The 55,872-nt window shown below is 71.5% G+C and carries 52 protein-coding genes and 1 pseudogene (1 of these 53 only partly in view); 35 read left to right on the top strand and 18 right to left on the bottom strand.

The features are described from left to right. Nucleotides 1-375, bottom strand: the 5' portion of a protein-coding gene (locus ACFVFH_RS21200; protein ID WP_383770921.1) for an SRPBCC family protein. It extends 69 nt beyond the left edge of the window; only the first 375 of its 444 coding nucleotides appear in the window; its start codon is at nucleotides 373-375; the stop codon falls past the left edge of the window. Between the two features lie 149 nt (nucleotides 376-524). Between ACFVFH_RS21200 and ACFVFH_RS21195 the strand changes: the two genes are divergently transcribed. Both ACFVFH_RS21195 and ACFVFH_RS21190 read left to right on the top strand, forming a co-directional pair. Further along, nucleotides 525-1,559 (top strand): Rv2578c family radical SAM protein, encoded by a 1,035-nt coding sequence (locus tag ACFVFH_RS21195; protein WP_383770918.1) that lies wholly within the window; start codon nucleotides 525-527, stop codon nucleotides 1,557-1,559. 152 nt (nucleotides 1,560-1,711) lie between these two features. Next, the gene (locus tag ACFVFH_RS21190; protein WP_383770915.1) at nucleotides 1,712-3,316 is read left to right on the top strand and encodes an alpha/beta hydrolase; all 1,605 of its coding nucleotides are present in this window, start codon (nucleotides 1,712-1,714) and stop codon (nucleotides 3,314-3,316) included. A 66-nt stretch (nucleotides 3,317-3,382) separates the two neighbouring features. On the opposite strand, the gene ACFVFH_RS21185 is transcribed toward ACFVFH_RS21190, so the two are convergent. Further along, the gene (locus ACFVFH_RS21185; protein WP_383770912.1) at nucleotides 3,383-3,964 is read right to left on the bottom strand and encodes a HEAT repeat domain-containing protein; all 582 of its coding nucleotides are present in this window, start codon (nucleotides 3,962-3,964) and stop codon (nucleotides 3,383-3,385) included. A 363-nt stretch (nucleotides 3,965-4,327) separates the two neighbouring features. Between ACFVFH_RS21185 and ACFVFH_RS21180 the strand changes: the two genes are divergently transcribed. From ACFVFH_RS21180 to ACFVFH_RS21115, 14 genes are all read left to right on the top strand, one after another. Further along, on the top strand, nucleotides 4,328-6,109 hold the full coding sequence (locus tag ACFVFH_RS21180) for a 3-hydroxyacyl-CoA dehydrogenase family protein (RefSeq protein ID WP_383770909.1): 1,782 nt from the start codon (nucleotides 4,328-4,330) through the stop codon (nucleotides 6,107-6,109). A 284-nt stretch (nucleotides 6,110-6,393) separates the two neighbouring features. After that, nucleotides 6,394-7,209, top strand: a complete 816-nt coding sequence (locus ACFVFH_RS21175) for a TetR family transcriptional regulator (RefSeq protein WP_383770906.1) — start codon at nucleotides 6,394-6,396, stop codon at nucleotides 7,207-7,209. A gap of 76 nt (nucleotides 7,210-7,285) precedes the next feature. Continuing rightward, a complete protein-coding gene (locus ACFVFH_RS21170) occupies nucleotides 7,286-8,080 on the top strand; it encodes a GNAT family N-acetyltransferase (RefSeq protein WP_383770904.1) in 795 nt (264 codons plus the stop codon). 367 nt (nucleotides 8,081-8,447) lie between these two features. Beyond that, the gene (gene ccrA, locus ACFVFH_RS21165; RefSeq protein ID WP_383770901.1) at nucleotides 8,448-9,785 is read left to right on the top strand and encodes a crotonyl-CoA carboxylase/reductase; all 1,338 of its coding nucleotides are present in this window, start codon (nucleotides 8,448-8,450) and stop codon (nucleotides 9,783-9,785) included. Between the two features lies 1 nt (nucleotide 9,786). Then, complete coding sequence (locus tag ACFVFH_RS21160) at nucleotides 9,787-11,799, top strand: protein meaA (RefSeq protein ID WP_383770898.1); 2,013 nt, start codon at nucleotides 9,787-9,789, stop codon at nucleotides 11,797-11,799. Beyond that, nucleotides 11,796-12,815, top strand: a complete 1,020-nt coding sequence (locus ACFVFH_RS21155; RefSeq protein WP_383770895.1) for an HpcH/HpaI aldolase/citrate lyase family protein — start codon at nucleotides 11,796-11,798, stop codon at nucleotides 12,813-12,815. Before ACFVFH_RS21160 ends, ACFVFH_RS21155 begins: the two co-directional genes overlap by 4 nt. Nucleotides 12,816-12,817: 2 nt before the next feature. After that, on the top strand, nucleotides 12,818-13,351 hold the full coding sequence (locus ACFVFH_RS21150) for a MaoC family dehydratase (RefSeq protein ID WP_383770893.1): 534 nt from the start codon (nucleotides 12,818-12,820) through the stop codon (nucleotides 13,349-13,351). Then, nucleotides 13,348-14,553 (top strand): acyl-CoA dehydrogenase family protein, encoded by a 1,206-nt coding sequence (locus ACFVFH_RS21145; protein WP_383770891.1) that lies wholly within the window; start codon nucleotides 13,348-13,350, stop codon nucleotides 14,551-14,553. Before ACFVFH_RS21150 ends, ACFVFH_RS21145 begins: the two co-directional genes overlap by 4 nt. Nucleotides 14,554-14,734: 181 nt before the next feature. After that, complete coding sequence (locus ACFVFH_RS21140; RefSeq protein WP_383770889.1) at nucleotides 14,735-15,382, top strand: phosphatidylserine decarboxylase; 648 nt, start codon at nucleotides 14,735-14,737, stop codon at nucleotides 15,380-15,382. Continuing rightward, a complete protein-coding gene (gene pssA / locus ACFVFH_RS21135; RefSeq protein ID WP_383770886.1) occupies nucleotides 15,369-16,226 on the top strand; it encodes a CDP-diacylglycerol--serine O-phosphatidyltransferase in 858 nt (285 codons plus the stop codon). Before ACFVFH_RS21140 ends, pssA begins: the two co-directional genes overlap by 14 nt. 250 nt (nucleotides 16,227-16,476) lie before the next feature. Next, nucleotides 16,477-16,875, top strand: a complete 399-nt coding sequence (locus tag ACFVFH_RS21130) for a DUF6221 family protein (protein WP_383770883.1) — start codon at nucleotides 16,477-16,479, stop codon at nucleotides 16,873-16,875. An 88-nt stretch (nucleotides 16,876-16,963) separates the two neighbouring features. After that, nucleotides 16,964-17,806, top strand: coding sequence for a PP2C family protein-serine/threonine phosphatase (locus ACFVFH_RS21125; protein WP_383770880.1), 843 nt, complete (start codon nucleotides 16,964-16,966; stop codon nucleotides 17,804-17,806). A gap of 208 nt (nucleotides 17,807-18,014) precedes the next feature. After that, on the top strand, nucleotides 18,015-18,956 hold the full coding sequence (locus ACFVFH_RS21120) for an MASE1 domain-containing protein (protein WP_383770877.1): 942 nt from the start codon (nucleotides 18,015-18,017) through the stop codon (nucleotides 18,954-18,956). A gap of 128 nt (nucleotides 18,957-19,084) precedes the next feature. After that, nucleotides 19,085-19,612, top strand: coding sequence for an SRPBCC family protein (locus ACFVFH_RS21115; RefSeq protein ID WP_383770874.1), 528 nt, complete (start codon nucleotides 19,085-19,087; stop codon nucleotides 19,610-19,612). A gap of 164 nt (nucleotides 19,613-19,776) precedes the next feature. Here the strand turns inward: ACFVFH_RS21115 and ACFVFH_RS21110 are convergent, their stop codons facing one another. Then, nucleotides 19,777-20,895: a glycerate kinase gene (locus ACFVFH_RS21110; RefSeq protein ID WP_383770872.1), complete on the bottom strand. Its 1,119-nt coding sequence runs from the start codon at nucleotides 20,893-20,895 to the stop codon at nucleotides 19,777-19,779. Between the two features lie 138 nt (nucleotides 20,896-21,033). On the opposite strand from ACFVFH_RS21110, the gene ACFVFH_RS21105 reads away from it, so the two are divergent. The 3 genes from ACFVFH_RS21105 to ACFVFH_RS21095 all read left to right on the top strand — a co-directional run bounded on the left by ACFVFH_RS21105 (nucleotide 21,034) and on the right by ACFVFH_RS21095 (nucleotide 23,751). Next, a complete protein-coding gene (locus ACFVFH_RS21105; RefSeq protein ID WP_383770869.1) occupies nucleotides 21,034-21,528 on the top strand; it encodes an NUDIX domain-containing protein in 495 nt (164 codons plus the stop codon). A 177-nt stretch (nucleotides 21,529-21,705) separates the two neighbouring features. Beyond that, nucleotides 21,706-22,911 carry a hypothetical protein gene (locus tag ACFVFH_RS21100; protein WP_383770867.1) on the top strand — a complete coding sequence of 402 codons (1,206 nt, stop codon included), beginning with the start codon at nucleotides 21,706-21,708 and terminating at the stop codon, nucleotides 22,909-22,911. 96 nt (nucleotides 22,912-23,007) lie between these two features. After that, complete coding sequence (locus ACFVFH_RS21095) at nucleotides 23,008-23,751, top strand: NAD-dependent deacetylase (protein WP_383770864.1); 744 nt, start codon at nucleotides 23,008-23,010, stop codon at nucleotides 23,749-23,751. 88 nt (nucleotides 23,752-23,839) lie between these two features. On the opposite strand, the gene ACFVFH_RS21090 is transcribed toward ACFVFH_RS21095, so the two are convergent. Then, complete coding sequence (locus ACFVFH_RS21090; protein ID WP_383770861.1) at nucleotides 23,840-24,244, bottom strand: (2Fe-2S) ferredoxin domain-containing protein; 405 nt, start codon at nucleotides 24,242-24,244, stop codon at nucleotides 23,840-23,842. Between the two features lie 335 nt (nucleotides 24,245-24,579). On the opposite strand from ACFVFH_RS21090, the gene ACFVFH_RS21085 reads away from it, so the two are divergent. After that, nucleotides 24,580-25,164, top strand: a complete 585-nt coding sequence (locus ACFVFH_RS21085; RefSeq protein WP_383770858.1) for a TMEM165/GDT1 family protein — start codon at nucleotides 24,580-24,582, stop codon at nucleotides 25,162-25,164. A gap of 77 nt (nucleotides 25,165-25,241) precedes the next feature. On the opposite strand, the gene ACFVFH_RS21080 is transcribed toward ACFVFH_RS21085, so the two are convergent. The 4 genes from ACFVFH_RS21080 to rpmB all read right to left on the bottom strand — a co-directional run bounded on the left by ACFVFH_RS21080 (nucleotide 25,242) and on the right by rpmB (nucleotide 28,040). Next, on the bottom strand, nucleotides 25,242-25,766 hold the full coding sequence (locus ACFVFH_RS21080; protein WP_383770856.1) for a methylated-DNA--[protein]-cysteine S-methyltransferase: 525 nt from the start codon (nucleotides 25,764-25,766) through the stop codon (nucleotides 25,242-25,244). A gap of 20 nt (nucleotides 25,767-25,786) precedes the next feature. Next, on the bottom strand, nucleotides 25,787-27,259 hold the full coding sequence (locus tag ACFVFH_RS21075; protein ID WP_383770853.1) for a DNA-3-methyladenine glycosylase 2 family protein: 1,473 nt from the start codon (nucleotides 27,257-27,259) through the stop codon (nucleotides 25,787-25,789). Nucleotides 27,260-27,498: 239 nt separating this feature from the next. After that, a complete protein-coding gene (gene rpsN / locus ACFVFH_RS21070) occupies nucleotides 27,499-27,804 on the bottom strand; it encodes a 30S ribosomal protein S14 (RefSeq protein ID WP_383770850.1) in 306 nt (101 codons plus the stop codon). After that, entirely contained in the window at nucleotides 27,804-28,040 is a 237-nt protein-coding gene (rpmB, locus tag ACFVFH_RS21065; protein ID WP_383770847.1) for a 50S ribosomal protein L28, read from the bottom strand. The genes rpsN and rpmB overlap by 1 nt, the downstream gene beginning before the upstream one ends. 67 nt (nucleotides 28,041-28,107) lie before the next feature. Between rpmB and rpmG the strand changes: the two genes are divergently transcribed. Genes rpmG through ACFVFH_RS21050 form a run of 3 tightly spaced genes read left to right on the top strand, consistent with a single transcriptional unit; the run spans nucleotide 28,108 to nucleotide 29,712 of the window. After that, the gene (rpmG, locus tag ACFVFH_RS21060) at nucleotides 28,108-28,272 is read left to right on the top strand and encodes a 50S ribosomal protein L33 (RefSeq protein WP_383770845.1); all 165 of its coding nucleotides are present in this window, start codon (nucleotides 28,108-28,110) and stop codon (nucleotides 28,270-28,272) included. A 34-nt stretch (nucleotides 28,273-28,306) separates the two neighbouring features. Continuing rightward, nucleotides 28,307-28,561, top strand: a complete 255-nt coding sequence (locus ACFVFH_RS21055) for a type B 50S ribosomal protein L31 (RefSeq protein ID WP_383770842.1) — start codon at nucleotides 28,307-28,309, stop codon at nucleotides 28,559-28,561. Continuing rightward, the gene (locus ACFVFH_RS21050) at nucleotides 28,561-29,712 is read left to right on the top strand and encodes a CobW family GTP-binding protein (protein ID WP_383770839.1); all 1,152 of its coding nucleotides are present in this window, start codon (nucleotides 28,561-28,563) and stop codon (nucleotides 29,710-29,712) included. Before ACFVFH_RS21055 ends, ACFVFH_RS21050 begins: the two co-directional genes overlap by 1 nt. Nucleotides 29,713-29,997: 285 nt before the next feature. On the opposite strand, the gene ACFVFH_RS21045 is transcribed toward ACFVFH_RS21050, so the two are convergent. Both ACFVFH_RS21045 and ACFVFH_RS21040 read right to left on the bottom strand, forming a co-directional pair. After that, complete coding sequence (locus ACFVFH_RS21045) at nucleotides 29,998-30,534, bottom strand: O-acetyl-ADP-ribose deacetylase (protein ID WP_383770836.1); 537 nt, start codon at nucleotides 30,532-30,534, stop codon at nucleotides 29,998-30,000. Between the two features lie 28 nt (nucleotides 30,535-30,562). Continuing rightward, entirely contained in the window at nucleotides 30,563-31,978 is a 1,416-nt protein-coding gene (locus ACFVFH_RS21040; RefSeq protein ID WP_383770834.1) for a phytoene desaturase family protein, read from the bottom strand. Between the two features lie 260 nt (nucleotides 31,979-32,238). Between ACFVFH_RS21040 and ACFVFH_RS21035 the strand changes: the two genes are divergently transcribed. After that, entirely contained in the window at nucleotides 32,239-33,036 is a 798-nt protein-coding gene (locus ACFVFH_RS21035; protein WP_383771526.1) for a DUF4037 domain-containing protein, read from the top strand. A 37-nt stretch (nucleotides 33,037-33,073) separates the two neighbouring features. Here the strand turns inward: ACFVFH_RS21035 and ACFVFH_RS21030 are convergent, their stop codons facing one another. From ACFVFH_RS21030 to ACFVFH_RS21020, 3 genes are all read right to left on the bottom strand, one after another. Continuing rightward, nucleotides 33,074-33,901 (bottom strand): inositol monophosphatase family protein, encoded by an 828-nt coding sequence (locus ACFVFH_RS21030; protein WP_383770831.1) that lies wholly within the window; start codon nucleotides 33,899-33,901, stop codon nucleotides 33,074-33,076. Nucleotides 33,902-33,964: 63 nt separating this feature from the next. Continuing rightward, a complete protein-coding gene (locus ACFVFH_RS21025; protein ID WP_383770828.1) occupies nucleotides 33,965-35,770 on the bottom strand; it encodes a gamma-glutamyltransferase family protein in 1,806 nt (601 codons plus the stop codon). 124 nt (nucleotides 35,771-35,894) lie between these two features. Next, on the bottom strand, nucleotides 35,895-36,986 hold the full coding sequence (locus ACFVFH_RS21020; RefSeq protein WP_383770825.1) for an integrase core domain-containing protein: 1,092 nt from the start codon (nucleotides 36,984-36,986) through the stop codon (nucleotides 35,895-35,897). A gap of 77 nt (nucleotides 36,987-37,063) precedes the next feature. Here ACFVFH_RS21020 and ACFVFH_RS21015 point away from each other — a divergent pair, with 77 nt between their 5' ends. Further along, on the top strand, nucleotides 37,064-37,243 hold the full coding sequence (locus tag ACFVFH_RS21015) for a hypothetical protein (protein WP_383770823.1): 180 nt from the start codon (nucleotides 37,064-37,066) through the stop codon (nucleotides 37,241-37,243). 734 nt (nucleotides 37,244-37,977) lie between these two features. On the opposite strand, the gene ACFVFH_RS21010 is transcribed toward ACFVFH_RS21015, so the two are convergent. Continuing rightward, complete coding sequence (locus ACFVFH_RS21010; protein ID WP_383770821.1) at nucleotides 37,978-38,610, bottom strand: polymorphic toxin type 44 domain-containing protein; 633 nt, start codon at nucleotides 38,608-38,610, stop codon at nucleotides 37,978-37,980. A gap of 1,135 nt (nucleotides 38,611-39,745) precedes the next feature. Beyond that, nucleotides 39,746-41,302 (bottom strand): AMP-binding protein, encoded by a 1,557-nt coding sequence (locus ACFVFH_RS21005; RefSeq protein ID WP_383770819.1) that lies wholly within the window; start codon nucleotides 41,300-41,302, stop codon nucleotides 39,746-39,748. A gap of 223 nt (nucleotides 41,303-41,525) precedes the next feature. Here ACFVFH_RS21005 and ACFVFH_RS21000 point away from each other — a divergent pair, with 223 nt between their 5' ends. Beyond that, nucleotides 41,526-42,692: a TetR/AcrR family transcriptional regulator gene (locus ACFVFH_RS21000; protein ID WP_383770817.1), complete on the top strand. Its 1,167-nt coding sequence runs from the start codon at nucleotides 41,526-41,528 to the stop codon at nucleotides 42,690-42,692. Between the two features lie 69 nt (nucleotides 42,693-42,761). Here the strand turns inward: ACFVFH_RS21000 and ACFVFH_RS20995 are convergent, their stop codons facing one another. After that, complete coding sequence (locus tag ACFVFH_RS20995; protein ID WP_383770814.1) at nucleotides 42,762-43,970, bottom strand: oxygenase MpaB family protein; 1,209 nt, start codon at nucleotides 43,968-43,970, stop codon at nucleotides 42,762-42,764. Nucleotides 43,971-44,244: 274 nt separating this feature from the next. Here ACFVFH_RS20995 and ACFVFH_RS20990 point away from each other — a divergent pair, with 274 nt between their 5' ends. From ACFVFH_RS20990 to ACFVFH_RS20960, 7 genes are all read left to right on the top strand, one after another. Further along, nucleotides 44,245-45,870 (top strand): succinic semialdehyde dehydrogenase, encoded by a 1,626-nt coding sequence (locus ACFVFH_RS20990; RefSeq protein ID WP_383770812.1) that lies wholly within the window; start codon nucleotides 44,245-44,247, stop codon nucleotides 45,868-45,870. After that, entirely contained in the window at nucleotides 45,867-46,346 is a 480-nt protein-coding gene (locus tag ACFVFH_RS20985) for a DUF4334 domain-containing protein (protein ID WP_383770809.1), read from the top strand. Before ACFVFH_RS20990 ends, ACFVFH_RS20985 begins: the two co-directional genes overlap by 4 nt. Next, entirely contained in the window at nucleotides 46,343-47,395 is a 1,053-nt protein-coding gene (locus ACFVFH_RS20980) for an NAD(P)-dependent alcohol dehydrogenase (RefSeq protein WP_383770806.1), read from the top strand. Before ACFVFH_RS20985 ends, ACFVFH_RS20980 begins: the two co-directional genes overlap by 4 nt. Before the next feature lie 101 nt (nucleotides 47,396-47,496). Then, nucleotides 47,497-48,660 (top strand): acyl-CoA dehydrogenase family protein, encoded by a 1,164-nt coding sequence (locus tag ACFVFH_RS20975; RefSeq protein ID WP_383770804.1) that lies wholly within the window; start codon nucleotides 47,497-47,499, stop codon nucleotides 48,658-48,660. A gap of 116 nt (nucleotides 48,661-48,776) precedes the next feature. After that, nucleotides 48,777-49,985: an acetyl-CoA C-acetyltransferase gene (locus ACFVFH_RS20970; RefSeq protein WP_383770801.1), complete on the top strand. Its 1,209-nt coding sequence runs from the start codon at nucleotides 48,777-48,779 to the stop codon at nucleotides 49,983-49,985. Between the two features lie 37 nt (nucleotides 49,986-50,022). After that, entirely contained in the window at nucleotides 50,023-52,185 is a 2,163-nt protein-coding gene (locus tag ACFVFH_RS20965) for a 3-hydroxyacyl-CoA dehydrogenase NAD-binding domain-containing protein (protein WP_383770797.1), read from the top strand. Then, complete coding sequence (locus ACFVFH_RS20960; RefSeq protein WP_383770794.1) at nucleotides 52,178-53,179, top strand: NAD(P)H-dependent flavin oxidoreductase; 1,002 nt, start codon at nucleotides 52,178-52,180, stop codon at nucleotides 53,177-53,179. The genes ACFVFH_RS20965 and ACFVFH_RS20960 overlap by 8 nt, the downstream gene beginning before the upstream one ends. Nucleotides 53,180-53,302: 123 nt before the next feature. Here the strand turns inward: ACFVFH_RS20960 and ACFVFH_RS20955 are convergent, their stop codons facing one another. Further along, nucleotides 53,303-53,683, bottom strand: a complete 381-nt coding sequence (locus ACFVFH_RS20955) for a Zn-ribbon domain-containing OB-fold protein (RefSeq protein WP_383770792.1) — start codon at nucleotides 53,681-53,683, stop codon at nucleotides 53,303-53,305. A 102-nt stretch (nucleotides 53,684-53,785) separates the two neighbouring features. Further along, complete coding sequence (locus ACFVFH_RS20950) at nucleotides 53,786-54,475, bottom strand: TetR family transcriptional regulator (protein ID WP_383771524.1); 690 nt, start codon at nucleotides 54,473-54,475, stop codon at nucleotides 53,786-53,788. 145 nt (nucleotides 54,476-54,620) lie between these two features. On the opposite strand from ACFVFH_RS20950, the gene ACFVFH_RS20945 reads away from it, so the two are divergent. Continuing rightward, nucleotides 54,621-55,406 (top strand): electron transfer flavoprotein subunit beta/FixA family protein, encoded by a 786-nt coding sequence (locus ACFVFH_RS20945; protein ID WP_383770790.1) that lies wholly within the window; start codon nucleotides 54,621-54,623, stop codon nucleotides 55,404-55,406. A 94-nt stretch (nucleotides 55,407-55,500) separates the two neighbouring features. Further along, a pseudogene (locus ACFVFH_RS20940) lies at nucleotides 55,501-55,872 on the top strand (electron transfer flavoprotein subunit alpha/FixB family protein); the annotation flags it as partial.

Here is a 55,872-nt window from a genome sequence, read left to right as displayed (position 1 = left end):
GAAGGTCTTCTCGAAGAATCCGCCGATGCCGCCGGCACCGTTCCAGACGGTCGAGACGACGGCCCTCGACCGGCCCTCACCGGCCGGGGTGACGGTCCAGGTGGTGACCATCGAGGAGTTGCGGTCCTTCTCGACGAGTTGGCCGTCGGTGGGCTCGGTGACCTCCAGCAGGCAGTCGCGCACCCGCTTGCTGGTGGCCTGGAGCTTCCAGTGGACGAGGGTGCCCTCGCCGTCACCGCCCTCACGCACCTCGTACTCGCTGAAGTGGCCGGGCAGCACCTTGCCCCGGACCTCCTTGTAGTCGGCCAGCGCGTCGAACACCGTCTCCGCGTCCGCCGCGATGACTCGTTCCGTCGTGGCCTCGACCTGCGCCATGGCTGTTCCTCCAGCACTCGGTTGTTCGGGGGTGTGCTGAGCCAACCACCTCCGGGACGCCGCTCAAAATCCGGTCCGGGACGAAGGGAAGAAAACGATCAAGGGAACAAGTGTTCTATTCTCTGTCCAGCACTACCGAGGAGGCGTCCATGCGCTGGGACAATCTGGTCGAGAACCCCGCCGTGACCGGGAACAGCGCGCTCTTCACCGCCGACGCGGTGACCACGCGCACCTTCGACACCCCCGAGTTCCGGGGGATCACCTTCCACGAGGTCCGCGCCCGTTCGATCGTGAACCGGGTACCGGGCGCGTCACGGATGCCGTTCGAATGGACGGTCAATCCGTACCGGGGCTGCTCGCACGCCTGCGTCTACTGTTTCGCGCGCAAGACCCACAGCTATCTGGACCTCGACACCGGACTCGGCTTCGACTCCCAGATCGTCGTCAAGACCAACGCCCCCGAGCTGCTGCGCGCCCAGCTCGCCTCCAGCCGCTGGCACGGCGCACACATCGCGATGGGCACCAATGTCGACTGCTACCAGCGCGCCGAGGGCCGGTACCGGCTGATGCCCGGCATCATCTCGGCCCTGCGCGACCACGCGAACCCTTTCTCGATCCTGACCAAGGGAACGCTGATCCTGCGCGACCTGGAGCTGCTGCGGCAGGCCGCCGAGGTCACCGACGTCGGCATCTCCGTCTCGGTCGGCTTCGTCGACGACGCACTGTGGCGCACCGTCGAGCCCGGCACCCCGTCCCCCGGGCGCCGCCTCGACGCCGTCCGCACCCTGAGCGACCACGGCATCGACTGCGGCGTACTGATGGCCCCCGTCATCCCGTTCCTCGGCGACCACCCGGACCAGCTGCGCGCCACGGTCCGCGCCGTCGCCGCCGCCGGGGCGACCTCGGTCACCCCGCTCGTCCTGCATCTGCGGCCCGGCGCCCGGGAGTGGTACATGCAGTGGCTCGGCAACCACCACCCCCATCTGGTGCGGCGGTACGAGCGGCTGTACGCCGAGGGGGCCTACGCGCCCAAGTGGTACCAGCGCCGCATCACCCGGTACGTCCACGAGCTGGCGGCCGAGTTCGGCATCGGGCCCTCGCACCGCGGCACCGCCCGGCGGCTCCCCGTACGCGGGGAACAGCCCCCGGCGCCGGACGGCCCCACCCAGCTCACCCTGCTCTGAGCAGCCCGGACCACCGCCGGAGGCCCGGACGGACCGATCAGGGCAAACGGGTCAACTCTCGACATATCGGGTCCTTCTTGGGGTGAATGCGGGGAGCATGCGGCGGGGGCTGCGCCACGCGCAGCCGTGTTTCCCCCATCACGGGAGGCCATATGACGAAACGTTCAGGAATTCTGTTCGCCATCGGTGCGACGGTCGCCGGTCTGGTGACCGCCGCACCGCCCGCGGCGACCGCCGACAACGGCGCGCGGCCCGCCGCCACGAAGCTCGAATGGACCGGCTGCGGCACCACGTCGTATCCGCGGCTGCAGTGCGCGACGGTCAGCACCCCGCTCGACCACGACGACCCGACGGGCCGCCGGATCACCCTCGCCCTGTCCCGTGTCCCGCACACCGCGAAGACCTTCCAGGGCCCCCTGCTCGTCAACCCCGGCGGCCCCGGCGGCAGCGGCCTGACCATGGCCGGATTCGTCGCGTCCGCACTGCCGAAGGCCATCGCCTCCCAGTACGACGTGATCGGCTTCGACCCGCGCGGCGTCGGCCGGAGCAGGCCGGCACTGGACTGCGTACCGAAGTACTTCGAGCCGCTGCGCCCCGACTCGGTGCCGGACTCGCCCGGCGCCGAGCGGGCCAACCGGGACCGGGCCCGTTCGTTCGCGGAGGCGTGCGGGCGCGAGTACCCGGACCTGCTGCCCCACATGGACACGGTCAGCACCGCGAAGGACCTCGATGTGATCCGGCGGGCCACCGGCGCCCGGCAGCTCAACTACTTCGGGTACTCGTACGGCACCTACCTCGGCGCGGTGTACGCCAAGCTGTTCCCGGAGCGGGTGCGACGCCTCGTCCTCGACTCGAACGTCGACCCGGACGGCGTCTGGTACGACGACAACATCGGCCAGGACTACGCCTTCGACGCCCGCCACAAGGCGTTCGCCGCCTGGGTCGCCAGGCACGACGCCACCTACGGGCTCGGCACCGACCCGGCGAAGGTCGAGCGCGCCTGGTACGCGATGCGCGCGGCCGTCCGGGCGCACCCCGCGGGCGGAAAGGTCGGCCCGAGCGAACTGGAGGACACCTTCCTGCCGGGCGGCTACTACAACGGGTACTGGCCCTATCTGGCCGAGGCGTTCGCCGCGTACGCCGAACACGGCGACCAGGACGCCCTCGTGAAGGCGTACAAGAAGTTCGGCGCGGTCGACGCCGAGGGCGACAACGGGTACTCGGTCTACACGGCCGTGCAGTGCCGCGACGCCCCGTGGCCCCGGCAGTGGAACACCTGGCTCTCCGACAGCCGGCGGGTGCACGCCAAGGCACCCTTCTTCGCCTGGAACAACAACTGGTACAACGCCCCGTGCGCCGACTGGCCGGTCGAGCCGCTGAATCCGGTACGCGTCTCCAACAGCACCCTCCCGCCGGTGCTGCTCTTCCAGGCGACCGACGACGCGGCGACACCGTACGAGGGCGGCGTCACCCTGCACCGCAGACTGCGCGGCTCCAGCCTGGTCGTCGAGCAGGGCGGCGGCAACCACGGCATCACGCTGGGCGGCAACGACTGCCTGGACACCTACCTCGCGGACTATCTCGCCAAGGGCACCGTCCCGCGCGGCGGGGGCGGCCGGGCCGACGCGGACGCGGTGTGCGCCAAGTCCCCCGACCCGCAGCCGCTGACCGGTGAGGCGGCGGCCAAGGCGGCGCGGCGGACGGTCTCCGGCGACAGGGGCGCCACCCTGCACGGACTGCTGGGCTTCCGGGGCTGACGGCCCGCGGCCCGGCCCGGCGCACCCGCCGGGCCGGGCCCGTACACAACAGGGCCGCCGGACTTCTCAGACCGCGCCCAGGCGGCCGAGCGCGTCGCGCGCCGCGCCGCCCAGCCTCGGGTGCGGCAGTGCCGTCTCCAGGAGCGGGCGGGCCCGCTCGTCCCCCAGCCGTCCGAGCCCCTCCACACAGGCGAGCGCCACCCGCCAGTGCGGATCGTCCGTGGCCAGCAGCCGTTCCAGGGTGCTCATCAGCGCCGGTACGGATTCGGGGGCGCGCAACTCGGTGAGCAGCCGCACCGGGTGCAGGGCGTACGCGGTGCGCAGGGAGTTGGTCGCCAGAGCGGCGGCGGCGCGGGGGGTGCGGGGGTCGCCGAGGAGGGCCAGGGCGTGGGCGGCCGAGACGCAGCGCTCCGGGTCCCGGTGGTTGAGCAGCAGCACCAGCGCCTCGAAGGCCCGCCGGTCCCCGCCGCAGCCCAGCCGGAAGGCGGCCATCTCCCGGGCCCAGAGCGGACGTTCGCGTTCCACCAGGACCCGGGCCAGTGCCTCCGCCTCCTCGGTGGCGAGCAGCGTGCGGAACGCCGCCGACTCCCCCGCCGCGTCGGCCTCGTCGGCCAGCCGGTCCGCCAGCGACCGGAACTCCTCGCCCATGACCGTCAGCATATCGGCGGGGACCCTGCGTAGCGAGGGGGCGGGAGAATGTGTCCTGACGCACAGCGTCCCGGGGCTGGCGCGCTCATTACCGGGCGGTTAATCTCATGTGAGCGGGACACGATTCCCCGCCCGCTCCGGTGGCCTGGTGACGCAGCCATCCGGAGTGCCTGTCGGTTCGGCGGTTCCACGAGACGTGACTCCGGGACAGAGTCCGTCGCCCCTTCCGGGTCCCGGTGTGCTCCGCGCACCCCGGCCCCGAGCACCACGACACGCAACTCCCGCACGGCGCGCGCCGGTTCCCCCTGCCCCATTGCGCCCCGTGCCTCCTCACAGTCGTCACTCATTCTCTGGAGTCCCGTGATGGACATCCCGCTCAGCACCATCGCCGTCGTCGGTCTCGGCACCATGGGCACCGGCATCGCCGAGGTCCTGGCCCGCGCCGGCCACGAGGTCATCGGCATCGACATCAGCGAAGCGGCCGCCCGCCGGGCCGTCGCCGCCCTGGACGCCTCGACCGCCCGCGCCGTGCGGCGCGGGCGGCTCACCGAGGAGGAGCGGAGCGACGTCCTCGCCCGGTTCCGCACCTCCCCCGGCCTCCCGGCCGCCGCGGAGGCGGAGCTGGTGATCGAGGTCGTGCCCGAGTCGTACGAGATCAAGCAGCAGGTCTTCCGGGAACTCGACGCGATCGTCTCCCCCACCGCGATCCTGGCGACCGGTACCAACGCCCTGTCGGTGACCCGGCTGGCCGCCGAGTCGCTGCGCCCCGAGCGCGTGCTCGGCCTGCACTTCTTCAACCCTGCACCGGCGATGAAGCTGGTCGAGGTGGTCTCCTCGGTGCTGACCGCGCCGCCGGCCGTCGAGGCAGTCACCGCGCTCGCCCGCAGCCTGGGCAAGGAGCCGGTCGCGGTCGGCGACCGGCCGGGTTTCGTCGCGGACGGGCTGCTGTTCGGATACCTCAACCAGGCCGCCGCGATGTACGAGGCCGCCTACGCCTCCAGGGAGGACATCGACGCGGCGATGAAGCTCGGCTGCGGGCTGCCGATGGGCCCGCTCGCCCTGCTCGACCTGATCGGGATCGACACCGCCCGTACCGTCCTGGAGGCGATGTACGCGGAGTCGCACGACCGGCTGCACGCCCCGGCGCCGGTGCTCAGGCAGCTGAGCGAGGCGGGGCTGACCGGCCGCAAGGCGGGCCGCGGCTTCTACACCTACGAGGGGGCCGGCAGCCCGGCCGTGGTGCCGGACGCGCTGACCCCGCGCGACGACGCGTCGGCGGTGGCCGGGCGCCCGGTGCGCACGGTGGGCGTGGCGGGCTCCGGGACGATGGCCTCGGGGATCGCCGAGGTCTTCGCGAAGGCCGGGTACGACGTGGTGCTCGCCGCCCGGAGCCAGGAGAAGGCGGACGCGGCGAAGGAGCGGATCGGCGCGTCGCTGGGGCGTTCCGTCACCAAGGGGCGGCTGACGGCCGGGGCGCGGGACGGGGCCCTGGCCCGGATCACGGCGGCCGGTTCGCTGGACGCCTTCGCGGACGTCGATCTCGCGGTGGAGGCCGTCGCCGAGGACCTGGCGGTCAAGCAGCAGCTGTTCGGGACCCTGGACAAGGTCTGCAAGCCCGGTGCCGTCCTCGCCACCACCACCTCGTCGCTGCCGGTGGTGGCGATCGCACGGGCCACCTCGCGCCCGCAGGACGTGGTCGGGATGCACTTCTTCAACCCGGCACCGGCGATGAAGCTGGTCGAGGTGGTCCGTACGGTGCTCACCGCCGACGACGTCCGCGCCACCGTCCGCGAGGTGTGCGGCACGGTCCGCAAGCACCCGGTGGACTGCGGGGACCGGGCCGGTTTCATCGTCAACGCGCTGCTGTTCCCGTACCTCAACAACGCGATCAAGATGGTCGAGGAGCACTACGCGACCCTCGACGACATCGACGCCGCGATGAAGCTGGGCGGCGGCTACCCGATGGGCCCGTTCGAACTGCTCGACGTCGTCGGGCTCGATGTCTCGCTGGCCATCGAGAAGGTGCTGCACGGCGAGTTCCGTGATCCGGGCCTGGCCCCGGCGCCCCTGCTCGAACATCTCGTGGCCGCGGGCTGCCTCGGCCGCAAGACGGGGCGCGGCTTCCGCGAATACGCCCGGCGCTGAGCGGTCCCGGCGGTGGGCGGCGCGGATGCGGGAGCGGGGCCGGGGCGCGTGCCCCGGGGGCCGGAGGGCCGGGCCGGGTCGAAGAGGCCCTTCCCCGGCCGGGCCGGCGAGCGGGTCCGGGGAACACGGTGAGCGACGACCACGCGGTGCGGCGCGCGTCCCGGCCCCCCGGCGCCGCGGAGCCCGCTTCCGGGCCCGGAGCCAGGTGGGGAGGGTTGCTCGGTCCTCCGGGCGGCCCGCCCCCACGGGCGCACTCCCCCGACCCGATGCAGTACGTTCACACCATGTCCCAGCCCGCCAGGTCCTCCCGTGTCTCCGCCGCGCCCGACGCCCAGGAAAGTGCCGCAGGCACGCGCGCCGCCGCCCAACGGCTGAAAATGCGCCGCGAACTGGCCGCCGCGGCGATGGAACTCTTCGCCACGAAGGGGTACGAGGCGACGACCGTCGACGAGATCGCGGGCGCCGCCGGGGTCGCCCGGCGTACCTTCTTCCGGCACTTCCGCTCCAAGGAGGAGGCGATCTTCCCGGACCACGACGACACCCTCGTCCGGGCCGAGGCCGTCCTCAACGCCGCGCCGCCGCACGAGCACCCGCTCGACACGGTCTGCCGCGGCATCAAGGAGGTCATGAAGATGTACGCGGCGAAGCCCGCGGTCTCCGTGGCCCGTTACAAGCTGACCCGTGAGGTCCCCACCCTGCGGGAGGCGGAGATCGCCTCGGTGGCCCGCTACGAACGGCTGTTCACCCGCTATCTGCTGGGCCATTTCGACGAGCGCGACCACCATGTCGGCAATGACGACCCGCTGCTGGCGGAGGTCGCGGCGTCCGCCGTCGTCACCGCGCACAACCATGTGCTGCGCCGCTGGCTGCGGGCGGGCGGCGAGGGCGACGTGGAGGCGCAGCTCGACCACGCCTTCGCGATCGTCCGGGACACCTTCGGGACCGGCATCGGGGCGGGGCGGACCGTCGGCGCCGAGTCCGCGCGGCAGCCGGCCGCCTCGGTGGCGTCCCGGGACGAGGTGCTGGTCGCCGTGGCGCGGACGGACGCGCCGCTCGACGAGGTGATGCGCACGATCCAGCAGGCCCTCCAGGACCGCTGACCGGCGGTGTTCCGGCCGGGCGGCGCCGCGCGGATATCCGGTTGCCCCGCCCGTGGGCCGGTGTTGTGGTGGACCGATGAATGCTGATCAGGAAGCACTGCTGAGCCTGTTCGACCGCGAGATGCGCGAGCACGCCCGCCCCGACGGTCCGGGTGTCCGGGTCGAGCGCACCGGAGAGGTGGTCCGGCAGGTCGGCGCGGCCGACGACTGGAACGGCGTGGTCTGGTCGGCCCCGGATCTGGACCCCGCGCGGGCGGACGCGGTGATCGCGGCCCAGGTGGCGCGCTACGAGGCGCTCGGCCACGGCGAGTTCGAGTGGAAGCTGTACGCGCACGACCGGCCGGCCGGGCTGGCGGACCGGCTGCTGGCGGCCGGTTTCGAGGCGGAGGAGCCGGAGACGCTGCTGGTCGCCCCGGTCGCGGAGCTGTCGACGGCGGTGGAGCTGCCCGAAGGGGTGCGGCTGCGTACGGTGAGCGACGCGGACGACGTGGAGCTGATGGCCCGCGCCCATGAGCGGGCGTTCGGCTCGGAAGGGTCCGGGCTGCGGCAGCAGGTGCTGACTAGGCTGGCCGAGGAGCCGGACGGCTTCGTCGGCGTCCTCGCCATGGCGGGCGACGAGCCGGTGGGTTCGGCCCGGATGGAGCTGTACCGGGGCACGGGCTTCGCGGGGCTCTGGGGCGGCGGAACGGTCGAGGCGTGGCGCGGGAAGGGCGTCTACCGGGCACTGGTGGCCTTCCGTGCCCGGATCGCGGCGGAGCACGGCTACCGCCACCTCCAGGTCGATGCCTCCGACATGAGCCGCCCCATCCTCCAGCGGCTCGGATTCACGGCGCTGGGCACGACGACGCCCTACGTGTACCGCTCGCACTGATCGATCATTCGCGGCTCCTTTGGGGGCAAAGTGCCGCGAAACCCCTCGGTCGGCGCTCATCGGTGCCCCGCCGGTGACAAGTGAGAGAAATTGTTGGCACCCAGTGCCTTGCCAGGTGTCACGGAGTGCCATACGTTGAAGTTGTCCGGGCGGCCGGCGTGCCGAGATCCCACGTACGCCGGCTGTCCCCGCAAGCGAGTTGCCTGCGCGCCCGGACGCCTGCGTCACAGGCACCCTTCCGCTCCACGGAGCAAGCCGAAGCTTCGACCGCCGGACCGACGGCAGCACCGCCACACCACACCGCCCTCTCTTGCTCGCAGGGACTCTCAAGCGTTCCCTCGGCGCCCCCATCCTTCGGAGGCACACCGTGAAGGAAATCCTGGACGCGATCCAGTCGCCGGACAGCACGACCGCGGACTTCGCAGCCCTCGCCATCCCCGAGTCGTACCGCGCGGTGACCGTGCACAAGGACGAGACCGGGATGTTCGACGGCCTCGCCACCCGCGACAAGGACCCCCGCAAGTCGCTCCATCTCGACGAGGTCCCGGTGCCCGAACTCGGGCCGGGCGAGGCCCTGGTCGCCGTGATGGCGAGCTCGGTGAACTACAACTCCGTCTGGACCTCGATCTTCGAGCCGATGTCCACCTTCGGCTTCCTGGAGCGCTACGGAAAGGTCAGCGAGCTCACCCGGCGCCACGACCTGCCGTACCACGTCATCGGCTCGGACCTGGCGGGCGTCGTCCTGCGCACCGGCCCCGGCGTCAACGCCTGGCACCCCGGCGACGAGGTCGTCGCGCACTGCCTCTCGGTCGAACTGGAGTCCTCGGACGGCCACAACGACACGATGCTCGACCCCGAGCAGCGGATCTGGGGCTTCGAGACCAACTTCGGCGGCCTGGCGGAGATCGCGCTCGTCAAGTCCAACCAGCTGATGCCGAAGCCGGACCACCTCAGCTGGGAGGAGGCCGCGGCTCCCGGCCTCGTCAACTCCACCGCGTACCGCCAGCTCGTCTCGCGCAACGGCGCGGGCATGAAGCAGGGCGACAACGTGCTGATCTGGGGCGCCAGCGGCGGACTCGGCTCGTACGCCACGCAGTTCGCGCTGGCCGGCGGCGCCAACCCGATCTGTGTCGTCTCCAGCGAGCAGAAGGCGGAGATCTGCCGGAGGATGGGCGCCGAGGCGATCATCGACCGCAACGCCGAGGGCTACACGTTCTGGAAGGACGAGCGGAACCAGGACCCGCGCGAGTGGAAGCGGTTCGGCAAGCGCATCCGCGAGCTGACCGGCGGCGAGGACGTGGACATCGTCTTCGAGCACCCCGGCCGCGAGACCTTCGGCGCGAGCGTCTACGTGACCCGCAAGGGCGGCACGATCGTCACCTGCGCCTCTACCTCGGGCTACAACCACGAGTACGACAACCGCTACCTGTGGATGTCGCTCAAGCGCATCATCGGTTCCCACTTCGCCAACTACCGCGAGGCCTGGGAGGCCAACCGCCTGGTCGCCAAGGGCAAGATCCACCCGACGCTCTCCAAGGTCTACTCGCTGGAGGAGACCGGCCAGGCCGCCCACGACGTGCACCGCAACGCCCACCAGGGCAAGGTCGGCGTCCTGGCGCTGGCGCCGCGCGAGGGCATGGGCGTGCGCGACCGGGAGATGCGCGAGAAGCACCTCGACGCCATCAACCGCTTCCGGGACATCTGAGATGAGCGGCCGTCAGAAGGACCGCCCCTGGCTCATGCGGACGTACGCGGGCCACTCCACGGCCGAGGCGTCCAACGAGCTCTACCGGCGCAACCTCGCCAAGGGCCAGACGGGTCTGTCGGTCGCCTTCGACCTGCCGACCCAGACGGGGTACGACCCCGACCACATCCTCGCCCGCGGCGAGGTCGGCCGGGTCGGCGTCCCCGTCTCGCACCTCGGCGACATGCGACGGCTGTTCCAGGACATCCCCCTGGAGCAGATGAACACCTCGATGACGATCAACGCCACCGCGATGTGGCTGCTGGCGCTCTACCAGGTGGTCGCCGAGGAACAGGGCGCCGACCCCGCGAAGCTCCAGGGCACCACCCAGAACGACATCGTCAAGGAGTACCTCTCGCGCGGGACGCACGTCTTCCCGCCAGGCCCCTCGCTGCGGCTGACCACCGACATGATCACGTACACCGTCAACCGCATCCCGAAGTGGAACCCGATCAACATCTGCAGCTACCACCTGCAGGAGGCGGGGGCCACGCCGGTCCAGGAGATCGCGTACGCCATGTCGACCGCCGTCGCGGTGCTGGACGCGGTCCGCGACTCCGGCCAGGTGCCCGAGGAGCGGTTCGGCGACGTGGTCGCGCGGATCTCCTTCTTCGTGAACGCGGGCGTCCGCTTCATCGAGGAGATGTGCAAGATGCGCGCCTTCGGCCGCATCTGGGACCGGGTCACCCGCGAGCGGTACGGCATCGAGAACGCCAAGCAGCGCCGCTTCCGCTACGGCGTCCAGGTCAACTCCCTCGGCCTGACCGAGGCCCAGCCGGAGAACAACGTCCAGCGCATCGTCCTGGAGATGCTGGCCGTCACGCTCTCCAAGGACGCCCGCGCGCGGGCCGTCCAGCTGCCGGCCTGGAACGAGGCGCTGGGGCTCCCCCGGCCCTGGGACCAGCAGTGGTCGCTGCGTATCCAGCAGGTGCTCGCCCACGAGAGCGATCTGCTGGAGTACGAGGACATCTTCGCCGGGTCGCACGTCATCGAGGCCAAGGTGGACGAGCTGGTCACCGAGTCGCTCGCCGAGATGGAGCGGATCGAGCGGATGGGCGGTGCCATGGCGGCCGTCGAGTCCGGCTATCTGAAGTCCGAGCTGGTCTCCTCGCACGCCGCCCGCCGGGCCCGGATCGAGGGCGGCGACGAGCGGATCGTCGGCGTCAACATCTACGAGACGACGGAACCGAACCCGCTCACCGCGGACCTCGACGGGGCGATCATGACGGTCGACCCGGCCAACGAGGCCAAGGTCGTCGCCGCGCTGCACGACTGGCGCGACAACCGCGACGAGGCCCGCGCCTCCGAGGCGCTGGCGGCGCTGAAGAAGGCCGCCGCGGGCAGCGACAACATGATGGAGGCGACGGTGGAGTGCGCCCGCGCGGGTGTCACCACCGGCGAGTGGTCCTGGGCGCTGCGCGACGTCTTCGGCGAGTTCCGGGCCCCGACCGGCGTCTCGTCCGCGCCGGTCGCGGTGACCGCGGAGGCGGGCACCCCGCTGGCCCTGGTCCGCGAGAAGGTGGCCCGCACCGCGGCCGATCTGGGTACCGGACGGCTGCGGCTGCTGGTCGGCAAGCCGGGCCTGGACGGGCACTCCAACGGCGCCGAGCAGATCGCCGTACGGGCCCGCGACGCCGGCTTCGAGGTCGTCTACCAGGGGATCAGGCTGACCCCCGAACAGATCGTCTCGGCCGCGCTCGCCGAGGACGTGCACTGCGTCGGCCTGTCCATCCTGTCCGGTTCGCACGCCGAACTCGTACCGGACGTGCTCACCCGGCTGCGCGAGGCGGGCGCCGCCGACATCCCGGTCATCGCGGGCGGCATCATTCCGCCCGCCGACGCCTCGGCCCTGATCGGGGCCGGTGTCGCCGCCGTGTTCACCCCGAAGGACTTCGGCATCACGGAGATCATCGGCCGTATCGTCGACGAGATCCGGAAAGCGAACAAGCTCGACCCTCTGGAGGTCCCCGCATGACTGCCGTCAACCGCCCGTCCGTCTCCCCCCACCACCCGCGAGAGACGTCCCTGCGGGACGGCACCTCCCGTCTGCGTCCGCGCCGCTCGTGCCTGGCCGTGCCCGGCTCGAACCCGCGGTTCCTGGAGAAGGCCCAGGGCCTCCCCGCCGACCAGGTCTTCCTCGACCTGGAGGACGCCTGCGCCCCGCTCGCCAAGGAGGGCGCCCGGCATACCATCGTCGACGCGCTGAACAACGGCGACTGGACGGGCAAGACCCGGGTCGTACGGGTCAACGACTGGACCACGCACTGGACGTACCGCGACGTCATCACGGTGGTCGAGGGCGCGGGCCAGAACCTCGACTGCATCATGCTGCCCAAGGTCCAGGACGCCCAGCAGGTCGTCGCCCTCGATCTGCTGCTGACCCAGATCGAGAAGACGATGGGCTTCGAGGTCGGCGGGATCGGCATCGAGGCGCAGATCGAGAACGCCAAGGGCCTGGTGAACATCGACGACATCGCCGCCGCCTCGCCCCGGCTGGAGACGCTGATCTTCGGCCCGGCCGACTTCATGGCGTCGATCAACATGAAGACGCTGGTGGTCGGCCAGCAGCCGCCCGGGTACGGCGCGGACGCCTACCACTACATCCTGATGCGCATTCTGATGGCGGCCCGTACGCACGACCTCCAGGCGATCGACGGCCCCTTCCTGCAGATCCGTGACGTGGACGCGTACCGGGAGGTCGCGGGCCGGGCGGCGGCGCTGGGCTTCGACGGCAAGTGGGTGCTGCACCCCGGCCAGGTGGACGCGGCCAATGAGGTGTTCTCGCCCTCTCAGGAGGACTACGACCACGCGGAGCTGATCCTCGACGCGTACGAGTGGTGCACCTCCGAGGAGGGCGGCAAGAAGGGTTCGGCGATGCTCGGCGACGAGATGATCGACGAGGCGAGCCGCAAGATGGCCCTGGTGATCGCGGGCAAGGGCCGGGCGGCCGGAATGCAGCGCACCTCCAAGTTCGAAGCACCGGAGGTCTGATCATGCAGTTCGGGCGCACCTATGAGGAGTTCGAGGTCGGTGCGGTCTACAAGCACTGGCCCGGGAAGACCGTCACCGAATACGACGACCACCTCTTCTGCCTGCTGACCATGAATCATCACCCGTTGCACATGGACAGCAACTACGCGGAGCGGACGACGGATTTCGGAAAGAATGTCGTCGTCGGCAACTACATCTACTCGCTGCTGCTCGGAATGTCCGTTCCGGACGTCTCCGGAAAGGCGATCGCCAATCTGGAGGTCGAGTCGCTGAAACACGTCGCGCCGACCTTCCACGGCGACACGATCTACGGCGAGACGACCGTTCTGGGCAAGACCCCGTCAAAATCCAGGAGCGACCGCGGAATCGTCCACGTGGAGACCAGGGGGTACAAGCAGGACGCCACGCTGGTCTGCGTGTTCCGCCGCAAGGTGATGGTCCCCACCGAGACATACATCGAGGAGCGCGGCGGCGAGCAGCCGGGCCGCCCCGAGCTGAACCAGCCCTCGCAGAAGAACGTGGAGAAGCAGCCATGACGCGACTCGCCCAGACCGCCGGCCTCACCGACGTCCAGCGGGAAATTCTCTCCACGGTCCGTGATTTCGTCGACAAGGAGATCATTCCGGTCGCGACCGGGCTGGAGCACCGTGACGAGTACCCCACCGAGATCGTCGAGGGACTCAAGGAGCTCGGCCTGTTCGGGCTGATGATCCCCGAGGAGTACGGGGGTCTGGGTGAGTCGCTTCTCACATACGCGCTGTGCGTGGAGGAGATCGCCCGCGGCTGGATGAGCGTGTCGGGAATCATCAACACGCACTTCATCGTCGCCTACATGCTCAAGCAGCACGGCACCCAGGAGCAGAAGGACACGTTCCTGCCGCGGATGGCACTGGGCGAGGTGCGGGGCGCGTTCTCGATGTCCGAGCCGGCGCTGGGTTCGGACGTCTCGGCGATCACCTCCAAGGGCGTCAGGGACGGCGAGGAGTACGTCCTGAACGGCCAGAAGATGTGGCTGACCAACGGCGGCACCTCCTCGCTCGTCGCCGTCCTGTGCCGGAGTGACGAAGGCCACCCCGAGGGGACCGCCCCGCACAAGTCGATGACGACGTTCCTGGTGGAGAAGGAGCCCGGCTTCGGCGAGGTCCGGCCCGGCCTCACCATTCCCGGCAAGATCGACAAAATGGGCTACAAGGGTGTCGACACAACCGAACTCATCATGGATGGGCTACGAATTCCGGCCAATCGAGTACTCGGCGGCACGACCGGCCGAGGGTTTTACCAAATGATGGACGGAGTCGAGGTCGGCCGGGTAAATGTGGCCGCGCGTGGTTGCGGTGTCGCACAGCGTGCATTCGAGCTGGGAGTGTCCTACGCCCAGCAGCGCCAGACCTTCGGAAAGCCGATCGCCCAGCACCAGGCCATCCAGTTCAAGCTGGCCGAAATGGCCACCAAGGTCGAGGCCGCCCATGCGATGATGGTAAACGCAGCACGCAAAAAGGACTCCGGGGAACGAAACGACCTGGAAGCAGGGATGGCGAAGTACCTCGCCTCGGAGTACTGCAAGGAAGTCGTCGAGGACGCCTTCCGCATCCACGGCGGTTACGGCTTCTCCAAGGAGTACGAGATCGAGCGCCTCTACCGGGAGGCACCGATGCTGCTCATCGGTGAAGGGACTGCCGAGATCCAGAAAATGATCATTGGGCGCCGACTCCTTGAGGAGTACCGGTTCCAGGGGTGATTGTCCCTTTCCTGGCGTTTTGGCCGCGAAGAAGATCACACCCTGTCATCCTCGGCCGGTGCCTTCCAGCCGTCCGACTCGGCTGCTGGCTTGCCCAGTTGTTGCCCGCAACCGATAACATCGCCGGAAAAGCCGCCGTCCCCCGTTGCCAGCGCGGCATCATCCGCTACGAAGGTCATCCATGCCCGACAGCCAAACCTCTGCACCACGCGGCGGGGTCCGCCTTGCGCGCGGAGCTTCGCCGTGGCTCCTCCCGACCGTCGCCACCGCGGCGCTCAGCATCGCCCGCGCCCGCAAGTCCGGGCGCTGGGCCGCGGTCGCCGTGCCCACCACCGCGCTCGCGGCGGGCATGCTGTGGTTCTTCCGCGACCCCGAGCGCGAGATCACCCAGGGCCGGGTCATTTCGCCGGCCGACGGCGTGGTGCAGAGCATCATGCCGTGGAAGGACGGGCGCACCCGCGTCGCGATCTTCATGAGCCCGCTGAACGTCCATGTCAACCGTGCGCCCCTGGCCGGCACGGTGACCTCGGTCGAGCACGTCCCCGGCGGGTTCGTTCCGGCGTTCAACAAGGAGAGCGAGAACAACGAGCGCGTCGTCTGGCACTTCGACACCGAGCTCGGCGACATCGAGATGGTGCAGATCGCGGGTGCGGTCGCCCGGCGCATCGTCCCGTACGTCCCGCAGGGCACCAAGGTGGAACAGGGCGAACGCATCGGCCTGATCCGCTTCGGCTCCCGGGTCGACATCTACCTCCCGGAAGGTGTCGACGTCGCGGTCGAGGTAGGCCAGGCCACCACCGCGGGGGTGACTCGAATTGACCGTGATTGATCCCGACACCCAGGCCGGCTGGGTGCCCGAGTCGGAGTCCGAGGAGGACGCCGGCGAGGACATGCCGCTCTCTCTGCGGCTGTCGATAGCGGACACCCTCACTCTCGGCAACGCCACGTGCGGATTCATGGCGGTGTACTTCACCACCACCGGAATCCTCATCCCGCACCTCACGGGCAGCGACGAGAGCGGCATGGCGCGGCACTCCGCCGCCACCGCCGTGATCCTGATGCTCCTGGCCGCGGTGTTCGACCTCTTCGACGGGCTCGTGGCGCGCAAGCTGCGTTCCTCGCCGATGGGCGCCGAGCTGGACAACCTCTCGGACCTGATCAGCTTCGGGCTCGCCCCGGCGTACTTCGTCCTGGTGTACGGCATGGTCGCGGACGACGCGCACCAGCGGGTGTCGGCGCTGGCGGCGATCGTGGTGCTGCTGGCGGTGGTGCTCAGGCTTGCGAGATTCTCGTGCGTGACCCTGAAGGACGGCATGTTCCAGGGCATGCCGAGCCCCTTCGGAGCGCTGACGGTCGTCTCGATCGTGCTCCTGGAGCTGCCCTTCGTGCCGACGCTGCTCGCGATCGTCGGAGTGGCGTGGCTGATGGTCAGCCGGGTCGAGTACCCGAAGCCGCGGGGCGTCCTCGCGGTGGCGATGCTCAGTTGGATCGTGGCCGCGATGGGGCTCCTCGCCGCATGGGCGTTCGACGCCCCCGGCGGCCAGCTGCTCCTCCAGACCGGCTGTGCGCTCCAGGTGGTGCTGGGAGCGGTCATCCCGCTCTTCGCGACCGCCCGGCGGGTGAACACCTTCCGCGACAACCGTCGCGAGGCACGGACGGCGCAGCTGCCGTAGCGGAACGCGCAACGCGTGAGAAGGACCCGGGTGCTCCCCAGCGCCCGGGTCCTTCCCGTATCCGCCGCGGCCCCCCGGCGGCCGTTCCGCGCGTCGCTGCCGGGCCTGCCGCGCCACCGGGCCGCGGGTGATCCGGCCACGGGCATCGGCGCAGTATGTTGGGGCGCACGGGAACGGGGGCTTCTTCGGGCGCCTGCGATGGGCCCGGTCCCGGGAACCGGGCCATGACGACGAAGGACTCGGAACCCCGATGACAGACAACTCCGACATGATCGACTTCGTTCGGGCCCGTCTCGCCGAGGAGGAGCGCATCGCGCTGGAGGCGGGCGGCGACAGCTGGCGGTGCCCGGCCGACGTACCCGGCGAGGTCCACGACCGGTCCGGGGCCATCGCGTTCAGTCTGCGGAATCTCGGTTTCGACCAGCACATCGCCGACCAGGACCCCGCGCGCACGCTGCGCCGGATCGAGACGAGCCGGGTACTGCTCGACGAGTACGCGGAGGTCGCCGGTCTGGACACCGACCGCCCCGAGCACGACTTCCGGTCCGGCCGGGCCGTGGGGCTGGGGTTCGCCGTCCGGCAGCTGGCCGCGGAACACGCCGGTCATCCCGGGTACCGCGCCCGGTGGCTCCCCCGCTTCATCCAGTAGGCGCGGGTGGCCGACGGCCCTGCCTGCTGCGGACGGCCCGGGAGGGCTAAGGTTTCAGAAGGGGCGTATCGGACCGCCCAGGGATGCCATGCACCGACACCGCAGCGCACCGGACAACGCCCAGGACCTCCTCGTCACACTGGGGCGTCTCGTCGATCAGGCCCTGGAGAACATCCGGTTCCAGCGCGCTCGGGCCGAGCTGGGCCTGGCCCTTCAGCGGCACATGCTTCCCGGCGGGCTGCCCAACTTCCCGGGCATCCGGATCGGGGCCCGGTACTCCCCCTCGCAGGACGGTCTGGCCGTCGGCGGCGACTTCTACGACGCGTTCGCGATGCGGGACGGGGTGGCGGCGCTCACCATCGGCGACGTTCAGGGCCACGGGGTGGAGGCCGCCGCCTTCATGGGCGAGGCCCGCGCCAGCCTCCGGGCGCTCGCCAGCGTCACGGCCGACCCCGGTGAGGTGCTGTCCTGCGCCAACGATCTGCTGATCTCGCTGGGCGGCGACCTCTTCACGACCTGCTGTCTGCTGAGCGTCCTCCCGGAGAGCGGTGAGCTGTCCGTGGCGCGGGCCGGACACGTACCGCTCGTCTGGGGCACCGACGACGGGGACTCGGGCATCTTCGTCGACGCCGGCGGGATGCCCCTGGGCATCATGCGCGGCCAGCGCTACCCCGTGACCCGTCGGCGGCTGCTCGGGCCCGGGTATCTGGTCCTGGTGACCGACGGGGTCGTGGAGGGGCCTTCGTACCCGATCGACGAGGGGCTCGCCGCGGTGGCGGACCTGGTCGGCTCGGCGGACGGGGCCGATCCCGGCGAGCTGGCCGCGCGGGTGATCGAGGTGGCGGACCTGACCGGCCACGAGGACGACGCCGCCGTCCTGGTCGTCCGGTACGACGGCGGACCGGAAGGGGGCGGCGGGAACGGGCCGTGAAGAGCGCGTCCCGTCCGGCGCGGCCCAAAGGGGCGAGGACAGGAAGGAGCACCGGCCGCGGGAAAGGGCCACGGCCCCGGGCGGGGACAGGGGCACAGGCACGGACAGGGGCAGGAGCATGCACCGGATCTCCCCCATTCGCCGCCATCGGCACACTGTCGGCGCGCCCGCTCCGCCGGTACGCGACGGTGTGGTGTCTGATGCTGGTGTGGTGGACAGCGCACGGTTCCGGCGGCATGCGGTCCAGCTCCTGACGGTCCTGGCGGTGGCGGCCTGCTACTACGCGACGGCCCGTCTGGGGCTGCTCCAGCAGCTGGTGCGCGGCCAGGTCACCCCGCTGTGGCCGCCGACCGGGATCGCCCTCGCGGCACTGCTCGTCCTCGGTGTGCGCAGCTGGCCGGGGATCGCTCTCGGCGCGCTGGCCGTCAACATCACCATCGGGCCCTCCGTGCTGCCCGTGCTGGTCATCGCCGTCGGGAACACGGTCGCGCCGCTCTGTTCCTGTCTGCTGCTGCGGCGGGCGGGGTTCCGCAACGAGCTCGACCGGCTGCGGGACGCCCTGGCCCTGGTCTTCCTGGGCGCGCTGGCGGGGATGCTGATCAGCGCGACCGCGGGCACCGGTGCCCTGGTCCTCTCGGGGGCGCTGCGGTCCAGCGACTTCTGGCCCACCTGGTCGGTGTGGTGGACCGGCGACGCCATGGGCGTCATGGTCGTGACCCCGTTCCTGCTGGCGCTGCGCAGGGCCCGATGGCCGTACGACGTCGGACCGGCGAGGTGGGCGGAGGCGGCCGCGCTGGCGGTGTGCACGGTGGCCGTCACCCTGCTGGTGACCGACATCGCCGGTGCCTCGCTGCTCTTCCTCGTGTTCCCGCTCCTGATCTGGGCCGCGTTCCGGTTCGAGCGGGCCGGTGCCGTCTGCTGCGCGCTGGGTGTGTCCACGCTGACGATCCTCGCGGCCGGGCGGATGACCGGCCCCTTCGCCCACCACGTCCTGCTCACCAACATGATCACGCTCCAGGCCTTCATCGGCTCCATCGCGCTGACCTCGCTGCTGCTGGCCGCGGTCGTCACCGAGCGGAACAGCACATACCGCGAGATCAAGCGGCTCTGCTCGCAACTCGCCGGGAAAGTGACCCGTCAGGATCCGTGAATCACTCCATCGGTCCTGCGACGGGTGCGCGGACCCGCGATCCGCAGCAGGCTGAGGGGCGACGGCACCGCGACGAGGGCAACCGCACGCCGGAACTCGGGCGTACGGGCGCCGTAAGAGGTGGAGCCATGCCCCATGTGTCTGCGAAGGTCCAGGTGTCCCGGCCCGCCGGGGAGATCTTCTCGTTCCTCCGGGATCCGCGGAACCTGGCCGAATGGTCGTCCAGCATAGACCGGGTGATAGAGGGCCCGATCGCCACCGCGCTGGGTGACGAGTACACCTGCAAGTTCCCGGGCAGACGGCGGACGCACCGGCTCCGGTGCACCGCGAGCACACCCGTCGAGTATCTGGCCTTCCGCGGGGCGGGCATGTGGACGCCCCTGGGCCGCCACTCCCCCGAGCTGGAGTTCCGGCTGAGTCCGGGTCTGCGGGGGACGACGGTCACCGTCTCGGTCAAGCCCCATCTGGACGGCGGCATGATCATACTGGCGCCGCTCGTGACGATGGCCTGGCGCAGGGACCTGCCTGCCGAGCTCCGGTGCCTGGCGGAGCTGCTGGGCGACAGGACGGGCACGGACCCCGGTCCCGCCCCGGACGGTCCGTCCGCCGGGCAGGACGCGGGGGACGGTCAGGACGCGGCCCCCTCCGTGCGATGAGCGGGCCGCCCGCGGCACCGGGCCGGAGCCGGGTGCCGCCGGGAGACGTACGGATCCCTCCGGACGGGGCCGTCGCGTCCGTGGCCCGTCCCCGGGCGCGGGACGGGCCGTGGCGGCCCGGTCCCCGGCCACCGTGCGGCACGCGGCGCGGGCGCCCCGCCCGGCTACCGCAGCAGGAAGTCGCGCGCGAGCGCCTCGGAGGCCCGCTCCAGCAGCGGTCCCGCCTGGGCCATGGAGACCGCCGGGTCCGGCTCCAGGTCCGCGAGGGCGTACGCGCGGCTGATGCCCGCCCCGGCCAGGGCCTCCTGCGGCAGGGCCAGTCGGCCGCAGACCGCCACGACCTCGATCCCCGCGGCGCGGGCGGCCGCCGCCACGCCCGCAGGTGCCTTGCCGTGGAGGGTCTGCGCGTCGAGCGAGCCCTCCCCGGTGATCACCAGGGTGGCGCGCGCCAGCGCCGGGGCGAAGCCGAGGACGTCCAGCATCACCTCGATACCGGGACGGAAGCGGGCGCCGAGCGCGACCATGGCCCCGTAGCCGATGCCGCCCGCCGCGCCCGCGCCGGGCAGTCCGGCCTGCTCCGGGCCGAGGACCGAGGCGTAGTGGGCGAGCGCCGCGTCGAGGGTCGCGATGTCCCGCTCGGTCGCGCCCTTCTGCCTGCCGTAGACCTCCGGGGCGCCCTTCGGGCCGGTCAGCGGGTTGTCCACGTCGCTGGCGAGGATCAGGTCCACCTCGGCCAGCCTCGGATCGAGCCCGGTCAGGTCGGCCTCCGCCAGCGCGGCCAGTCCGCCGCCACCCGGGCCTACGGGCTTGCCGTCCGCGTCCAGGAAACGGGCGCCGAGCGCGGCCAGCATGCCCGCGCCGCCGTCCGTGGTCGCGCTGCCCCCGACGCCGAAGACGATCGTCCGGGCCCCCGCGTCGAGCGCGGCGGCGAGCAGCTCGCCGGAGCCGTACGTCGTGGCCGTGAGCGGGGCGAACACCCCCGCGGGCAGGTGCTGGAGGCCCGAGGCCTCGGCCATCTCCACCACGGCGGTGGTGTCGCGCAGCGCGTACGCCGCGGTCACCGGATCCCCGAGCGGCCCGGTCACCCGCGCCTCGCGGCGCTCGAACCCGGCGGCCACCGCCGCCGCCACCGTGCCGTCGCCGCCGTCCGCCACGGGCAGGGTCTCGACCCGTACCTCGGGAACGACCCGTCGCAGCCCGGCCGTCACCCGCTCCGCGACCTGCACCGCCGTGAGCGAGCCCTTGAACTTGTCCGCCGCGACGAGCACACGTGCGGTCTCCATCACTGCTCCGTCCGCCACCTTGCATCCCTTGCTTTCGAACAGGCAGTCGCGCCGCCCCCGACCCTATCCGCAGCGGATACCCGCTGCCCAGAGCCGTCGTCGCTCCGGCGGCCGCGCTGCTGCCACTACGCTGCCCGCGTGACCACCACTGACTACCTCTCCTACATCGCGGGGCTCCCCCGGGTGCTGGCCGCCGCCGCCACCGTGTTCCGGGACGGCCGGGGGCGGGTGCTGCTCGTCGAGCCCAACTACCGTGACGGCTGGGCCCTGCCCGGCGGAACGATCGAGTCCGACGAGGGCGAGAGCCCCCGCCTGGCGGCGCGACGCGAGACCGCCGAGGAGATCGGGCTCGATCTCCCGCCGGGACGGCTGCTCGCCGTCGACTGGGCCCGCAGCCCGCGGCGGCCGCCGATCGCCGCGTATCTGTACGACGGCGGGGTGCTGGACGAGGCGCAGTTGGCGTCGATCCGGCTCCAGGAGGAGGAGCTGCTGTCCTGGAAACTGGTCGGGCGCGAGGAGATCGACCGTTATCTCCCCGGCCCTCTCGCGCGGCGCGTACGGGCGGCGCTGGAGGTGCTCGACTCCGGCGCGGGCGCGGCCGAGCTGGAGGACGGCCACCCGGCGGACGGCTGACGGCACTTCGGGGACAGCCCCCGGCCGCTCACCCACCGTATTCCCGTTGTGTCCCATTGTGCTGACCGGCCGTCACCTGGTACTCCGGTCGACGGGGCCGGACCCGCGTTCATGTGCCATTGGTCCACCGTGCACGCGCGACCGGCATCATCCGGACTCCACGAGAGCGGAGGGATCATGCGTACGCACACGGGACACCTCGGTGGTCTGCCGGCCACGATCGTCGCAGCGTTCGTCTGTACGGCGGTGGTCGCCACGGCATCGACGGCGCTCGCGGAACCGGCGCCGGCCCCGGCTGCCGCACACGGCAGGCTGCCGCTGTCGGTCGACGGCGGCGCCTGGCAGTCCGGCCATGTCCAGGGCATGGCCATCGACCGCCGCAAGGGCTTCATGTACTTCTCGATGACCAACCTGCTGGTCAAGACCGATCTCCAGGGCAGGCCGGTCGGCTCGGTCACCGGATTCACCGGCCATCTCGGGGACCTGGACTTCAACGACAAGGACGGCCGGGTCTACGGCTCGCTGGAGTACAAGGAGGCGAAGTCCTTCTACATCGCGATCCTCGACGTCGACCGCATCACCCGGATGGACATGGACGCCCAGTCCACCGGGGTCGTCTCGACCGTCTACCTCAAGGAGGTGGTGAAGGACTTCACCGCCGACATGAACGGGGACGGCGTCTTCGACGGCGACACCGGCGCCACCCCGGACCACCGCTACGGCTGCAGCGGCATCGACGGGGTCGCGTTCGGTCCGGCGTTCGGCGACCGGCGCGGCAAGCGTGCCGAGCGCAAGCTCACGGTCGCGTACGGGGTGTACTCCAACACCGGCCGCACGGACAACGACCACCAGGTGCTGCTCCAGTACGACGTCACCCGGTGGAAGAGGTACGAGCGCCCGCTGACCGAGTCGGCCCCGCACACCAGCGGTCCGGCCCGTGTCGACGGCAAGTTCTTCGTGTACACGGGCAACACCAATTTCGGTGTGCAGAACCTGGAGTACGACGGACACAGCGGCAACTGGCTGATGGCCGCCTACAAGGGAGCCAAGCCGGGCTTCCCCAACTACTCGGTCTTCGCGCTGGACGGCAGCCGCAAGCCGGTACGCGGCCCGGTGCGCGGCCAGCAGCGCCCGGAACGCGGACTGCTGCTCCCGCTGCTGCGCGAGGGCGCGCACGACACCACGACCGGTACGTGGGGGTGGCCGGCGCCCGGACAGTACGGGCAGTACGGGCTGGTCTCGCTCGACGACGGGCGGTTCTACGTCGCGAAGAGCGGCACCGTGCAGGACGGCGGCGTCACCAAGCAGACCGCGAGCGCCGTGCTGAACACCTGGACGGGCCTGACCCCGTCGCCGTTCACCCCGGCCGGTCCCGCGGCCTGACGTACACCGCACGCACCCCCGGCCCCGCGGGTCCGGTGGCCTCCCGGGGCCGAAATGGCCTCGCCCGGAGCGTCCGGCGCTGCGTACGCTCGCGGCATGACTCTCGTCGCGATCCTCAGCGGCGCCGGCATCTCCACGGACTCCGGCATTCCCGACTACCGCGGGCCCAACGGGCTCTGGCGCAAGGACCCGGAGGCCGAGAAGCTCGTCACGTACGACTTCTACATGGCGGACCCGGAGATCCGGCGCCGTTCCTGGCAGCTGCGCCGCACCAGCGCGACCTGGGCCGCGGAGCCCAACGCGGCCCACCGCGCGGTGGCCGAGCTGGAGCGGTCCGGCACGCCGGTCCGGGTGATCACCCAGAACGTCGACGGTCTGCACCAGCTGGCCGGGCTCTCCGCCCGCAAGGTCCTGGAACTGCACGGGACCGCGCGCGAGGTGGTCTGCACCCGCTGCCGGGCCCGTTCCCCGATGGCCGAGGCGCTGGCCCGGGTGGAGGCGGGGGAGGCCGACCCGCCGTGCACGGTCTGCGGCGGCATCCTGAAATCGGCCACGGTCATGTTCGGGGAGCGGCTCGATCCGGTGGTGCTGGGCGAGGCGGTGTCGATCACCAAGGCGTGCGAGGTGTTCATCGCGGTCGGCACGACGCTCCAGGTGCAGCCCGCCGCCTCGCTGGCGGGGATCGCGGTGGAGCACGGCGCACGGCTCGTCGTGGTGAACGCGGAGCCGACGCCGTACGACGAACTGGCCGAGGAGACCGTCCGCGAGCCCATCGGCACGGCGCTCCCGGCGCTCCTGGAGCGGCTGGCGGCCGGTCCGGGCGCGGCCGGGGGGTCGTAGGGTCCGCGTCGGAGGGGGCGTCGTCGTCCGACCGGAGGGCGGGCCCCGCGGCGGGCGGCACTTCGAGGACAGTCCCGCCGGACGGCCCTCAGCCCTCCAGTTCCCGCTGTACGCGGCGGGAGGCGCGGAACGTGTACAGGTCGAGGATCTCCGGCGGGTCCGCCAGCCCCGGGCCGCCCGCCTCGACCCAGGCGACGATGTCCGTCACCGCGTCCGGGTCGTTGACCAGTCCGAGCCAGACCGGGCGGCCGCCCGCGCGGCGGCCCTCGGCCGAGGGCTGGACGACGATGACATTGGCCTGTTCGCAGGCGTCCAGGCACTCCACGGCGCGTACCGTCGCCCGCTCGCCCAGCGACCGCCGCAGCTCGGCGAGCTGACCGGCGTGGTCCACGTCCGGGATCTTGGGCGTGCCGCAGCAGCAGCCGCGGCAGACGCTGACGGTGGGCCGGGGCGCGCCCTGGGCAGGGACCGCGCCTCGGGTACGACGGCTCATGCGGGGACGCTTCCGGTGCGGGCGGGGGTGATCACCAGGGGACTGTACCCACCCCCGCCGGGGGATCGAACACCCGATCGCCGCCGTGGGCGGGTGGGGTACAGTTGGTGGCTGCGAAGGGGAGTAGCCCCGCAAACCGGTCGTCGACACACTGGAACCTCCGGGTTCCCGGTGGCCGGGCCCGTGGATCACCGCGGGCGGGCGAGACCTTCGGTCAGGTATGACACGCCCGCGTCCGTGGGCGCTGACGTCATGCCGGGCCGAGTGGTCCTCCGGATGCCCCAGTGGCGCTTCGCGAAGGCCCGGGGCCCGGCTCCTACAGAAAGCCACCCGGAATGCACCTCGACCCCCTGGCGATTCTCACCGCCTTCGGGCTGATCTTCCTCGCGGAACTCCCCGACAAGACGATGTTCGCGTCGCTCGCCATGGGCACCCGCATGCGACCCCTGTACGTCTGGTTCGGCACGTCGTCCGCGTTCATCGTCCACGTCGCCATCGCGGTGGGGGCCGGCAGCCTGATCGGGCTGCTGCCCGACTGGATCGTCAAGCTCGTCTCCGCCTCCCTCTTCGCCTTCGGCGCCTTCATGCTGCTGCGCTCCGGCGGCGGGGACGGCGACGAGGACGGCGGCACGAAGACGGTGACCGGCTTCTGGCCCGTCTACTCGACCGCGTTCATGGCCGTCTTCATCAGTGAGTGGGGCGACCTCACCCAGATCACCACGGCCAACCTGGCCGCGAGCAACGGCACGTGGTCCACGGCCATCGGTTCCGCGGCCGCGCTGATGTCCGTCTCGGCGCTGGCGCTGCTCGCCGGGCGTTTCATCGCGAAGCGCGTGCCGCTCAGGACGGTCCAGCGGATCGGCGGGCTCTGCATGCTGGGGCTGGCGGTCTGGACCCTGGTGGAGATCTTCACCGGCTGACGGCCTCGGTGCGCGAGCGGGCCCGGACCGGGTGTGTCCGGGCCCGCCGCCATGTCCGCGGACGGGTGCCGAGGGCGTCAGAAGAGCGCCGGGGCGGCGTCCTCCGTGCCGTTCTCGAAGGCCAGCAGCCGCTGCTTGCGGTCGAGTCCGCCGCCGTAGCCCGTGAGGCTCCCCGAGGCACCGATGACACGGTGGCAGGGGACGATGATGCCCACCGGGTTCTTGCCGTTGGCCAGCCCCACGGCGCGCGAGGCTCCCGGTTTGCCGAGGTTCTCGGCCAGTTCGCCGTAGGAGCGGGTCTCGCCGTACGGAATCAGCTGGAGCTGTGCCCAGACGCTGCGCTGGAACGGGGTGCCGTCCAGTCGCAGCGGCAGGTCGAAGGTGCGCAGCTCCCCGGCGAAGTAGGCGTCGAGCTGGCGGGCGGCCTCGGCGAAGGGCCGGGGGTCGGGTGCGCCGAAGGTCTCCTCGGGCGGGCGGTGCCGCTGTCCGGTCATGTAGAGGCCCGCGAGGACCCCGTCGGTGGCGACGAGGGTGAGCGGCCCGTACGGGCTGTCGACGACGGTGTGCTGCCGGGTCGCGGTGGAAGGAAGTGTCGTGGTCATGGCCAGATTCCCGATGGTCCTCAGAGGGGCAGGTGGTTGATGGGGTGGTCGTCCACGGTCCACAGGTACTGGACCGCGTACGCCCGCCAGGGGCGCCAGGCGGCCGCGCGGGCGGTGAGCGCCGCGGGGGTCGAGGGCAGGCCGAGTTCCCCGGCCGCGCGCCGGATGCCCAGGTCCGTGGGGAGGAAGGCGTCCGGGTCGCCGAGCGCCCGCATCGCGATCACCTCGACGGTCCAGGGACCGAAGCCGGGCAGGGCGGACAGTTCGGCCCGCGCGCGCTCCCAGTCGGTGTCGGTACCCAGCCGCAGCGATCCGTCGGCGAGGGCGCCGACGAGGGTGGTGAGGGTGGTGCGGCGGCTGCGTGGCAGGGCGAGCTGCTCGGGGTCGAGCCCGGCGAGCGCCCCGGGGTCCGGGAAGAGGTGGGTGAGGCCGCCCTCCGGGTCGGTGACGGGCAGGCCGTGGGCGGTGACCAGACGGGCCGCGTGGGTCCGGGCGGCGGCGGTCGACACCTGCTGGCCGAGCACCGCCCGTACGGCGAACTCGGCGCCGTCGACGGTCCGCGGGACCCGTCGGCCCGGGGCCTTGCGGACCAGCGGGGCGAGGAGCGGATCGGCGGACAGCTGCTCGTCGACGGCCACCGGGTCGGCGTCCAGGTCGAGCAGCCAGCGGCAGCGGCTGATCGCGAGGGTGAGGTCGCGCGGGTCGGTGAGCGAGAGGCGGCAGGCGATGTGGTCGGGGTGCGGGGTGAGCGCGACGATGCCGTGTCCGTACCGCAGCGAGAGCGTGCGGCGGTAGGCGCCGTCGCGCCACTCCTCGACGCCGGGGACGGCGGTGGCGGCGAGGTGACCGAAGAGGTTGCTGGGGTTGAGCGGGGCCCGGTACGGCAGCCGCAGCACCATCACTCCCGGAGTGGCCGGGGGCCGCACGGAGCGGGCGGCGCGGCTGCGCAGCTCGCCCGGGGGGAGCGCGAAGACCTCGCGGACGGTGTCGTTGAAGGTGCGGACCGACGAGAACCCGGCGGCGAACGCGACTTCCGCCATGGGGAGTCCGGTCGTCTCGATGAGCAGTCGCGCGGTCTGGGCGCGCTGTGCGCGGGCCAGGGCGAGCGGGCCCGCGCCGAGCTCGGCGAGGAGCTGGCGCTCGATCTGCCGGGCGGAGTAGCCGAGCCGGGACGCGAGTCCGGGGACGCCCTCGCGGTCGACGACGCCGTCCCGGATGAGCCGCATCGCGCGGGCCACCGAGTCGGCCCGCGCGTTCCACTCCGGGGAGCCGGGGCTGGTGTCGGGCCGGCAGCGTTTGCAGGCCCGGAACCCGGCCTGCTGGCAGGCGGCCGCGCTGGGGTAGAAGGTCATGTTCTCGACCTTGGGCGGCACGGCCGGGCAGCTGGGACGGCAGTAGATCCGGGTGGTCAGGACCGCCGTGAAGAACCAGCCGTCGAAGCGGGCGTCCTTGGAACGGACGGCGCGTACGCAGCGCTCGGTGTCGGTGTGCATGGCTCAAGCATCCGCCACGCGACACCCGGAGGCTGGCGAGAATCCGACATCCACGCCGGGCTGCCAGCACTTCGCCGTGGCCCGGAGCCCCGGCGGGGAGCCCTCGCGGGGAGCCCTCGCGGGGAGCCCTCGCGGGGAGCCCTCGCGGGGAGCCCTCGCGGGGAGCCCTCGCGGGGAGCCCCGGCGGCCGCGTCGGCCGCCGGGGCCCCTCCGCCCGGTCCACGGGCTGCGCCGGTCTCTCACCAGGAGGACTTGGTGACCCCCGGGAGATGTCCGGCAAGGGCCTGCTCGCGCATCCGGATGCGGGAGAGCCCGAACTTCCGCAGATGGCCGCGGGGCCGCCCGTCCACGCTGTCCCGGTTGCGCACCCTGGTCGCACCTGCGTCACGCGGCTGGCGCCGCAGCTCGTCCATGGCGGCCCGGCGTTCGGCGTCCGTGGAGGAGGGGCGCCGGATGGTCTCCTTCAGCGCGGCGCGCCGGGCGGCGTACCGCTCGACGGTCGCCCGGCGCCTCTCGTTCTGCGCGATCTTGCTCTTCCTGGCCATCAGACGTTCGCTCCCCCGGCGCGGATCCGGGCGACGGCCGCCTCGATCCCGATGCGGTCGACGGTCCTGATCGCCCTGGCGGAGAGCGTCAGCCGGACGTACCGGCCCTCGCTCGGCAGCCAGTACCTCTTGCGCTGGATGTTGGGGTCGAAGCGGCGCGGGGTGCGCCGGTGGGAGTGGGAGACGGCGTTGCCGAAGCCGGGCCGTGCGCCGGTCAGTTGGCAGTGGGCGGACATGGGGCTACCTGCTTTCCATGGAGAACCACTTGTTGGAAATGGAAATCATTGCCATATAGTAGCGGTCATGGCTCGCAACGAACTGCGCCCGGTCGTCAGGCTCCGCTCCACCGCCGGGACCGGCTTCACCTACGTCACCCGCAAGAACCGCCGCAACGACCCCGACCGGATGGTCCTGCGCAAGTACGACCCGCTCGCCCGCAAGCACGTCGAGTTCCGCGAAGACCGCTGACCCGGCCCCGCACCCGACCCGGAAGGACACCCTCATGAAACCCGGAATCCACCCCCCGTACGGCCCCGTCGTCTTCCGCGACAAGGCGGCCGGCTCCGCCTTCCTCACCCGGTCCACCGCGACCGGCGAGAAGACCGTCACATGGGAGGACGGGAACACCTACCCCGTCGTCGACGTCGAGATCTCCTCGGCGAGCCACCCCTTCTTCACGGGCACCGCCCGTGTGCTGGACACCGCGGGCCGCGTCGAGCGGTTCGAGCGCCGCTACGGCCGACACGGGGCGAACTGATGCGGGACAGCGGCCGGTTGCCCGTCGTGATCGTCGGCGGGCTCCACTCCGAGGCCCGCCGCGAGGCCGTCGACGGGCTGCTGCGCGCCGTCCCCGGCAGCGTCGCGCTCCACCACGACCTGGCCACCGCCGCCGAGGGCACCGTGCTCCGCCTCGTGCGGGACGCCTCGGGCGAGCTGTCCCGCGGATGGACCCCGCTCATCGACGACTGCGCCTGCTGCGCGTTGCGCGAGGACCTGGTCCCGGAGCTGGAGCGGCTGGCCGGTGAAGGGACGGCCCGGCTCGCGATCGTCGAGCTCTGGGACTCCGTGGAGCCCCGGACGATGGCCGAGGTCGTCGTCGCGCACGGCGGCGCCCTCTTCGAGCTCACCCAGGTGATGACCGCCGTCGACCCCGCTCTCGTGCTGCCCTGTCTCGGGAACGGCGACGACCTGGCCGATGCGGGGCTCGCGGCGGCCGCCACGGACCGGCGGACCGTCGGCGACACCTGGGCCCGGCAGCTGGAGTACGCGCCCGTGCTCGCCCTCGCCGACCGTGCGACGGCCGACGAGGAGGACCGCGCGCTGCTGACCCAGCTCCATCCGACGGCACGTCAGGTGAGGGCGGGCTCGGCCGAACTGGCCCGTCTCGCCCTCGCGGGCTTCGACGCGGAGGCGGCCGCCGCCCAGCACCCGGCGTGCGCCCGGCTGCCGCAGGAGGCGGACGAAGCGGGGGTGGCCACGCTCGTCTGGCACCGCCGCCGCCCCTTCCACCCCGAGCGGCTTTTCCGGGCGCTGGAGGAGCTGTGCTGTGCGGCGGCGCGCAGCCGGGGCCGCTTCTGGCTCGCCGACCGCCCCGACACGCTGCTGTCCTGGGACGCGGCGGGCGGCGCGCTCTGCGTGGAGAGCGCGGGGCCATGGCTGGCCTCCCTGCCGGACGCGGCCTGGGACCTGGTGCCGCCCGTCCGCCGGGCGGCGGCAGCCCTCGACTGGCATCCGGAGCACGGCGACCGCTGCCAGCACCTCGTCTTCACCTCGCCCGGCCTCGACCGGGACGGGCTGGCCCGGCTCCTCGGGAGCTGTCTGCTCACCGATGCCGAATACGCCGCCGGACCGGAGGTCTGGCGACAGCTCCCGGCCCCCTTCGACTCATTTCTCGACCCGGTCCGCTGAACCCGGGGGCCACGCGGGAAACGCGCGTCGCACGGCGGAAGGATCCCCACCGGCCCAGGCGTCCCCGCCCCGGCCCGCCGGACGCGGCCGCCATGTGACGGGGCCGGCGACCGGCGGCTGCGCCGGCCCGCCCGCGTGATCCGTCACGCCCGGGAGGCGGCCCCGCCGCTCCGGGGCCTTCGTCCGGACCGGGCCCGGCCGAACCGGACGAAAGCCCCGGCACCCACGCGCCGCGCGCGTACGCCGGACCCTCCCCGTCCGCCGGACGCGCGCGGCGTCCGCCGTTCAGCCCCGCGCCTCCAGCGCCGCTTCGAACTCCGCGTACGCATACGCGTCGAACAGCACGAACCGCACCTCCTCGACGGGTGCCACCGCCTCCTGACGGACCGTACGGACGGCGATCCGCGCCCCGTCGTCCATCGGCCAGCCGTAGATCCCGGTCGAGACGGCCGGGAAGGCGACCGTGCGCGCCCCCAACTCGGCGGCCGCGCGCAGCGATTCGCGGTAGCAGGAGGCCAGAAGCGGGGAGCGGTCCTCGGAGCTGCTCCAGACCGGCCCGACGGTGTGGACCACCCAGCGGGCGTCGAGCGCGCCGGCCGTCGTGGCGACGGCCAGGCCGGTGCGCAGGCCCTTTCCGTACTGCGACGCGCGCAGTTTCCGGCACGCGGCGAGGATCTCCGGGCCGCCGCGCCGGTGGATCGCGCCGTCGACCCCGCCACCGCCGAGCAGGGAGGAATTCGCCGCGTTGACGATGACATCGACGGACTGCCGGGTGATGTCACCCCGGACCAGGGTGATGGTGACGCCCTCGGGTGTACGCATGGCGGACATCATGCCCTGCGCGCGGCCCTCAGGCCGCCCGCAGCCGCCGCCAGACCGCCTTCGCCGCGTGGTGGCCCGACATGCCGTGCACCCCGGGGCCGGGCGGGGTGGCCGAGGAACAGAGGAAGACCGCCGGATGCGCCGTCGCGTACGGCACGCGGGCGAGCTTGGGGCGCAGCACCGTCTGGAGGCCGGAGAACGCCCCGCACGCGATGTCGCCGCCGACGTAGTTGGCGTTGCGCGCCGCGAGCTCGGGCGGCCCGGCCACCGCGCGGGCGAGCACCCGATCGCGGAACCCCGGGGCGAAGCGCTCCAGTTGGCGTTCGATGACATCGGTGGCGTCGCCCTCCCAGCCCGACGGGACGTGTCCGTACACCCAGAAGACATGACGGCCCTCGGGGGCGCGGGACGGGTCGACCAGGCTGGGCTGAGCGGTGATCAGGAACGGCACGCTCGGGTCCCGGCCGGTCACCGCGGCCGTCAGCGCGGCGTCGATCTCACCGGCCGAGGGGCCGATGTGGACCGTGCCGGCCCGGCGGGCCTCCGCCGCGGTCCAGGGGACGGGGCCCGACAAGGCGTAGTCGATCTTGAAGCAGGACGCGCCGTACCGGAAGCCGCGGTAGGCGTGGCCCAGCCCGGCGATACGGGCGAGGGCGGTGGGCGAGGTGTCGAAGACGTAGGCGCGGGCGGGCGGGAGCTCGTCGAGCCGCTTGACCTCGGTGCCGGTACGGATCGTGCCGCCCTGTTCGCGTATGTACGAGGCGAGGGCGTCGGAGATGGCCTGCGAGCCGCCGCGCGGCACCGGCCACCCCTTCTCGTGCGCCGCCAGCGCGAACAGCAGGGCGATCCCGCCGGTCGCCGGGCCGCTGGTGGGCGCGATGGCGTGGGCGGCGAGCCCGGCGAACAGACCGCGCGCCTTCGCGCCGCCGAAGCGGCGGGAGAGCAGCGAGGCGGGCTGGATCGCGTCGAGTCCGAAGCGCACCCAGCGGTAGGGGTCACGGGGCAGCCCGTCCCACGGGGTGCGCAGGAAGTCCTGGGCGAGGGTGTCCCAGTGGCCGAGATACGGAGCGACCAGCCTGCGGTACGTCCCGGCGTCCCGGGCCCCCAGCGACATGGCGCTCTCCCCCACCGAGCCGGTGAGCACGGCGGCCGTGCCGTCCGGGAACGGGTGGGCGAGGGCCAGCTCGGGCTGGAGCCACTCCAGGCCGTGCCGGGCGAGCGGCATCGCGTTGAACGCGGGTGAGCCGATGCCCAGCGGGTGGACGGCGGAACAGGGGTCGTGGCGGAATCCGGGAAGGGTCAGCTCCTCGGTCCGGGCACCGCCTCCGACGGTCTTCTCCGCTTCGAAGACCTCCACGGCGAAGCCCCGGCGGGCCAGTTCGGCCGCGGCGGTCAGTCCGTTGGGGCCCGCCCCCACGATGACGGCATCGAGCATCGACGGCACCTTCGGACTCCTTCGTCAGCCGATGGCCAGGACACCCAGGATATTCCGAGGCACCGACAGCGCGGCCGCGGGTAGGGTCACCGCGCGAAGAAGGCACCCGGACCCTCCTCCGGACGACCGGGACGACGGGCGGGATCCGGTGCCGTACGGCGGGCGGAGGAGGAACCATGGTGGCCGAAGGCGACCCGGCGGGGCACGGCACCGGACCGCGCGGACCCGACCCGGCCCGGACGCCGGACCCCGGAGCCCCTGTCGCGTCCATGCCCGCCCGTATCGCCGGGATGGCGTCCCGGCTCACCGCGCTGCCGGGCATCCGGGCCGTCGCCCTCGGCGGCAGCCGGGCCCGTGGCGCCCACCGTCCGGACTCCGACTGGGATCTGGGCCTGTACTACCGCGGCGCCCCCGACATGGCCGCGCTGACCGCGCTGGCGTCCGAGGTGCAGGGCTCCCCCGTCGAGGTCGCCGGGCCCGGCGCGTGGGGGCCCTGGGTGGACGGCGGCGCGTGGCTGCGGGTGGACGGTGTCCCGGTGGACTGGATCCTGCGCGATCTCGACCGGGTGGAGTCGGTCTGGGCGGACTGCCGCGAGGGGCGCTTCGACGTGGGCGTGCAGCCCGGCCACCCGCTCGGATTCTGGTCCCCCGCCTATCCGGGCGAGGTCGCGCTGGGGCGGGTGCTCGCCGATCCCCGCGGGGAGTTGACGGAGCTGCGGGAGCAGACCCTGACCTATCCGGAGCCGCTGCGCGCCGCGCTCGTCGCGGCCGCCTGGGAGGCGGACTTCTCGGTGGCGGCCGCCCGCAAGTCGGCTCCCGTCGGGGACGCGCTCCATGTCTCGCTGTGCCTGTCCCGGGCGTTCGGCGTCCTCGCGCAGGCCCTCCACGCCCACCACCGCACCTGGTGTCTGAACGAGAAGGGCGCGACGGCGGCGGCCGCCGCCCTGCCGGACACTCCCGCGCACTACGCCGAACGCGTCGGCGAGGCGCTGCGGGGGCTGGACACGGTGGCGGTGGAGCGGGCCGCCGGGCTGGTGCGGGAGGTGCGCGCGGTCTGCGGCGGGTGAGACGGCGAGTTCCTCGGCCGGGCGGGGCGCCGTCCGGTCAGGCTTCGCCGCGCAGCGCCCCGAGGACGCGTGCGGCGGTGGTCTCGTCGCGGGCCGCCGTGAACGGCAGGGCGTTGCCGCCCGCGATGCGGAACGGCGCGCCGGAGAGCGTGGCCTGGGCGCCGCCCGCCTCGGTGACCAGCAGCAGGCCCGCCGCGTGGTCCCAGGCGTACTCCCAGTTGAAGGCGGTCGCGTCCAGGTCCCCGCGGGCCACGGCGAGGTATTCGAGGCCCGCCGAACCGCAGGGCCGGGCGTCGATCCCCTCGGTGCGCAGGCCGAGCAGGGCGCGCTTCTGGGCGTCGGTGGTGTAGTCGGGGTGCGACATGGCCACCCGCAGCACGGCTCCGGGGGCGGGTGAGCCGGAGCGTATCGGCTCGCCGTCGAGCAGGGCGCCGGCGCCGCGGACCGCGACCGCCATCTCGTCCAGGGCCGCGGCGTAGGTCCACGAGGCCAGGAGTTCGCCGCGGTGGGCGAGGGCGACCAGGGTGCAGAAGTGCGGTTCGCCGCGGACGAACTGGCGGGTGCCGTCGACCGGGTCCACGATCCAGACGGGCGCGTCGCCGCGCAGGGCGTCGTACACCTCGGGGTGGGCGTGGACCGCCTCCTCGCCGACGACGACCGAGCCGGGCAGCAGCCGGGTCAGGGACGCGGTGAGGTGTTCCTCGGCGAGGCGGTCGGCGACGGTGACGAGGTCGTGCGGGCCGCTCTTCTCGACGATCTCGTGCGCGGCGAGCTGCCGGAAGCGGGGCAGGATCTCGGCGGCGGCCGCTGCGCGGACCGCCGCCTCGACCTCGGTCAGGTCACCGGTGAGGAATGCATCGATCATGGCCTCAGCCAATCATGCCCCGCCGCGGCGCCGACGACCTGGTCATGTCGGGGAAGTGACCGCTCAGCGTCCGACGGCGTAGCCCTGCATGCCGCGCGGGTTCGCGGCGGCGGAGAGCACTCCGGTCTCCGGGTCGCGCGCCACGGCGCACAGCCGGCCCTCGGACCAGGGGGCGCCGACGGTGACGTCATGACCGCGGCGGCGCAGTTCCTCGACGACCTCCGGGTCCATGCGCCCTTCGACGGTGACGCTTCCGGGCCGCATCCCGCGCGGGAAGAAGGAGCTGGGGAAGCTGTCGTTGTGCCAGTTCGGGGCGTCGACGGCGCCCTGGAGGTCGAGTCCGCCGCGGACCCGGCCGCGCAGGGCCACCGCCAGGAAGAAGTGCACCTGCCACTGGTCCTGCTGGTCGCCGCCGGGCGTGCCGAACGCCATCACCGGGACGCCGTCGCGCAGGGCGACGGACGGGGTGAGGGTGGTGCGGGGACGGCGGCCGGGGGTGAGGGTGTTCGGCAGTCCCTCGTCCAGCCAGGCCATCTGGAGCCGGGTGCCGAGCGGGAAGCCGAGCTCCGGGACGACCGGGTTGGACTGGAGCCAGCCGCCGCTGGGGGTGGCGGAGATCATGTTGCCCCAGCGGTCGACCACGTCGACGTGGCAGGTGTCGCCGCGGGTGGTGCCGTCCTTGGCGACGGTCGGCTCGCCGACGCCCGCCGCCTGGACGCCCAGGGCCCTGGAGCCGGCCGCGCCGGAGGCGACCTCCCGCGCGTGGCCGCTGAGCACCGGGGTGCGGCCGTCCGGGCTGCCGGGGCGCAGTTCGCGCGAGGCCTCGGCGGTGATGAGGGCGCGGCGGGTGGCGTTGTACGGCTCGGAGAGCAGGGTGTCGAGCGGTACGTCGGCGGCGTCGCCGTACCAGGCCTCCCGGTCGGCCATGGCGAGCTTGCAGCCCTCGATGAGGAGGTGGACGTAGTCGGCGCTGCCGTAGCGCGGCAGTTCGGCGGGGAGCAGCGCGAGCTGCTGGAGGAAGGCGGGGCCCTGGCTCCAGCCGCCCGCCTTGGCGAGCGTCCAGCCGTTCCAGTCGTAGGTGGCGGGCGCCTCGTAGGAGGCGGACCAGCCGGCCAGGTCGGCGGCGGTGAGGGTGCCGGTGTGGCGGGTGCCGCTGGTGTCCATGGTGGGTCGGGCGGCCTGGCTGACCAGGGCCTCGGCGACGAAGCCCTCGCTCCAGATCCGGCGGGCGGCGTCCACCTGGGCGGCGCGGTCCGCGCCGCCGGTCTTCTCCGCCTCGTCGATCAGCCGCCGCCAGGTGGCGGCGAGCGCGAGGTTGCGGAACAGCTCGCCCGGCTGCGGGGACGTGCCGCCGGGCAGGTAGACGTCGGCGGAGGACCGCCACTCGGTCTCGAAGAGTTCACGGACGGTCTCGACGGTGTGGCCGACGCGCTCGACGGGTGCGTGGCCGTCCTCCGCGTAGCCGATCGCGTACCGGAGCACCTCGGCGAGGGTCTTGGTGCCGTGGTCGCGCAGCAGCAGCATCCAGGCGTCGAAGGCGCCGGGTACGGCCGAGGCGAGCGGTCCGGTGCCGGGCACCAGGTCGAGGCCGAGGGAGCGGTAGTGGGCGACGGTCGCACCGGCCGGGGCCGGGCCCTGTCCGCACAGCACCCGGACCTCGCCGTCCTTCGGCGCCAGGATCATCGGCGCCTCACCGGCCGGACCGTTGAGGTGCGGCTCCACGACGTGCAGGACGAACCCGGCGGCGACGGCCGCGTCGTAGGCGTTGCCGCCGTCCTCCAGGACGGCCATCGCCGACTGCGAGGCGAGCCAGTGGGTGGAGGACACCATGCCGAAGGTGCCCTGGAGGGTGGGTCGGGTGGTGAACATACGGGGTCTCACCTCGTTGTTTACGCGCGTCGGACGGTCGGATCCGCACTCAGGATCGGGCCCGGGGAGAATCTGGGGAGTTTGGACCGGAACTCTGCGGGTGCCGATTAATCATCCGACCTGCTCAGGGGACATGTTGGTACTCATGCAGGTTTCCGCCGAGCCGGTCTCGTCGGTGGACCTCCAGATGCGCGATCTGTCCTGGTTCGGTGATCGGTTCAGGTAGCGGGCGGAGCGGGGCGGCTTGGCCGAGGGCCCGGTGCGGCCGATGCCCGTTGTAGAAAGATCCGAACTCTTGGAGCACGTGCAGGAGGTGGCTTTGGTCCCAGATCAAGGTGCGGTCCAGCAGCTCCCTGCGGCAGGTCTGTATCCAGCGCTCCATGATGGAGTTCATTCGGGGCATCCGGACACCACTGGTGACGACCTCCAGCCCGGCGTCGGCGAGCACGGCGTCGAAGGCCTGTGTGAACTTCGAGTCCCGGTCGCGGATCAAAAACCTGGCCTGGCTGCCCGCGTCCTGGAGATCCATGGCGAGATTGCGTCCGACCTGTAGCACCCAGTCCGCGGTGGGGTGTGCGGTGGCGCCCAGGATCCGGATCCTGCGGGTGGTGTGCTCGATGACGGCGAAAACGTACAGGCGTGCCCCGGCCAGGGTGCGGGTCTCGAAGAAGTCGCAGGCGAGGAGCGCGTCGGCCTGGCTGCGCAGGAAGTCAGCCCAGGTCGTGCCTTCGCGTTCGGGAGCGGGCGGGATGCCGTGCTCCTTGAGGATCTCCCAGACGGTGGAGGCGGCGATCTTGATACCGAGCGCCGCGAGCTCACCGTGGATGCGCCGGTACCCCCAGGAGCTGTTCTCGCGTACCAGGCGCAAGACCAGGCTGCGGATCGAGCGGACTGTGGGTGGGCGCCCTCGCCGCCTCGGTGCGCACGTAACGGCATGGCGCTGTTTGAGCAGGTCGCGGTGCCACCGCAAGATCGTGTCGGGACGCACCAGCAGCAGGAGCCGGCGCAGCCTGTTCATCGGGAGACGATGGAGCAGGCCAGCGAGCAGCGCACGGTCGGTGTCGGTGAACGCGGGCTTGCCGACCTGGCGCTGCAGGACCAGCAGTTGGTGCCGCAGCGTGAGGATCTCGATGTCTTTGTCCCGCTCACTCATCGGCAGCAGCCGCAGGAGCGTGAACGTATGGGTGACGGCGAGGTAGGCCAGGCGCAGCAGCACGACAGATCATGATGCCGCCGACGGCCATCCGGGGGAACAGCACGAGCGCGAGTGGCGCGCGAGCAGAAGGCCTGCCAGTGACACTCAAGCTCCTGACCTGGCCGGATGATTTATCGGCACCCGCAAAGCTCGACAACGGCGCGATCAGCGAATGGGCCTGGGACGCCGCCGTGGCCGCGGGCCACGACCCGCAGAAGTGGCAGACCCAGCTTGAGGAACGGCTGGCCGAGCGCGCCACCGAGCCCACCCCGGCCTGACGCTGGCGTTGCCCATGCCGCCCTACCCGGAGCCGGCAGCCCGCAGCCCGCAGCCCGCAGCTGAGCCTGTGCCGGATCTGCTGGAAACGGCGGTGTGCCGCACGGATGATCCGTGCGGCGCACCGAGATTCTCGGGCCGGTGCCGTAGGGCGGGCCACGTATCGGCAAAGTAGCGGCGAGCCTTCCCGCGTCAGCCGCCGAGCCGACTGGTCACCCCACACGAAGCTTGCGCCAAACTCGGCTCAGAACCCGGGAGCGGGGAGGAAGGCCGGCCACCACGAGGGCACACCGCTGGGACATTCGTACGTGGCACCGCTCCAGAAAAGGGAGACAGCACACCAGCACAGGACAAAGAGTATCACTATGAGGGCGACAACATAGAAGAGTGGCCGTTTCCCCAGAAAAACTCCCACCACTACCCAACTCAAGACCAGAAGGCCCCAGAGGCACGGAATGAAGAGGAAGAGTAGAAAAGTGCCGTTCGCCGTATTGTTGACGCCTGCGTCGCATGCACTCAACGCTCTGCCGAGAAGCATTGCAGCAAATACCGCGAGGCCGAGCCCCACTGCCACCCCAAGGCATCCGTGAAGTCGTCGCCCGCCCATGCATTCCCCCAAGATTCTTGACTCCGGAAAAATCCTCAGCCGCATAATCGCCACTTTACCGCCCAGTAAAGGTACCCTGACCGGCGGCACCTGCCCGACCCGTGACAAACGGGCCGGGCAGGTATCTCATTACTTTTTCTTCACCTGATTCGTCCCCTTTTCATGCATCTCCCCCACCAGGTCGACGATGGAGGTGCGGAACTGCTGACGGGTCAATCCAAGGCCATACTGATCGAAGAGATCGACTCCTGCCTGCATCGTCATGTGGTCACCCGGGTCATCTTCACCAACGAGGATTGGATCAGAGATGGAGGCCCCTTCGACGAGAGTCTTGGAGTCGATGCCTGCGGCCCGGCCGACATATCCATAGTGGACGTTCGACCACATGTCGTAGAAGACTTGGTAGTCAGCGCCCGGGACGTCGGCGAAATAGCCGTTCTTGGAAAGGTTGAACTTTTTATCCAGTTTCGACTTGTGGTCCCATTCGCATACCTTGGGGCAGACCTTGGCGCCCCATATGACCAAGGCCGCCACCGAGTCCTTCCCCATGTCCCGACCGCCCAGGTAATCGCACCAAGCGTGAGGTCGCAGCAGACCCTGGATTGATTTGACATCGTTGGAATGTGCATTACGGGTCAGCTCGTCGTACATGTAGCTTTCGATCTGGGCGAATAGGTCCTCACCCTTCTTGAGCTCTGGCTTGGGCTCAGGGCCCTTCTTGTAGGTGATTTTCTGGGAGACTTTCCCGCCGTCGTTTTTCACGGTGATGGTGAGGATCCCGCTGGCGCCGCTGAAGCCCGTGAAGGGGGCGGGCAGCGTGTAGGTTTGGGTGGAGTGGTAGGCCCAGGTACCGTTGACCCGTCAGCAGCGGGAGTCCCCGCGCGTTGACTCCGCCTGACCCGCCCGACGTGAGCCTGACACTCCATCAGAACGAGCGTCATTCAGCGTCAAGATATCGCCCGTAACGCCCACCCCGCACATAATGCGCACGGGCAAAACCGCAGTTCAGGAGCCCTTCGCGGCCGGTTCCAGGATGGCGACGCACTCCACATGATGCGTCATCGGAAAGACATCGACTTCCGACGGCGGGTTCGAACTTGAGCCTGCTCAGGCAGAGTCAGACTCACGCCTTTCGTTCATCCGCTCGGCGCCAGGCTTCTGCCCTGCCCTCGCAGGCAGTCACTCAACGTTCCCTTGGCAGCGCCCCTGGCGGCATGAAGTCCCGCGCCACCAGGCCCGCCGCAACGTCACTTCCTGGGGAGAATCTGGGGAGTATCGACGGTCCTGGGGAGCGCGTGGGGAGACTCGACCGCGTAACGCAGCACGATCCCGAAAGACGCTGAAAGATTTATCTGCGCAGGTCAGGGGTGGGCACAGCCGCATCGATGCAGGTCAGCGCCACCAGGTGGACAACTTCGTGCCGAAAGTGCCCTGGAGAGTGGGTCGGGTCGTGAACACGGGGTCTCTCATCTCGCTGCTTGCGTGCACCGGCCCGGATGCCGAGCACTCGGGGCCGGTCCTGTGGGGGGGAATGCGGGGAGTCCGCGTCGGGCCCCTTCTCCCGATCCCCCGGGAAGACTATCGATCGCCGCGCGCCCTCTCCTGCGCGCCTCCGGCATGAACTGGGGCCGGGGAACAGGGGAGATGGCCGGCCATGGCTGCCCGCCGCCCGGCGAGGGCCGCCGTCGGCTTTCCTGCTCCCGAGGACGGGGGCGCGGGTGTGCCTCCGTACGGGAACCCGTGCGGGACGGAGCGGGACGGTACGGGGACGAGGCGCCGGGCGGCCCGTCCCCGTACCGCGCGTGGCGGCGTCGTTCAGGACTCGTCGCGCGTCGGGCCACGGCCCCGTCCCCGACCGCGTGCGCGAGGCGGCGGTGCACTCCGGCCGGGGTGGTCCTCACGCTTCGGTCCCGCCCCGGCGCAGCTCGCCCTTGATCACCTTGCCTCCGGCGTTGCGCGGGAGCGCGGGAACCACCACCAGCTCCTTGGGCATCTTGTAGGAGGCCAGCCGCCCGCCGAGGAAGCCGGTGAGTCCGGCCAGCGACAGGGTGGCCCCGGGTGCCAAGGTGGCGTACGCGACCGGCACCTGCCCCCAGCGTTCGTCGGAGCGGCCCACCACCGCGATCTCGGCCACCGAGGGGTGCTCGGCGATGGCGTTCTCCAGTTCGGCGCAGTAGATGTTCTCGCCGCCGCTGATGATCATGTCCTTCTTGCGGTCGACGACCCAGACGAATCCGTCGTCGTCCTGCTTGACCAGGTCACCGGAGTGGAACCACCCTCCCTCGAAGGCCGCCGCGGTCTCCCGGGGCTTGTTCCAGTACCCCTGGGTCACCGTGGGGCCGCGGTAGACGATCTCCCCGATCCCACCGGCCGGTACGTCGTTCATGTCCGCGTCGACGACGCGGTACTGGAGGGTCGGGATCGGCCGGCCCACCGATCCCAGCTTGCGCTGCGCGTCCTCGCCGCGCAGGACACAGGTGATGGGCGAGGTCTCGGTCTGTCCGAACACCGCGACGTTCAACGCCCCGGGGAAGCTCTCGCTCATGGCGCGCAGGGTCGCGTCGCTCGCGGGGGCGGCCCCCCAGCTGATGACCCGCAGTCTCAGGTCGCGTTCGCCGATGCCGGGCTGGGCGCAGATCAGGTCCCACTGCTGCGGCACGTTGAACACGATGGTCGCGCCCTCGCGTTCGTAGGCGTCGAGCACGGCCCCGGGGTCGAAGGCCCCGAGGGGGTGGATCACGACCGTGCCGCCGACCAGGATGTTGGCGACGATCGAACCGAGCCCCGCGATGTGGAAGAACGGGGCGGTGAGGAAGCCGATGTCGGAGTCGTCGAAGATGTCCATCGCCTGGATGCAGGTGATCGCCTGCACCTGCATGTTGCGGTGGGAGAGCATCACCCCCTTCGGCCGCCCCGTGGTCCCCGACGTATACATGATCAGGGCGGTGGACTCCTCGGGGATGTCCGGGAGTTCCATCGGCGGGTGCCCGGCCAGGAAGTCCTCGTAGGCGGTGTACCGTCCGGTGCCGTCGACCGGCCCGCCGATGACGACCACCGTGCCGATGGCCTCGGCGGCGGGCACGTCCCGGAGCCGGGGCAGCAGTTGGGCGTCGACCACGATCGCGGACGGGGTGCAGTCCGACAGGATGTGGTCGAGTTCCGGCGGCGCGAGCCGGAAGTTCAGCGGGACGGCGATGGCGCCCAGGCTGTTCGCGGCGAAGACGCTCTCCACGAACCACGGGTGGTTCAGGGTGAGCATGGCCACCCTGTCCCCCTCGCGCACACCCCGGCCGGCGAGCGCGGCCGCCAGTCGCAGCGAGCGCCCGGAGAGCTGGGCCCAGGTCGTGGTGACCCCGAGGTGGCGCAGGGCGGGCCTGTCGGGCCGCATCATCGCGTGGGTGGCCGCGTGTGCCATCCAGTGGTGACGGAAGGACCAGGCGGGAGCCGTATCCATGGGCATGCCACTCCTTGCTCTAGAGGCGAAGAGGGGGTGGAGGATGGGCGACATTATGCCTGCGGAACAGCCGCCCAAGAAGAGTTTTGTTAATCAAAAATCACATGGGTGGGCAGGGCGGGCCACGCGCTGCCCGGCCCGCCCTCCCGGCACCTGCCGACCGCGGAGCGCCCTGTGATTGACTTGCGCGCATGGCCCTGCCCCCGTACACCTCGCTCCTCCGGTGAGCGCCGATCCGCTCGCGGCCGCGCGGCCACGCAACCGCAGGCAGCTCATCTCCGAGGCGGCCGGCCGCGTGTTCAGCGAGCGCGGGTACCACGCGGCGTCCATGGAGGAGATCGCCGCCCGGGTGGGCATCAGCGCGGCGGCCCTGTACCGGCATTTCCCCAACAAGTACGCCCTCTTCGCCGAGTGCGCGCACACGATGGTGGACCGGCTGGCCGGAGTGCTGGACGAGGTGCCGCCCGAGGCGGGCCTGGCGGATCTGCTGCGCGCCGTCACCCATGTCGCCGTGACCCATCGCGCCTCCAGCGGACTGTACCGGTGGGAGGCCCGCTACCTGGAGGACGAGGACCGCCGCATCCTGCGGGCGAAATTCGCGCGCCTGGTGGGAAGGACGACCGAGGCGGTACGCCGCGAGCACCCGACAGCGTCGGCCGAGCTGTGTGCCGTGTCGGCCCTCGGCGTGATCGGGTCCATCACGATGCATCATGTCTCCATCGCCCAGCGCCGGGCCGAGAACGCCCTGTTGGCGTCCGCCCTGCGCGTGGCCGCCGCCGACCCCGCCGCGGCGGCGGACGGACCGGGCTCCGTCGAGCCGCCCGCCCGCCCGGTGCCCCGCACACGGCGCGCGGAGATCCTGGCCGCCGCCATCCCGCTGTTCGCGAGGGACGGGTTCGCCAAGGTCACCAACGGGCAGATCGCGGAGGCGGTCGGACTGGTGCCGTCCGCGATCTACCGGCACTACCCCACCAAGACGGACATCCTGGTGGCAGCCTGCCTGCAAGCCGCGGACCTGCTCACCCAGGCGGTCGACCGGAGCCTCGCGGGCACCGACGACCCGCGCGAGGCCCTGAGCGCGCTGGCGGCCACCTACGTGGCCTACAGCTTCGAGCACACCGCACTCACCGGCGTCGCCGAGGCCGAGATCGTCGGTCTGCCGGACACCCTGCGCCGGCCGCTGATTCGCGCGCAGCGCGACCACATCACCGTATGGGAACAGCAACTGCTGTCCGTACGACCGGAGCTGGATCCGCGGCAGGCGCGGTTGCTGGTACACGCGGGGTTCGGCGTCGTGGTCGAGACCGGCCGCGTACTGCGCTGGCGGGACACCCCCGAGAACCGCGAGGCCGTCACCGCCCTGGTCATCGCCGCGCTCGGCCTGGGATAGCCCCCGGGCCGGTCGCACCCCGCGCCCCGCCGCGGCGGCCGCGGGACCTCCGCAGCGGAGCGGACCGGCTCAGGCCCCCGGCCGGTTGGCGGCGGGGAGGACGATCGGGGTCTGCGTCGGAGAGGTCCCGTTGTTCAGGAACATCATCGCGACGCCGCGCACGAACTGGTCGAACAGGTAGATGCCGTCCGGGACGATGGGCGAGAGCCCCTCCCGGAACGCGACGTACACCGGCCAGGCCACCCTGATCAGGCCCCGGGACACCCAGTCGCGCGGCAGGCCCAGCCAGTCGGCGTACGTGTCACCGATCAGGTACCGGACCATCTCGTTGACGAACCCGGTGGTCAGGCCCAGGGTCGCGTCCTCGATGTACCCGATCAGCGTCCTGGCCAGGTTGATGCCCTCGGCCGTCGGCGAGACGACCGGCCACAGCATCTGGTCGGCCTGGCGCCGCGCCTCGGCCCAGTCGGCGGGGATGAACTGGTGCTGCACACCGAGCAGATGGAGGGCGACCTGCCAGGCGTGCAGGTCGGCGGCCTCTTCGCCGGCCGATCGCTTGACGCCCCATTTCTTCAGGTTGTTGTACGCGACGGTGGCCACGGAGTGGAAGGTGACCAGGATGTCGCCGTTGCTGATCGGCTTCGGCTGGTCCGCGGTGTCCATGAAACGCTTCGAGGTCACCAGCAGGTTGCGGACCACCGAGTGCACCAGGCGCGTCTTGTTGGCGCTCACGACGAAGTGCCCCGAGGGCTGCCAGGCCGTCGGGCTGTGCAGGTCGTACCCGAAGGTGAAGGTCTTGGCCGCGCGGTCCTTCATGTCGGCGCCGCCGGCCGACCAGTAGACCGCCCTGGCCTCGCGCGGGATCACGGTGCTGAGGATCCCGCTGCCCAGGCTCTCCGAGACGAACAGGTAGCTGTTCAGACGCTTGTAGAGCTTCTCGGACGCGGCGAGCAGCCCGGGATCGGCCCAGGAGGGGAGCTGATTGGCCTCCCTCAGGTAGTCGGTCAGATAGCCGGGCATGCCGGACGGCAGAGCGTCCTTGTTGCAGACCCAGGAACTCCAGGCCTCGTTGACCGAGGGGATCGATCCGTCGGCGAGGAGGCGCGCCGCGATGTCGTCCGCGACCGGATCCCAGACCTGGAACGGGTCGGCGACCGTGTCGGTCCGGGCGATCGAGCCCGCGGAGGACCACGACCAGGCGCTCGGGATGCTCGTCACGCTCGCGAGACCAAGTACGGCGCCGATCGACATGGCACGCCTTCGGGTGAGATCTTCCATTTACTTGTCCACCTTCCACGCGAGGGACTCGACCTTGAACGGGCTTATGGCTTAAGGACTTCGAGCCGAGCGCAAGGTTGTCCTGCGGTGTGATTTTTGATTAACATAACGATGCGTCCAGTCGTCGGCAAGACCTGTGCACGCGTCAAAACGCCCGCTCCGCACCGCCTCGTCGCGCCCCTCCGTCCCACCGGCTGAGCAGGTGCCGCGGACCCGGACGGCACACGGGCGACCGGACCCACTCACCTGCCAGGCCCCCTCCCTAGGAGCTCCCATGAGCACGGAGCAGGACCCGATGGACGCGCCTTCACCCGGGGTGCGCGCCGACTCCCGGCCCCCTTGGGTGACCGACGAACTGATCAGCCGGTGGTGCGCCTGGGTGCACCGGGACGAGACGTCCCCGCAACCGTGCGCGGCGGAACCGCTGACCTCGCTCGCGCCGTTCGACCTGTCGCCGGTCGCGACCGTTCCCTCCTGTGCTCCGCGGGACGTCGAATCCGCGGCAGCCGCGGCAGCCGCCGCCCAGCGGCGGTGGGCGCGAACGCCGTTGGCGCGTCGCGGTGAGATCGTGCTCGCCTTTCACGACCTGCTCCTCGAACGGCAGGACCAGGTGCTCGACCTGATCCAGTGGGAGACGGGGAAGGCCCGGTACCACGCCTGGCAGGAGGTGGCGCAGGTCGCGACCCTCGCCCGGCACTACGCACGCCGCGCCGGCCGGTATCTGGCCGCCCGCCGGGTGCGCGGGATGGTCCCGGGGCTGACCAGGGTCGGGCAGTCGCGGATCCCCAGAGGCGTGGTCGGGGTCGTCTCCCCGTGGAACTACCCGCTCTACCTGGGAGCGGGCGATGTGCTCCCGGCCCTGCTGGCCGGGAACGGCGTGGTCTCCAAGGCCGACCCCCAGACCCCGCTGACCCTGCTCTGGACGCGCGCCCTGCTGCACGAGGCGGGGCTCCCGCCCCAGCTGTGGCGGATCGTTGCCGGAGACGGCGCCGTGGTGGGTACGGCCCTGGTCGACGCGGTCGACTTCGCCTGCTTCACCGGATCGACCGCCACCGGACGTACCGTCGCCGAACGCGCCGCCCGGCGGCTCATCGGCGCCTGCCTCGAACTCGGGGGCAAGAACCCGCTCATCGTGCGCGAGGACGCCGACGTCGCCGCCGCGGCGGCCGGCACGGCCGTGGCCGCCTTCACGAACACCGGGCAGATGTGCATCCACGTCGAACGCGTCTACGCGCACGAGAAGGTGTACGACGCCTTCCGCGACGAACTGGTCCGCGTGACCCGGTCGTTGCGGCTGGGAAGGTCCTACGACTACGGCTACGACCTCGGTTCGCTGATCTCCCGGGCGCAGCTCGCGGCGGTCGAGGCCCACGTGGACGACGCCGTCGCCAAGGGGGCCGAGGTGCTCACGGGCGGCCGGGCGCGTCCCGACATCGGGCCGCTGTTCTACGAACCCACGGTCCTCGGGGGCGTCACGCCGGAGATGAGCGTCTGCGCCACGGAGACGTTCGGACCGGTCGTCTCCCTCCACCGGTACGCCACCGACGACGAGGCGCTGGGCCTGGCCAACCAGGGGGCGTACGGCCTGTCCGCGTCGATCTGGTCCAGGAACACCCGCGAGGCCGCCCGGATGGCCGGGCGGTTGCGCTGCGGATCGGTCAACATCAACGACGGGGCGGCCGCCGCGGCGGGCAGTGTCGAAGCCGAGATGGGCGGTATGGGCGACAGCGGGCTCGGACGCCGGCACGGGGCGGAGGGCATCCGCAAGTACACCGAGACCCAGACGGTCGCCGTCCAGCGCCTCATCCCGCTCGGGCCCCCGCCCGGACGGTCGGCGCGGAACTTCGTACGCCGGACCAACGGCCAACTGGCCCTGCTGCGCCGGCTGCGTGTGCGATGAGCGGCGGTACGCCTTCCGTACGGGAGCGGTGGAACGCGCTGCGGACCGCGACGGGCCCGGTCGCCCCGGACGCGCTCGACGCCCTGTGGGCCGACCTCGCGCCGGTCGACGCCTCGTCGATCCTCGGCTCCTGGCGGGGCTTCGTCTTCCCGACCGGCCACCCCGTCGAGCGGGTGCTCGCCCGCAGCCGGTGGCACGGCAAGCGGTTCGTCTCGCTGGACGACGCCAAACCGTTGATCTGCCGCGCGGACGACGGTGGTCTCCGCTCCGACACCGCGGCGGGCCGGGGCGAGGCCAGTCTCTGGAACATCGAGTTCCGTGGCGAGGTGACCGCCACCATGGTGTACGACGGCATGCCCGTGTTCGACCACTTCAAGCGGGTGGACGACACCACCCTCCTGGGCGTGATGAACGGCAAGGCCGCCGCGGTGTCCGCCGGCGGTCACCTCCTCTACTTCGGCCTGGAGCGCGAATGAAGGTCTCCGCCGTGCTGTCGCGCGGCGACGCCCCCAGCGAACTCGTCGATGCCGAACTGGACGAGCCGCGGTCCGACGAGGTGATCGTCCGGATCGAGGCGGTCGGTCTGTGCCACACCGATCTCGTCACCCGGCAGGGGCTCGGCGGGCGCCCGGCCGTCCTCGGCCACGAGGGGTGCGGCACCGTCGAACACCTGGGTTCGGCCGTCGAGGGGCTCTCGGCGGGGGACCGGGTCGTGGTCTCCTTCGCCTCGTGCGGCGGATGCCCCCCGTGCCGCTCCGGCCTTCCGGGGTACTGCGCCTGGGCCACCGCGCTCAACGGTTCCGGACGCCGTCTCGACGGTTCGCCGACGATACGCGTACGGGGAGAGCCGGTCTTCGGCTCCTTCTTCGGCCAGTCCTCCTTCGCCACCGCCGCGCTGACCGGCGCCCGTTCCTGCGTGCCCGTCGGTGACGTACCCCCGGAGGTGGCCGCGCCTCTGGGCTGCGGGTTCCTGACCGGAGCGGGCGCGGTGCTCAATGTCCTGCGCCCCCGGCGCGGGGACCGTCTCCTGGTCATCGGCGCCGGGGGCGTGGGAACGGTCGCGGCGCTCGTCGCGCTCTCCGAGGGCGTGGAGGTCGTGGTGGCCGGGCCGGTCCCGTTCCGGCGCACGCTCCCCGAGCGGTGCGGTGCCGCGGTCGTCGCCTCGCTGGACGGGCCGATGCCGTCGGTGACCCACGCGCTGGACACCACGGGCCGGCCGGAGGCGATCGCCCGCGCGCTCGAACTGCTCCGGCCGTGCGGTGCGCTCGCCCTGGTGGGGCTCGGTCCCACCGAGGTCTCCCTCGACGTGCGTTCCCTGATGATGCGCGGGCTCCAGGTCCGCGGCTGCGTCGAGGGCGACGCCGACCCCGCCGTGCTCGTCCCCGATCTGATCCGGCGCTACCGGCGCGGCCGGCTGCCCCTCGACCTCCTGGTGACCACCTATCCGCTGGCCGGCCTCGACCGGGCGGTGGCCGATCAACGGGCCGGTCTGACGGTCAAGCCGGTGCTGCTCCCCGGCGGCTGAGCGCGCACGTCTCCTTCCTCTCCCACCCCGCACGTCTCCTTCTTCTCCCACCCCGCGCGTCTCCTTCTTCTCCCACCCCCAGATCTGAGTCAGGAGTTCTGATGACCGGTGTGATCTCCGCCAAGCGGTCGCTCTACGAGGAAGAACACGAACTGCTCCGGGAGACGGCCCGCGCCTTCGCCGACAAGCACGCCGCTCCGCACGCCGAGCGCTGGCGGGCCGAGGGCAAGGTCGGCCGAGAGCTCTTCGAGGAGGCCGCCAGGGCGGGAATCCTCGGCTTCAACATCCCCGAGGAGTACGGCGGCACCGGTGTCACCGACTACCGCTTCAACGCGGTGATCGGTGAGGAGTTCTCCCGCCACCCCGCGGCGGACGGCCTCGCCGCGGTGACGCTCTCCAACGACATCGTGGTCCCCTACTTCACCGGTCTGACCGACGACCGGCAGAAGGCCCGCTGGCTTCCGGGCATCGCGGCGGGGAAACTCGTCGTCGCGGTGGCGATGACCGAGCCCGGGACGGGCAGCGACCTGGCCGGCATCATCACCACCGCCGTTCGCGACGGGGGCGACTACGTGGTCAACGGGAGCAAGGTCTTCATCTCCAACGGTCAGAACGCCGACCTCGTCGTCACCGCGGTCAGGACCGGTCCGGACCGCCACGGCGGGATCAGCCTGCTGGTCGTCGAGGCCGACCGGCCGGGATTCTCCCGGGGCCGCAACCTGGAGAAGGTCGGGCTGCACGCGCAGGACACCAGCGAGTTGTACTTCCAGGACGTGCGGGTGCCCGTCGCCAACCTGCTGGGCGAGGAGGGCACCGGGTTCACGTCCCTGGTGCACAACCTCCCGCAGGAACGCATCTCGATCGCCGCCAACGCCATGGCCTCCGTCGAGGGGGTGCTGGAGCGGACCCTGGACCACGTCAGGGCACGCGAGGCGTTCGGCCGGCCGATCGGCTCCTTCCAGAACACCCGCTTCCAACTGGCCGAGATGGTCACCACGGCCCGGGTGGGCCGTGCGTACCTGGACGACCTGCTCGCCCGGCACGCACGGGGAGAACTCACCGCGGTGGACGCGGCGTCCGCGAAGTTCTGGGCCACCGAGCACTACGTCGACATCGTCGGACGGTGTCTGCAACTCCACGGCGCCTACGGCTACATGCTCGAATACCGCATCGCCCACGACTATCTCGACTCGCGGATCACCACCATCTACGGCGGCACCACCGAGATCATGAAGGAGATCGTCGGCCGCGACCTGGGCCTGTAGCCCCCGCGGTTCTCCCTCCGCGTACTCCGTGAGCCCTCTCCCGTCGAGCCCCGCGCGTCCCGCGCACCGGTACCCGGCTCCTTCCGGGCACGTCCCGTCCCGAGAAAGGGGGCGTCATGTCCGACGCCTACATCTTCGACGCCGTCCGGACGCCACGCGGCAAGAACCGCGGCGGCGCCCTCCACGGCACCAAGCCCGTCGACCTGGTCGTGGGCCTGATCCACGCGATCCGCGAACGCAACCCCGCCCTCGACCCGGAGCTGATCGACGACATCGTGCTCGGGGTCGTCTCTCCCGTGGGCGAACAGGGCGGTGACCTCGCCCGCACCGCCGCCCTGGTCGCCGGGCTGCCGGACACCGTGGCCGGTGTGCAGGTCAACCGCTTCTGCGCCTCGGGGCTGGAAGCCGTCAACCTGGCGGCCCAGAAGGTCGCCTCCGGCTATGAGAGCCTCGTGCTCGCGGGCGGTGTCGAATCGATGTCCAGGGTGCCGATCGGCTCGGACGGCGGCGCCTACGCACAGGACCCCACGACCGCGTACGACGCGTACTTCGTGCCCCAGGGCATCGGCGCCGACCTGATCGCGACCATCGAGGGCTTCAGCCGCGAGGACGTCGACCGCTACGCCGCCCGCTCGCAGGAACGCGCCGGGACCGCCTGGCGGGAAGGGCGGTTCGGCGCATCGGTCGTGCCCGTGCGCGACCTCAACGGCGTGCTGCTGCTCGACCACGACGAGCACCGCCGCCCCGGCACCACCGTGGAGAGCCTCGCGGCCCTCTCCCCCTCCTTCGCCGCCGTCGGCGCCCAGGCGGGGTTCGACGCGGTCGCGCTGCAGAAGTACCACCATCTGGAGCGGATCCACCACGTCCACCACGCCGGCAACAGCTCGGGCATCGTCGACGGCGCCGCGCTGACCCTGATCGGGAACCAGAAGGCCGGCGAGCGACTCGGGCTCGTCCCCCGCGCCCGGATCGTGGCGACCGCCGTCACCGGCGCGGAGCCCACCATCATGCTCACCGGGCCGACCCCCGCGACCAGGAAGGCGCTGGCGAAGGCGGGGCTGACGACCGACGACATCGACCTGTTCGAGCTCAATGAGGCGTTCGCCGCGGTCGTCATGAAATGGCAGCGGGATCTCAAGGTCCCCGACGAGAAGGTCAACGTCAACGGCGGGGCGATCGCGCTGGGGCACCCGCTGGGCGCCACCGGGGCCATGATCCTCGGCACCGTGCTGGACGAGCTGGAACGCACCGGCGGACGCCGGGGCCTGGTCACGCTGTGCGTGGGTGCCGGGATGGGCATCGCCACCGTGATCGAACGCCTCTGACGCCCGGACCACCGCGCACCGAAAGGGAGCCACCGACATGTCCGAATCCGCCATCACCTACGTACGGGACGCCGACGGAGTCGTCACCCTTCTCCTGGACGACCCGTCCTCGTCCGTCAACACCATGAACGACGCCTTCATGACCGGACTGGAGGAGTCCGTCCCACGTCTGGAGGCCGAGCGGGACGAGATCGCCGGAGTGCTGCTCGTGTCCGCCAAGCGGACCTTCTTCGCGGGAGGCGACCTGCACCGGCTGAGCACGGTCGGTGCCGACAGGGCCGCCGAGGAGACGGCCTACATCAACCGGATGAAGGGCTGTATGCGCAGGCTGGAGCGCCTGGGCAGACCGGTCGTCGCACTCCTGAACGGCACCGCTCTGGGCGGTGGGCTGGAGGTCGCCCTCTGCGCCCACCACCGGATCGCCGTCGACACGCCCGACAGCTGGATCGGGCTGCCGGAAGTGAGCTTCGGGCTGCTCCCCGGCGGCGGCGGGATCACCCGTACCGTCCGCATGCTGGGGTTGCACAGGGCGCTGTCCGAGGTGATCCTGCCCGCGCGGAGGTTCCGCCCCCGGGCGGCTCTGGCGCTGGGGCTGATCGACGAGGTCGTCGAGGACCCCCAGGAGGCCGAGGCGCGGGCGCGGGCCTGGATCGCCGGGCATCCGGAGGCGGTGCAGCCCTGGGACGCCGAGGGCTTCCGGCTTCCGGGGGGCGATGTGCGCAGTCCGGGTGTCGCCGCGACCCTGCCCGCCCTGTCGGGCCTGCTGCGCAAGCAGACCAGGGGGGCGCCGGTGCCCGCACCGCGCGCGGCCCTGGCCGCCGCCGTCGAGGGGGCCCACGTCGACTTCGACACGGCCTCGCTGATCGAGACCCGGTACCTGGTCAGCCTGCTCGGCCATCAGGTCACCAAGAACATGATCAACGCGTTCTTCTTCGATGTGCGGCACATCAACGCGGGCGCGAGCCGGCCGGAGGTCTCCGAGCGCTTCACGGCACGCAAGGTCGGCGTCATCGGTGCCGGGATGATGGGCGCGGGCATCGCCTACGCGAGTGCCGTGGCCGGCATCGACGTCGTCCTCAAGGACGTCACGCTCGAAGCGGCGGAGCAGGGCAAGGAGCACGCCCGCGGTCTGGAAGCCAGGGCACGGGAGGCGGGCAGGACCACTCCGGAGCGGTCCCGCGCGCTCCTGGACCGGATCCGGACCACGGAGGATCCCGCCGACTTCGCCGGAGTGGACATCGTCATCGAGGCCGTCTTCGAGTCGGTGCCGCTGAAACAACGGGTCTTTCAGCAGATCCAGGAGATCGTGGATCCCGACGCGGTGCTCGGATCCAACACGTCGACCCTGCCGATCACCCTGCTGGCCGAGGGGGTGGCGCGCGAGCGCGACTTCATCGGTATCCACTTCTTCAGTCCGGTCGACAGGATGCCCCTGGTCGAGATCGTCCGCGGCGAGCGGACCAGCGACAAGACGCTCGCCAAGGTCTTCGACTTCGTCCGGCAGATCGGCAAGACCCCCATCGTCGTCAATGACTCGCGCGGCTTCTTCACCTCACGGGTGATCGGCTGCTTCATCGCCGAAGCGGTCGCCGCCGTCGGAGAGGGCGTCGAACCCGCGAGCGTCGAGCAGGCCGCACTCCAGGCCGGCTATCCGGCGGGCGCGCTTCAGCTTCTGGACGAACTCACCCTGACACTGACCCAGAGGATCCGCGTCGAGACCCGTGCCGCCGAGGAGGCCGAGGGCAGGACCTGGGTGGCCCACCCCTCGGAAGCGGTCGTGGACTGGATGATCGGGCAGGGACGAGTCGGGCGACGTGAGCGCGCCGGCTGGTACGACTACGACGCGTCCGGAAAGCGGCTCGGCATCTGGCCGGGCGTCCGTGACCGTTACGGCTCGGGCCGGTGTGTGCTGCCGGTGAAGGACCTCCAGGAGAGGATGCTCTTCGCGGAGGCCCTCGACGCCGTCGACTGTCTCGACAAGGGGGTGCTGACGAGCGTGACCGACGCCGACGTCGGCTCGATCCAGGGCATCGGCTTCCCGGCCTGGACCGGCGGTGTCCTGCGGTTCGTCAATCAGTACGACGGTGGTCTTCCGGGCTTCGTGGACAGGGCGCGGGAACTCGCCTCGGTCTACGGCGACCGGTTCCTGCCGTCCGCGTCGCTGGTGGAGCGCGCCGAGCGGGGTGAGATCCTTGAGTGAGCGCGCTCCGGACGGTGTCCGACTGCGGACCAGGCTCACGGATCTCCTGGGAATCACGTACCCCGTCGTCCAGGGCGGGATGATGTGGGTCGGCACGGCCGAACTGGCGGCCGCCGTCTCCGAGGCCGGCGGGCTGGGGATCGTCACCGCGCTCACCCAGCCCACTCCGGCGGACCTCGCACGGGAGATCACGCGTACGCGCGAACGCACCGACAAGCCGTTCGGGGTCAACCTCACGATCCTGCCGACGATCACGCCACCGCCCTATGACGAGTACCGGCGTGCGATCGTCGACTCCGGTGTGACGGTCGTCGAGACCGCGGGTGCGAGTCCCGAACCGCATCTGGAGTTCTTCGCCGGGCACGGCGTCAAGGTGATCCACAAGTGCACGAGCGTCCGGCACGCCGTCAAGGCCGAACGACTCGGCGTCGCGGCCGTATCGATCGACGGATTCGAGTGCGCGGGGCATCCCGGTGAGGACGACATCCCCGGCCTGGTACTGATCCCCGCCGCCGTCGACGCGCTGACGGTCCCGGTCATCGGCTCGGGCGGCTTCTGCGACGGCCGCGGGCTCGCGGCCGCGCTCGCGCTCGGCGCGGACGGGGTCAATATGGGCACGCGTTTCCTCTGCTCGGCCGAGGCGCCGGTGGCCGAAGCGGTGAAGCGGCGGATCGTCGAGGCGTCGGAACTCGACACTCGCCTCATCTTCCGCGAGTTGCGGAACACCGCCCGGGTAGCACGCAATTCGGTCAGCGACGAGGTCGTCGCAATCCTGGCGGACGGCGGCGCGTTCCCCGACGTCCAGCCGTTGGTGGCCGGTACTCGCGGACGCAGGGTCTTCGAGGGCGGCGACACCGAAGCCGGTATCTGGTCCGTGGGCCTGTCCCAGGGGCTGGTGCGCGACATCGCGCCGGCGGGGCATCTGGTCGAGCGGATCGTCCGGGAGGCGTACGACGTACTGACGCGGGTGACCGGGCAGTTCGCCGGCAGTTGACCGGGGCCCCGCCCCGGCCGGCACGGGCGGGGCGAACCGGGCCCTCGTGCCGCCGACTGCCGTACGGCGAACGGCACTTGTCCGGACTCCCGGATCCGCCCGCCCTCGTACGGGGCGCGCCCCTCAGAGCCAGTCGTCGCCCGGCGGCTCGCAGAGCTCGAAGACCACTTCCCCGGCGGCCGGATCCTCCACGGCGACGGGGCGCACCCGGGCCCCGACCGACACCCGGTGCGGGGCCGCGCCCACGACCCGGCAGCGGAACACGAAGCCCTCGGGGAGGCGGACGAGGGACTCGTTGCGCGCGGCCTCCGTGTAGCGATGGACGACACCGGATCTCACCACGACGCCCAGCCCCGCGCTGTGTTCGGGCTTCAGGTCGCTCGACGCGCACACCGGGCAGAGCAGCCTGCGGAAGGAGGCCGTGCCGCACCAGCGGCACCGGTGGTAGTTCAGGCCGGCTTCCTCGTGCACCGCCTGCACGGTGCCATTCGATGACTGGGACACGTTCGACCCCCTGCGCTCGGCTCGGATGCGCCGCACCTGCGCGTCGGCGCGTCCGCACCATAGGGCACTGAGTGCCGAACAGTAAAGACACTCAGTGCCAGATCATGCCGTACGAGGGGGTCGGCCCTGCCCGATGGCCGCCTCGACCTGCTGCACGACGCGCCACATCGGAGCCCCCTTCGCGGCGACCATCACCACCACGTCACCCTCGGCCGGTGGTGCGGCCGCACCACCGGAGGCCCCGCTCCCCCACACCCGGCGCACCATTCCCAGGGCGTGGTCGACGGCCGCCTCCGCGTCCCCCTCGCCGCCCGAACGCAGCCAGGTCCGCAGCCCGTTGTTGTGCGCGGCGACCACGGAAGCGGCGATCACCTCGGCGCGCAGCGCCCCGTCGTCCGACGTGCCGTACCTCCCGCGCAGATAGCCGGCCAGCGTCTGCTCGTACCGCCGCACCACGGACAGTTCGTAGGTGCGCAGTCCGGGCACCTCCCGGGTGAGCCGGTACCGCTGGACGGAGAACTCCGGGTCGGCGGAGTACATCCGCAGCACCAGCCGGGCCGCGTCGCTCACCGCGTCCACCGGCTCGGCGTCGCCGGCCTCCGCCAGGAACGCGGTCATGTCGGCGAGGCACCGTTCGTGGTCCGGGAAGACGGCGTCCTCCTTCGAGGGGAAGTACCGGAAGAACGAACGGCGTCCGACCCCGGCCCGCGCCACGATGTCGTCCACCGTGGTCTGCTCGAAGCCCCGCTCCAGGAAGAGCTGGAAGGCCGCCTGGGCGAGCACTTCCCGCATCGGGGCCTTCTTGGCTGGTCTGCGCGCGTCAGTCATGCCGGGAACGTAGCACCGGAAGGCCGTATATGGCACTAGGTTCCTTTACAGAGGGTACTGAGTACCATAAGGTCGTCCTTACGAACCACACCCAGGTAGGAGAGCCGGCGTGAGCTTGAGGATCGTTGTCTGCGTGAAGTACGTGCCCGATGCCACGGGGGACCGGCGTTTCGCCGATGATCTGACGGTGGACCGTGAGGATGTGGACGGTCTGTTGTCGGAGCTGGACGAGTACGCGGTGGAGCAGGCGTTGCAGATCGCGGAGGGTGCGGACGAGGCGGAGGTCACCGTGTTGACGGTGGGTCCGGAGGATGCCGGGGACGCGTTGCGCAAGGCGTTGTCGATGGGTGCGGACCGGGCGGTGCATGTCGAGGACGAGGGGTTGCACGGCAGTGATGTGATGGGTACGTCGTTGGTGCTGGCGAAGGCGGTGGAGAAGGCCGGGTTCGACGTGGTGGTGTGTGGGATGGCGTCGACGGACGGGGTGATGGGGGTGTTGCCGGCGGTGCTGGCGGAGCGTCTGGGTGTGCCGCAGGTGACGATGTTGTCCGAGGTGTCGGTGGAGGGTGGTGTGGTGCGGGGGCGTCGTGATGGTGATGCGGCGTCGGAGTCGCTGGAGGCGTCGTTGCCCGCGGTGGTGTCGGTGACGGACCAGTCGGGTGAGGCGCGGTATCCGTCGTTCAAGGGGATCATGGCGGCGAAGAAGAAGCCGGTGGTGTCGTGGGATCTGGATGATCTGGGGGTGGGGGCCGGCGAGGTGGGTCTGGCGGGTGCGTGGTCGGTGGTGGATGCGGTGGCGGAGCGTCCGGCGCGGTCGGCGGGCACGATCGTGAAGGACGAGGGTGAGGGCGGGCGCCGGCTGGCGGAGTTCCTCGCGGGCCAGAAGTTCATCTGAGCCCCCCGGGGGCTCCGTGCCCCTCTCGTTCTCTGGTTCCTGTCTCTGTCTGTCTTCCTCTGTTTCTTCGCTAGTCGCAGGAGATTGAAGTCCCATGGCTGAAGTTCTGGTTTTTGTCGATCACGTGGACGGTGCGGTGCGCAAGCCCACGCTGGAGTTGCTGGCGCTGGCGCGTCGGGTGGGTGAGCCGGTGGCTGTCGCGGTGGGTGCGGGTGCCTCGGGTACGGCGGGGGTGCTGGGTGAGCACGGTGCGGTGCGGGTGCTGACGGCGGAGGCGCCGGAGTTCGGTGAGTATCTGGTGGTGCCGAAGGTGGATGCGTTGCAGGCGGCGGTGGAGGCGGTGTCGCCGGTGGCGGTGCTGGTGCCGTCGTCGGCGGAGGGCAGGGAGGTCGCTGCGCGGCTGGCGGTGCGGATCGGTTCGGGGGTCATCACGGACGCGGTGGATCTGGAGGCGGGTGAGGGGGGT

Origin of the sequence: Streptomyces sp. NPDC057697 (assembly GCF_042799335.1) — a bacterium.
Taxonomy (GTDB): Bacteria; Actinomycetota; Actinomycetes; order Streptomycetales; family Streptomycetaceae; genus Streptomyces.
The sequence above is the reverse complement of the archived record's forward strand: the minus strand, read 5'-3'. Positions and strand labels throughout refer to the sequence as shown.

Bases quoted from the DNA above. Each gene is read 5' to 3' on its own strand.
- rpmG (WP_383770845.1), top strand. From the start codon at position 28,108: ATGGCTCGCAACGAACTGCGCCCGGTCGTCAGGCTCCGCTCCACCGCC.
- ACFVFH_RS21085 (WP_383770858.1), top strand. From the start codon at position 24,580: ATGCACCTCGACCCCCTGGCGATTCTCACCGCCTTCGGGCTGATCTTC.
- ACFVFH_RS21190 (WP_383770915.1), top strand. From the start codon at position 1,712: ATGACGAAACGTTCAGGAATTCTGTTCGCCATCGGTGCGACGGTCGCC.
- ACFVFH_RS21025 (WP_383770828.1), bottom strand. From the start codon at position 35,770: ATGTTCACCACCCGACCCACCCTCCAGGGCACCTTCGGCATGGTGTCC.
- rpmB (WP_383770847.1), bottom strand. From the start codon at position 28,040: ATGTCCGCCCACTGCCAACTGACCGGCGCACGGCCCGGCTTCGGCAAC.
- ACFVFH_RS20990 (WP_383770812.1), top strand. From the start codon at position 44,245: ATGAGCACGGAGCAGGACCCGATGGACGCGCCTTCACCCGGGGTGCGC.
- ACFVFH_RS21180 (WP_383770909.1), top strand. From the start codon at position 4,328: ATGGACATCCCGCTCAGCACCATCGCCGTCGTCGGTCTCGGCACCATG.
- ACFVFH_RS21155 (WP_383770895.1), top strand. From the start codon at position 11,796: ATGACTGCCGTCAACCGCCCGTCCGTCTCCCCCCACCACCCGCGAGAG.
- ACFVFH_RS21175 (WP_383770906.1), top strand. From the start codon at position 6,394: ATGTCCCAGCCCGCCAGGTCCTCCCGTGTCTCCGCCGCGCCCGACGCC.
- ACFVFH_RS21125 (WP_383770880.1), top strand. From the start codon at position 16,964: ATGCACCGACACCGCAGCGCACCGGACAACGCCCAGGACCTCCTCGTC.
- ACFVFH_RS20950 (WP_383771524.1), bottom strand. From the start codon at position 54,475: ATGCGGGAAGTGCTCGCCCAGGCGGCCTTCCAGCTCTTCCTGGAGCGG.
- ACFVFH_RS21035 (WP_383771526.1), top strand. From the start codon at position 32,239: ATGCCCGCCCGTATCGCCGGGATGGCGTCCCGGCTCACCGCGCTGCCG.
- ACFVFH_RS20985 (WP_383770809.1), top strand. From the start codon at position 45,867: ATGAGCGGCGGTACGCCTTCCGTACGGGAGCGGTGGAACGCGCTGCGG.
- ACFVFH_RS21055 (WP_383770842.1), top strand. From the start codon at position 28,307: ATGAAACCCGGAATCCACCCCCCGTACGGCCCCGTCGTCTTCCGCGAC.
- ACFVFH_RS20995 (WP_383770814.1), bottom strand. From the start codon at position 43,970: ATGGAAGATCTCACCCGAAGGCGTGCCATGTCGATCGGCGCCGTACTT.
- ACFVFH_RS20965 (WP_383770797.1), top strand. From the start codon at position 50,023: ATGTCCGAATCCGCCATCACCTACGTACGGGACGCCGACGGAGTCGTC.
- ACFVFH_RS21005 (WP_383770819.1), bottom strand. From the start codon at position 41,302: ATGGATACGGCTCCCGCCTGGTCCTTCCGTCACCACTGGATGGCACAC.
- ACFVFH_RS21130 (WP_383770883.1), top strand. From the start codon at position 16,477: ATGACAGACAACTCCGACATGATCGACTTCGTTCGGGCCCGTCTCGCC.
- ACFVFH_RS20980 (WP_383770806.1), top strand. From the start codon at position 46,343: ATGAAGGTCTCCGCCGTGCTGTCGCGCGGCGACGCCCCCAGCGAACTC.
- ACFVFH_RS21185 (WP_383770912.1), bottom strand. From the start codon at position 3,964: ATGGGCGAGGAGTTCCGGTCGCTGGCGGACCGGCTGGCCGACGAGGCC.
- ACFVFH_RS21080 (WP_383770856.1), bottom strand. From the start codon at position 25,766: ATGACCACGACACTTCCTTCCACCGCGACCCGGCAGCACACCGTCGTC.
- ACFVFH_RS21160 (WP_383770898.1), top strand. From the start codon at position 9,787: ATGAGCGGCCGTCAGAAGGACCGCCCCTGGCTCATGCGGACGTACGCG.
- ACFVFH_RS21115 (WP_383770874.1), top strand. From the start codon at position 19,085: ATGCCCCATGTGTCTGCGAAGGTCCAGGTGTCCCGGCCCGCCGGGGAG.
- ACFVFH_RS21170 (WP_383770904.1), top strand. From the start codon at position 7,286: ATGAATGCTGATCAGGAAGCACTGCTGAGCCTGTTCGACCGCGAGATG.
- ACFVFH_RS21030 (WP_383770831.1), bottom strand. From the start codon at position 33,901: ATGATCGATGCATTCCTCACCGGTGACCTGACCGAGGTCGAGGCGGCG.
- ACFVFH_RS20975 (WP_383770804.1), top strand. From the start codon at position 47,497: ATGACCGGTGTGATCTCCGCCAAGCGGTCGCTCTACGAGGAAGAACAC.
- ACFVFH_RS21095 (WP_383770864.1), top strand. From the start codon at position 23,008: ATGACTCTCGTCGCGATCCTCAGCGGCGCCGGCATCTCCACGGACTCC.
- ACFVFH_RS21050 (WP_383770839.1), top strand. From the start codon at position 28,561: ATGCGGGACAGCGGCCGGTTGCCCGTCGTGATCGTCGGCGGGCTCCAC.
- ACFVFH_RS21195 (WP_383770918.1), top strand. From the start codon at position 525: ATGCGCTGGGACAATCTGGTCGAGAACCCCGCCGTGACCGGGAACAGC.
- ACFVFH_RS21045 (WP_383770836.1), bottom strand. From the start codon at position 30,534: ATGCGTACACCCGAGGGCGTCACCATCACCCTGGTCCGGGGTGACATC.
- ACFVFH_RS21100 (WP_383770867.1), top strand. From the start codon at position 21,706: ATGCGTACGCACACGGGACACCTCGGTGGTCTGCCGGCCACGATCGTC.
- ACFVFH_RS21150 (WP_383770893.1), top strand. From the start codon at position 12,818: ATGCAGTTCGGGCGCACCTATGAGGAGTTCGAGGTCGGTGCGGTCTAC.
- rpsN (WP_383770850.1), bottom strand. From the start codon at position 27,804: ATGGCCAGGAAGAGCAAGATCGCGCAGAACGAGAGGCGCCGGGCGACC.
- ACFVFH_RS21140 (WP_383770889.1), top strand. From the start codon at position 14,735: ATGCCCGACAGCCAAACCTCTGCACCACGCGGCGGGGTCCGCCTTGCG.
- ACFVFH_RS21145 (WP_383770891.1), top strand. From the start codon at position 13,348: ATGACGCGACTCGCCCAGACCGCCGGCCTCACCGACGTCCAGCGGGAA.
- ACFVFH_RS20970 (WP_383770801.1), top strand. From the start codon at position 48,777: ATGTCCGACGCCTACATCTTCGACGCCGTCCGGACGCCACGCGGCAAG.
- ACFVFH_RS21075 (WP_383770853.1), bottom strand. From the start codon at position 27,259: ATGCACACCGACACCGAGCGCTGCGTACGCGCCGTCCGTTCCAAGGAC.
- ACFVFH_RS21090 (WP_383770861.1), bottom strand. From the start codon at position 24,244: ATGAGCCGTCGTACCCGAGGCGCGGTCCCTGCCCAGGGCGCGCCCCGG.
- ACFVFH_RS21110 (WP_383770872.1), bottom strand. From the start codon at position 20,895: ATGGAGACCGCACGTGTGCTCGTCGCGGCGGACAAGTTCAAGGGCTCG.